Origin of the sequence: Denitrobacterium detoxificans (assembly GCF_015062615.1) — a bacterium.
In the GTDB taxonomy this organism is placed as follows: Bacteria; Actinomycetota; Coriobacteriia; order Coriobacteriales; family Eggerthellaceae; genus Denitrobacterium; species Denitrobacterium detoxificans_A.
The window spans coordinates 568,394-626,064 of the sequence record NZ_SUUH01000001.1 but is presented as its reverse complement, the minus strand read 5'-3'; the positions used below and the strand labels follow the sequence as shown (position 1 = coordinate 626,064).

The window sequence follows — 57,671 nt, the reverse complement described above, 5'->3', positions numbered from 1 at the left end:
ACGCACATGGCGAGTCCTTCTTCCAGATTTCGGATGCGCAGCTGGCCGACGAGGTCGCTGCGTTCGATCCGCGCGTCTGCGTTTCCGCGGCGTCGGCTTCGTGTGCCATCGCGGTATTCCGCGAACTGGGCCTCATCGAAACCGACAGCGCTGCCGAAGCGGGATACCAGCGCTCGATTCGCATTGTTCCGGCCGATGGCAAGGTCGAGCTCACCGATAGCGTGCGCTATCGTGAGGGCCTCGACGAAATCGGCATCTTCCGTTCTTTCTGCGAGTGGGTCATGAAGAGCAGCGTCGCCGTGTTGCGGCAGCGCATTGCGCGGCCCATTCTTCCCGACGAGAAAAGCCAGGGGTAGCGTATGATCGAAGCAACCAACAGCAACGATAGCCAGAGGGACGTTCCCGAGGGGGAGCGCCTTCTGGGCGAGGCGCGCGAGCCCAATGGCGGCGCTGCCCGCTTTACCGATGGCTCCGATGCTCTTATCGGCCGCTCTCGTGCCTGCGAGCTTTCCATTGGTGATACGGTGGGCCTTGCCGACCCGGCCCTTGTCACCGAGAATCGCACCCCGGAAGAGCGTTTCGCATATTTGCAGGAAACCACGCGTTCGTACCTTTCGCAGGAAGACGAAGACCTGCTCGAGCGTGCGTTCCTGTTCGCTCGCGATGCCCATGCGGGGCAGTGCCGCAAGAGCGGCGAGCCCTTCGTGTCGCATCCGGTGGAAGTGGCTATCGTGTTGGGCGATTTGCGCATGGACGTGGAAACCATCGCCGCGGCCCTGCTGCACGACGTAGTGGAAGACACCGAAGTCACGAAGGAAGACCTTGCCGAGGCCTTCAACGAGCCCATTGCCGAGTTGGTCGATGGCGTTACGAAGATCACGCGCATCGAGGTCGAGAACCTTTCCGACGAGCAGGCTCAGACCATCCGCAAGATGTTCGTGGCCATGAACAAGGACATTCGCGTCATCGTGATCAAGCTGGCCGACCGCCTGCATAACATGCGCACCCTTTCCGCCCTGCGCGAAGACCGACGCATTTTCAAGGCGCGCGAGACGCTGGAAATCTATGCGCCCATCGCGCACCGCATGGGCATCAGCCAGATCAAGTGGGAGCTCGAGGACCTGGCGTTTTTCTACCTCGAACCCAACAAGTACAAGCAGATCTCGCGCATGGTGGCGGAAAGCCGCGTGGAACGCGAGGAGTATCTGGGCAATGTCATCGACATCCTGCGTGACGAAATGGACAAGGTGCATATCAACTGCTCGGTTATGGGGCGCCCGAAGCACCTGTATTCCATCTATCGCAAGATGACCACGCGCGGCAAGGGCTTCTCGGAAATCTACGACCTCATCGCCGTGCGCATTATCGTCGACACGGTAGCGCAATGCTATTCTGCCCTGGGTGCGGTCCACAGCCTGTGGCACCCCATGCCCGGGCGCTTCAAGGACTACATTGCCATGCCGAAGTTCAACATGTACCAAAGCCTGCATACCACGGTCATCGGCCCGGCGGGTCGTCCGCTGGAAGTGCAGATCCGCACCGTCGAAATGCATCGCATGAGCGAATACGGCGTTGCCGCCCACTGGCGCTACAAGGAAGGTTCCAGCAGGGGAGACGCCAACTTCGACCAGCAGCTTGCCTGGCTGCGCCAGATGGTCGACTGGCAGGGCGAGATGCAGGACTCCCGCGAGTTCCTGAAGTCGCTGAAGGTCGACCTGGCCCCCAGCGAGGTGTTCGTGTTCACACCCCAGGGTGATGCCATGCAGCTGCGTGCGGGTTCCACGCCCGTCGACTTCGCGTATGCCGTCCACACCGAAGTGGGTAACCATTGCGTGGGCGCGAAGGTGAATGGCTCCATCGTGCCGCTTTCCTACGAGCTGCAGATGGGCGACCGCGTGGAGGTGCTTACGCAGAAGAGCGCCGGTCCCTCGCGCGACTGGATCGACCTGGTGAAGACGCCGCGTGCGCGCAGCAAGATCCGTGCGTACTTCACGCGCGCCTCCCGCAGCACCGACGTGCAAGAAGGCCACGAGCGCCTCACGCGCGAAATGCGCAAGCACGGCCTGGGCATTTCCAGTACCAATGGCGTGCGCGCCCTGAAGGCCGTGGCCGCCCAGATGGGCTTCAACGACACCGACGACATGCTCGTTGCCGTGGGCACGGGCAAGGAAAGCACGCAGGGCATTGCGAACCGCCTGCTGAAGATTCTCGCCGACAAGGGCAGCGAAGAGCTGGACGAGAAGACTCTGGGGAAGTCCGATTCCTCCACGGGCAAGCTACCGCCCATGCTCACCTCGGTGCGCCATCCGAAGACCAAGAAGCAGTCGAAGCCCAGCAACGGCATCATCGTGAAGGGCCTCGACGGCGTGCTCGTGCGCCTGTCCCGCTGCTGCAATCCCGTTCCCGGCGACGATATCGTGGGCTTCATCACGCGTGGCCGTGGCGTGTCGGTGCATAGGCGCGATTGCCCCAATGCCACCAGCCTCATGGAGCATCCCGAGCGCATCATCGACGTGGAATGGGAAAACTCGCCCCATGGCAACACCACGTACAAGGTCGAAGTGCACATCGACGCCCTCGATCGCATGAACCTGCTGCGCGACGTGGTTGCCGTGCTTTCCGAAGCGGGGGCCAACGTGCTTACGTCGTCCACGGCTTCGCATCGTGACAGCATGGTGGAAATGCGCTTCCTGTTCCAGGTGGGCAGCGTTTCTTCCATCGAGCGCATTCTCACGAAGCTGAAGGCCGTCGAAGGTGTGTTCGACGCGCATCGTATGATGCCGAAATAGGTTGCGCGCAAGCGCATGGAGGGAAGCTCATGTCGTTTAGCTACCACAAGGGAAACGAATCGTACGCAGTGAAGGGCGGATGCATTGACGTTCGCTACGTGGTGTTGGGTCCCATTGCGAACAACACGTACCTCATCGACGATGGGGAAGGGGGCGTGATCGTGGTCGATCCCTCGGCCAAGCCCCAGGTCATACTCAATGCCTGCAAGGGCTCGAAGATCTCGGCGTACTTCGTCACGCACTGCCATTGGGATCACGTGGGCGCACTGGCTGCCCTGGTGGAACAGGCCCCCGCTCCGGTGTACTGCGGTCGCATCGACGCGCCCCTAGTGGAGCGCGGGCAGCGTGCCTACGGCATGGAAATCGCCGGCTGCCCCGTGAGCAATCGCCTGGAGGATGGCGAATCGTTCCAGGTGGGCGGCATTACGTGGAGGGCCATCCTCACGCCGGGCCATACGCCGGGTGGCATCTGCTATCTGGCTACGCATGGCACGCATCCGGGCGCTCCCGTGCTGCTTTCGGGCGATACGCTGTTCTGCGGAAGCATTGGCCGCACCGATTTCGAGGGCGGCAGCATGAAGTCCATGCGCTCCTCGTTGCGCAAGCTCGGCAAGCTTTCCGACAAGACGATCGTGCTTCCTGGCCACAATGACGTAACGTCCATCGGGAACGAGCGTCACCGCGTGATCGAGGCCTTCTAGAACGCATTCCCATTTTTAAGCCAGTTTTAAGCGGGTAGTGGGATGCTGTCCCATAAAATGCCTGGTATTAACGTGATGGCGGCAAAAGCAAATACGTTACAATGTGAACCTGCTTGTGAATATTGCCAGAGGAGAAGTGGATGGCGCGCAAACAGAAATACGATTACTTCAAGGCGTTTGAGAGACAGGCAGACCTTGCCTTGCAGGAAGCCGATCTGCTCATCGACGTAATCGAGAACTTCACCACGGCCGAAGCGGTGCGTGAGGTCATTCCGAAAGCTCATGAAATCGAGCATCGTGCTGACGAAATCAACCACGAAACGTACATGGCCATCGCCAAGTCGTTCATCACGCCCATCGACCGCGATGACATCCTTGCCATCGCGGGTGCGCTCGACGACGTCATCGATGACATCGAGGACATCATCAACCTGTTCTACATGATGGACGTGCACTTCATGCACAAGGACATCATTGGCGTGGCACATCTGCTTCGCAAGAGCTGCGAAGCCCTGAAGCTCGCCATGAGCGAATTCCCCGACTTCCGCAAGTCCGCGGCGTTTTCGCAGGCCATCATCTCGGTTAATGATTTCGAGGAACAGGCCGATGAGCTGCACGAGAAGCTCATGCACAATCTGTTCACCGTCGATGCGGAAAACCCCATGCGCGTGGTCGTATGGAGCCGCATCTTCCTGAAGCTGGAAAACTGCTGCGACGGCTGCGAGCACGTGGCCGACGTGCTCTCCACGGTGCTGCTGAAGAACGTATAGGCGCGTCTGAAAAAACGCTAGCGAAGGTGAAGCCGCTCCCGCCACGTGGGGCGGCTTTCTTGTGCCTGCTTGCGGCGCTGTGCCTCGTCGGCGAGGTTCTCGGGCGTGCGGCGCTTGTAGCGAATGGTGCGCACGGGCTGCGCCACCACGTCGGATACCGTTTGCGTGAGATCGTGCGCGGGAGTGGTATGCCAGCCGAACGCCATGGATCCAAAGCGGATGCCCATGATGAGCAGCAGGCAGATGATGGGCGACCACTCGTCGAGGATGTGGAAGCTCTTCATGACGGCGAAGATGGCGGTGCCCACCAGCGCGGCGGTGCCGTAGAGCGAGCCGGGGCGGAAGGCGTTGATCTGCTTGTTCATCATGATGTCGCGCATGACGCCGCCGCCAATGGAAACCACGGTGCCCAGCACCACGGCGGGCACGATGCCCAGGCCGGCGGAAAGGCCCTTGCCCGCGCTGATGATGGCCCACATGCCCACGGACAGACCATCGACGATGTCGATGACGGGGTTCAGGTAGGTGGTCAGGCGCCCGAAGTAGAACACGATGAACGCCGTGATGACGCAGGCGATGATGAGCTCGGGGCGCTGGAATGCGTAGATGCCGTAATCTTGCAGCAGGATATCGCGCAGAATGCCGCCGAACAGGCCCATGATGATCGCGATGATCATGGTGCCGAAGAGGTCGTACTGGGCTCGCGACGCGCTCATGGAACCCGAGATGGCGCCTGTGATGGTGGCGAGCATTTCGAACCAGAATGGAATGGCGAGCACGACTTCGAGCACTGAAACCCCCTTTGCATACGTAACATCGTGCTGCCATCATACCCGCACGGCGTGCACGTGCACCAGCTTGCCATCAAATCGCGAAGTACCTTCACGACGACTGGTTACGGCTTGTTTGTGCACTTTAGTCTGAAAAAGTGCCGCAGTCTGCAGACGGGTCCTTCGATGCTGGTATGATGTGGGTCGTCGAAGGTCGATCAGAAAGAACCAGATGGCTTTAATCGTAGCTAAATTCGGAGGCACTTCGGTTGCCTCTCCCGAGCGCATCAAAATGGTGGCGCGCCGTCTCATTGCCATGAAACAGGCTGGTAACGACGTTGTTGCCGTGGTGTCCGCCATGGGCAAGACCACCGACGAACTCGTCGGGCTGGCCTCGTCGCTTTCCAGCAACCCCCCTGCGCGCGAAATGGACCGCCTGCTTTCTACGGGCGAACAGGTTTCCATGACGCTTCTGGCCATGGCCATCGAAACGCTGGGCTATCGCGCCATGAGCTTTTCGGGCCGCCAGGCGGGCATCGAAACCAATACCGAGCACGCCAAGGCGAAGATTCGCCTGGTGCATGCCGACCGCATCAAGAGCGCCATCGAGTCGGGCATCATTCCGGTAGTCGCCGGCTTCCAGGGCATCGACCAGAACGGCGATATCACCACGCTTGGTCGTGGCGGAAGCGACACCACCGCGGTTGCCGTTGCCTATGGCATTGGCGCCGATATGTGCGAAATCTATTCCGACGTCGACGGCATCTATACCGCCGACCCGCGCGTCGCTCCGCGTGCCAGCAAGCTCGATGTCATCAGTTACGAGGACATGCTCGAGCTTTCCAGCGCCGGTTCCGGCGTGCTTCAGAGCCGCGCGGTGGAATTCGCGCGCAAGTACCAAGTTGTCATTCATTCCCGCTCGGCGTTTTCCGATGCGCCGGGCACGTTGGTCAAGGAGGCCGATCCTATGATGGAACAGGCGGTCATTACGGGTATCGCCCATGACACGTCCGAGGTGAAGGTAACCATCCGCGATGCGGACGACACGCCCGGCATTGCCGCCAAGGTGTTTTCCTCGTTGGCCACGAATAACGTCAACGTCGACATGATCATCCAGAACGTTTCCGAAGACGGCCATACCGACATGACGTTCACCTGCCCCGAAGCCGACTTGCCGCGCGCTCGTTCCGTTGTGGAGCGCCTGCTGCCGAAGATTGGCGCGCGCGAGTACCTGGTCGACGAGAGCATCGCGAAGGTCTCCATTGTGGGCACGGGCATGAAGTCCAGCCCCGGCGTTGCCGCAAAGGCGTTCACCACGCTCGCGGAAAACAACGTGAACATCGAGCTTATCTCCACGAGCCCCATTCGCCTTTCCGTGGTTGTGAATGCCGAGCAGGTAGAGCTTGCCGTGCGTTGCCTGCATACCGCGTTCGGCCTCGATGCCGATAGCGTGTTCGAGGAGACCATGCTTTCCGCCGAGGAGATTGCGGCCAAGAAGAACAAGGGTCGCTAGGTCCCTTTTCAGAATTGCACGATAGGTTACGAAGGAGCGAATGTACATGGCGTGGACCAAAGAGATGCCGGCTAATCCCGTAGTTGCCGTTTGCGGCGCAACCGGCGCAGTGGGGCAGGAATTCCTGAAAGTCCTTCATGATGTCAATTTCCCCGCTTCCGAGGTGCGTGCCTTGGCAAGCGCCCGTTCCGCGGGCAAGGAAGTTCCCTTCGAGGGTTGCGGCCTGCAGAAGCCGGGAAACCTGGTCGTGCAGGAAATGACCCCGGAAAGCTTCCAGGGCGTCGACATCGCGCTGTTCTCCGCGGGTGCCAGCGTGTCGAAGCAGCTGCGCGAAGCCGTGGTTGCTGCCGGTGCCGTTATGATCGATAACTCCAGCGCTTTCCGCATGGACGAAGACGTGCCCCTGGTGGTTCCCGAGGTCAATCCTGAAGACGTGGCCTGGCACAATGGCGTCATCGCGAACCCGAATTGCTCCACCATCGAGATGGTTGTTGCCCTGAAGCCCCTCGCCGGAATCGCTCCCATCAAGCGCGTGGTGGTTTCCACCTACCAGGCTGCCAGCGGCGCGGGCATGCCCGCCATGCTCGAGGTGCAGGAGCAGACGCGCCAGTACCTAGCCAACGAGCCCATGAAGGCCGAGGCATTTGCCCATCCCTTGGCGTTCAATTGCATTCCGCGCATCGACGTCATGCTCGAAGATGGTTCCACCAAGGAAGAGTGGAAGATGGTCGTGGAAACGAAGAAGATCATGCATGCCCCGGAAGTGGGCGTAAGCGCTACGTGCGTGCGCGTGCCCGTCATTCGCTGCCACGGCGAATCGCTGAACGTCGAGTTCGAGGCTCCCGTTTCGGTGCAGGCTGCCTATGATGCCTGGAAGGCCGCTCCCATGATCGAGGTCATGGACGACCCCGCGCAGGACGTGTACCCCATGCCTGGCAAGCTTGCCGGCACCGATCCGGTGTATGTGGGTCGTGTGCGCGAAGACGCCTCCGTGGAAAACGGTCTGAATTTCTGGCTCGTCATGGATCAGATTCGCAAGGGTGCTGCGCTCAACGCCGTTCAGATCGCCCAGCTGCTCCTGCCCTAGGCGCGTTTTTCGTAGATTTGCTCTAGCCCTGCCGTCCCCACGGCGGGGCTTTTCGCTTTCTTGCTCCCTTTATGTGCCCAAACTTGGAAAACCCCGCCAAATAGCTGGGCAAAGAGCGGTAGAATTGAAACATAACGAGTGCTATAGCGTTTTGGCGAGAATGGGGCAAGCCAAGCGACACCTCACCCGCCGACTTCAATAAGAGGGAGGACCGCCGATGATGGAAAAGAAAGCACATCTTCCTGGGGGGATCGACGTATCCGGGCTCGTGAGTCCGGAAGCTCAGGCACGCATGGCGGCACGCTGCCCGTACATGCAGAATCGCGAATTGTCATGGCTCACGTTCAATGAGCGCGTTCTCGACCAGGGCGCCGACGAAACGGTGCCGTTGCTCGAACGCCTGCAGTTCGTTTCCATCTTCTGGAGCAACTTGCAAGAGTTCTTCATGGTGCGCGTTGGCAGCCTTACCGATCTGTCGCTCCTGAAAAAGGAAATCATCGACACCAAATCGAACATGACGCCTAGCGAGCAGCTCGACGCCATCTATGCGCGTTGTCACGAGCTGTATCCGCAGCAAGAGCGCATCTACAACGAGGTCCAAAGCCAGCTGGCCGAAGCTGGCGTGCGTCATCTCTCGTACGCCCAGCTCGACGACGACCAGCGTGCCTACGTTACCGATTGGCTGAAGACGAACGTCTCGCCCTTCCTAAGCCCGCAGATCATCAACGCGCGTCATCCGTTCCCGCATTTGGAGAACGGCGCGCTCTACATCGTCGTGCGCCTGGTGGAATCTTCCACGAAGAAGAAGTCCGACATGACGAAAGAAGAGCGTCGCGCTCTGAAAGAGCAGCGTAAGAAGGTGAAGAACCAGGGTGCCGAAGGCGTTACGCTGGGCATCATACCGCTTCCCGCGAAGTCCCCGCGCCTCATCAAGGTGCCGGGCGAGGGCGTGAACTACGTGCTGCTGGAAGATGCCATCGAGGCAAACGTGGCCGATGTGTTCTCCATGTACACGGTGAAGCACACCAACATTATCTGCGTAACGCGCAATGCCGACCTCGATGCCACCGAAGGCGCCGACGAACGCGAAGAAGACTATCGCGAGCACATGAAGAAGATTCTGAAGCGCCGTGGTCGCTTGGCCCCGGTGCGCCTGGAAAGCAAGCGCAAGCTGTCTTCCACGGTGGGCGAGTTCCTCATGTCTCGTCTTGGCCTGAAGCCGCATCAGTGCTTCGTTACCAGCGTCCCGTTGAACATGGGGTTTGTGTTCGGTCTGCCGGGTATGGTCGATGACGTAACGAGGTCCCAGCTTACCAGCGTTCCCTTCACGCCGTGCTGGCCGGGGCAGTTCAAGCGCTCGCGTCGCATCATCGAACAGGTGCAGGAACGCGACGTGCTGCTCTCGTATCCGTACGAGAGCATGGATCCCTTCGTGCAGCTGCTGCGCGAAGCCGCTGCCGACCCCGACGTAGTGTCCATCAAGATCACGCTGTATCGTTTGGCAAGCCAGTCGCACTTGGCGGAGGCGCTCATTTCCGCTGCGGAAGTGGGCAAGGAGGTTACGGCACTGTTCGAGCTGCGTGCCCGTTTCGACGAGAGCAACAACATCGAATGGTCGCAGCGTTTCGAGGAAGCGGGCTGCAACGTCATCTACGGCTTCCACGACTACAAGGTGCATAGCAAGATTTGCTGCATCACGCGTCAGACGGCCGACGGCCTGCAGCACATCACCCAGCTGGGCACGGGCAACTACAACGAGAAGACGGCTAAGCTTTATACCGACTTCAGCTACATTACGGTAGACCCGCGCATCGGCCGTGATGCCGTGGAATTCTTCCGCAACATGGGCCTGGAAAACGCGTCGCGTAACTACGAGACGCTCTGGGTTGCCCCGTTGCAGATCAAGCAGAACATCATCGATGGAATCGACGAGCAGATCGAACTCGCGCGTGCGGGGCAGAAATGCGGTTTGTTCTTCAAGACGAATTCCATCACCGATAAGCAGGTAATCGAAAAGATCGCCGAAGCCAGCCAGGCAGGCGTGCCCGTTACGCTGCTGGTGCGTGGCATTAGCTGCCTGGTCCCGCAGGTGCCCAACCTCACCGACAACGTGCGTGTGGTTTCCATCGTGGGTCGTCTGCTCGAGCATAGCCGCATCTACGGGTTCGGCCCGCGTGAGAACATGCGCATTTACCTTTCCAGCGCCGACCTCATGACGCGCAACATGGACAAGCGCGTGGAAATCGCCTGGCCCGTGGAGGACGAGGAATGCCGCCGACGTGTGTTCGCCTTTATCGACGCCTGCATGCACGACAATATGAAACTGCGTGAGCTGCGCGCCGACGGCACGTACACGCCGTTGCGTGCCTTCCTGGGCGAAGGCGATACGCCGTATAACGCCCATGAGGCGCTTATTCAGGCTGCTGCTGCGGAATCGAAGGCCGCTCACGAGGAAGAGCTTTCGGGCAAGACGGCGTTCGAGAAGCTCAGCATGCAAGCGCAGGAATCGCGCCGTGCGCAGGTTCGCGCACGTCAGGCCAGCAATCTCGAGGAAATCTATCGCGAGGCGCTCAACCACGAGGTCGTCAGCGAAAACGATGCGTCGCTCGAACCGTACGTGAAGGCTGCCGTTCAGGCGGTTTCGGCCATCGAGGGCGTCGACGCGGCAACCATGGTGCCTGCGGTCGCTGCGGCCATTGCCGCCGCCATGCCAGCGGCGCAGGCTGCTAACGATGCGGGTCAGAAGAGTCCCGACGATAAGGAACCCGACACGGAAGCGTCGGAGTAGCTCGAGTAGCAAGGGTGGGGCGCCGCTAACTGTGGCGCCTCGTTAGTTTGAAACGCGCTTACATATGCGCGGAGGGAGTGCAGTCATGCTGGAAAAGATCGACTTCAACGTTGCACCCATTACGAAAGAAGAGTACAAGCCCGTTCACGACGAACTGATCAAGAGGCTTGTCGTGCTACAGCAAGAGGCTCACAACAAGGGAATTGGCCTGGTCGTGCTGTTCGAGGGTTGGAATGGCGCGGGCAAGGGCGGTCGCATTTCCGATTTGCTGTACTATCTCGACGCGCGCGCCACGAACGTGTGCGTTACCGAAAGCTTCGACCCGAAGGAGGCCAAGCGCTTCCGCAAGAAGGGTTACGATTCCACGGGCTTCTTTCCCCTGATGCAGGAGTTCTGGAGGGAGCTGGGGCCGCGTGGCAACATGACGTTTTACGACCGTGGTTGGTATGCCAAGGGGATGGAGCATCTGTCGGGTCATGCGCACGGGTCCATGCGCAATCTGGGGAAGGCGATCAGCGACGAACAGCTGATGCGCTATGCCGAAACCACCAAGGCGTTCGAGCGCCAGCTGGTCAACGACGGCTACATCGTGGTGAAGTTTTTCCTGCATATTAGCAAGAAGACCCAGCGTCGCCGCCTGCGCGCGCTTGCCTCGAACAAGGCGACGGCCTGGCGCGTGGACGACAGCGAGCTCGAAGCCACGAAGCACTACGACGACGTCTATCAGTTCTTCGATAGGATGCTTCCGCTCACCAATTACGATTTCGCACCTTGGGTGGTGCTGAACGGGGAGGACAAGCGACGTGCGAACCTGGGCATCGTGCGCACGCTGGTGAACGCGCTCGATGAGGCGGTCCATTCCGCGCCCGATCCCGAAGCAGCCGCTGCTGCCGCGAAGGCCGCGGCGAACTCGGCGGGCGGCAATGCCCAGGCCCAGGTCGACGAACGCAAGCGTACCCCCGAGCAGCAGGCGGAGGTTCGCGCTGCTAACGAGGCGCAGGCCCAGGCCCAATCGGCGTTGGCGCCCGCTTCGTCGCGCTTCGCCATCGTGAGCGATCATCCCACCCTGAAGGGCGTTGACTATCATCTGCGCTTGGAGCCCGAACAGTATCGCACTCAGCTGAAGCAGGAGCAGAAGCGCCTGTACAACCTCGAGCTGGAAATGTACCAGAAGCGCGTGCCGCTTATCCTCATGTATGAGGGGCAAGATGCCGCTGGCAAGGGTGGTTCCATCAAGCGCGTAGCGCAGGCGCTCGACGCCCGCGCGTACACGATTTTCCCCAGCCCGGCGCCCACCAAGCCCGAGCTCATGCATCCGTTCTTGTGGCGCTACTGGACGCGTCTGCCCAAAGCGGGTCATGTGGGCATTTACGACCGCAGCTGGTATGGCCGCGTACTTGTGGAGCGCGTGGAAGGGTTCGCTTCGCCTGCGGAATGGGCGCGCGCGTACGATGAAATCAACGAATTCGAGCTTGACCTCACCAAATGGGGAGCTATCTTGCTTAAGTTCTGGGTCGAAATCGACCGCGAAGAGCAGATGAGGCGCTTCCAGGCCCGTGCCGACGATCCGAACAAACAATGGAAGATCACCGAGGAAGATTGGCGCAATCGCGACAAGTATCCCCAGTATCGCGAGGCCGTGGAAGACATGTTCAGGCTTACGTCTACCGAATTCGCCCCGTGGATCATTCTGGAGAGTAATGACAAGCGGTATGCCCGCGTGAAGGCGTTGCGCATCATCAACGATGCGCTTGAAGCGCGTCTGCACTAGGCCGTGGTCGGGAGGTTCGAAGTGAGTGAGCAGGTAAACGAGGACAATCAGAGCAAGAAGCGCAAGCGCGCTATCTGGCGCGTTGTGTTCTGGATTGCGCTCGTCGTGTTCGTGGTGGCGGCTGGTGCGCTTGCCTACATCATGTGGGGCTACTGGTCGGCTAGCAAGACCTACGACGACATTGCGTCGAATGCGTTCAAGGCCGAAAGCCAGGACGTCTCGGAGCTTTCGAAGCTCACCGTCGATTGGGATTACCTGCGTTCGGTGAATCCCGATGTCGTGGCGTGGGTCTACATTCCCGACACCGAAGTGAACTATCCCGTGGTGCAGGGTAGCGACAACGAGGAATACCTGCACAAGGACTTTGGCGAGGGCGAGGGCTTTGCCGCGCGTGGCGGCACGATCTTCCTGGATGTAGCCGACAAGAACGATATGTCCAGCCAGAACAACGTGCTCTATGGGCATCACATGCGCGATGGCTCGATGTTCGCCGTGCTTTCCGATAGCTACATCGACCAGGACTTCTTCGATGCGCACCGCACCATTTACGTGCTCACGCCCACCAGGAACTACAAGTGCAGCGCCTTCTCGCTCGTGCTCACCGACGGGTGGGACGCCATCGTGGAAACCGACTTCACCACGGCCGATGGATGCGCCCAGTACGTGCAGGACAAGATAGAGCGAAGCGTGGTGGAGCCCACGGGTGGCTTCCCCAGTGCTACCAGCGTTACGAAACTATTCTCGTTTTCCACGTGTGACTACCAGGAAACCAATGGTCGTGCTGTATTGTTTTCGCAAGTAGTCGAAACTGCCGTTCCAAATGCGGATAATAGCGGTAGTGAAACCAATCAAGACGCAGCGGCCATACAGAACGCTGCGAAGGAGGGTGCATGAGTATAAGCGTCATGCCGGGCGAGCGTCCGGACAGGCTTGAGGAGGCCTGCGCGGTTTTCGGTGTGTTTGCCCCCGGTGAAGACGTAGCGCGTCTTACCTGCTTTGGCCTGCAGGCCCTGCAGCATCGCGGCCAGGAAAGCGCTGGCATCGCGGTGGGCGATGGCGAAACGGTCATGGTGTACAAAGATCTTGGCCTAGTCACTCAGGTATTCAATGAAAATGCCCTGTCGGCGTTGCGTGGAAACGTGGCCGTGGGGCATTGTCGTTATGCCACGGCGGGTGGCGGTGGTTGGGAATGCTCCCAGCCCCATATTTCCGCCATTGACGACGTGCTCATCGCGCTGGCCCACAATGGCACGCTCGTGAACACGGGCGCCGTGCGCGCTCGTCTGGTGGGCGATGGCATCGACCTTCGCTCCAACACCGACAGCGAGGTTGCGGCAAAGGTCATCGGCCAGGAAACGAAGCGCACGCACCATCTGCGCGACGGCATTCGCTCCATGATGCAGATTCTGGAAGGCGCATACGCCATGGTGGTGGCAACGCCCGTGTCGCTGTATGCCTTCCGCGATCCGAACGGCATTCGCCCGCTGTGCATTGGCAAGCTTGCCAATGGCGGTTGGGTGGTCGCCAGCGAAACGTGCGGCCTCGACATCGTGGGCGCCGAATACGTGCGCGACGTCGAGCCGGGCGAAATCGTTCGCTTCTCCGCCGATGGCATGCATAGCGAGCAGGGCGTTCCTGCGGGCAAGCGCGCCTCGTGCATCTTCGAATACGTATACTTCGCGCGCCCCGACAGCGTTCTCGATGGTCAGGGCGTATACCAGTCGCGTCGCGACATGGGTCGCATCTTGGCTCAGGAAGCTCCCGTCGAGGCCGATTTGGTCATGGGCGTTCCCGACTCGGGCCTTCCCGCCGCCAGCGGCTATGCTGCGGAAAGCGGCATCCCTTACGCCGACGGCATCGTGAAGAACCGCTACGTGGGCAGGTCGTTCATTCAGCCTACCCAGGCTATGCGTCAGAATGCCATTCGCATCAAGCTCAATCCGCTGCCCAGCGTCATTGCCGGCAAGCGCCTTATCGTCATCGACGATAGCATCGTACGTGGTAACACCAGCAAGAAGCTTGTGGCCATGCTCAAGGAAGCCGGGGCCGCCGAGGTTCATTTGCGCATTGTATCTCCCGAGGTCATGTGGCCTTGCTTCTATGGCATCGATACCGACACGCAAGACCAGCTCATCGCCGCAAATATGACGAACGAGCAGATGTGCGAGTTCATCGGATGCGACTCCCTGGCGTTTATTTCGCTTCAGGGCCTGCATAGCGCCATTCATGCGAACCACCCTGGGTTCTGCGATGCCTGCTTCTCGGGCGACTACGTCACCGACATCCCCGCGCCCCTTCAGGAGAAGGGCTTTTTCGAGAAAAATCGCCGCAAGTTCAGTTCTATCAGTTAGGAGCTTACACGTATGACGGAACGAATCACCGTGAGCGCCGCCCACGCCGATGATGCCCCCGCAATGCCCAGCTGGGTTGCCGAAGACACGGTCACGTACGCTCAGGCGGGCGTCGATACGGCCGAGGGCGCTCGTGCGGTCGACGCCATCAAGGAAGCCGTGCATGGCACCTATCGCCCTGAAGTCGTGGGCGACATTGGTGGCTTCGGCGGCCTGTTCTCCATTGCTGCGGCGAAGGACATGGAAGATCCCCTGCTGGTTTCCGGCACCGACGGCGTAGGCACTAAGCTCCAGGTGGCTAAGCTGGCCGAAAAGCATGATACGGTGGGTATCGACCTGGTGGCCATGTGCGTGAACGATATTCTTGCCACGGGTGCGGAACCCCTGTTCTTCCTGGACTACATCGCCATTGGCAAGCTGAAGAGCGAAGCCGTGGCCGAAGTGGTTAGCGGCATTGCCGAAGGCTGCAAGCAGGCCGGATGCGCCCTTATTGGTGGCGAGATGGCCGAGCATCCGGGCGTTATGGATCCCGACGAATACGACCTTTCCGGCTTCTGCGTAGGCGTGGTCGATCGTCCGAAGATGCTCGACCCCGAGCACGTAAAGGTGGGCGATGTGCTGCTGGGCCTGGCCTCCAGCGGTCTGCACTCCAACGGCTATTCGCTGGCCCGCAAGGTCTGCATCGAAGGCCGCACGCACTACGAGGTGCGTCTGTCGCGCCCCAGCCTGGGCGGCAAGAGCGTGCAGGATGCCATGCTGGCTCCCACGCGCATTTACGTGAAGCAGGTTCGCGCTGCCGTGGAGGCAAATCCCGGCGCCGTGCATGCGCTGGCCCACATCACGGGTGGCGGCATCACCGAGAACCTGAATCGTGCTCTTCCCGGCAACGTCGACGCCCTGGTGAAGGTGGGCACGTGGGATATGGAGCCTATCATCCCGTTCGTGTGCCGTGCCGCGAAGCTCGACGAGACCGAAGCACTCAAGACGTTCAACATGGGTCTGGGCATGGTGCTCATCGTCGAGGCCGACCAGGCCGACGCCGTGAAGGCGTCGCTGGAAGCCGCCGGCGAGCGCGTCTTCCGCGTGGGTGAAATCGTGGAAGGCACGGGCGTCGTGCAGTACGAAAACAAGGAAGCCCTGTTCCCCGAGCTGCCTTCCGATGAAGAGCAGCCCTCTGCGCCGGGCGCGCCTTCCCCCGAAGAGCGCACCAGCCAGCGCGATACGTTCTACGAAGAGGAAGATGGGGAATAGCCATGTCCGAACCCCTGAAGATTGGCGTTCTCATTAGCGGAAGCGGTACGAATCTGCAGGCAATCATCGACGAGATTGCTGCTGGCCGCCTGAACGTGCAGGTCGTGAAGGTTATTTCCTCGCGTCCCGATGCGTATGGCCTGAAGCGTGCCGCCGAGGCCGGCATTCCCACGGTGTCGCTGAATCGCGACGTGTACGCCGACCGTGCTGTCGCCGATTCGCTCATCGTTTCGGAATTCCGCAACGCAGGGGCCGAATACGTGGTCATGGCTGGCTATATGCGCATGCTTGGTCCTATCGTGCTCGACGCATTCCCCGACCGCGTGTTGAACTTGCATCCCGCATTGCTGCCCAGCTTCAAGGGCGCGCATGCCATCCAGGATGCGTTCGACGCGGGCGTGAAGGTTACGGGTGTTACGGTTCATTTCGCGAATGCGGAATACGACAAGGGTCCCATCATCGCTCAGCGTGCCGTCCCTGTGCGTGAAAACGATACGGTCGACACTTTGGAAGAGCGCATTCACGAAGTGGAGCATGAGCTGTATCCCTGGGTGCTTGCGCATCTGGCCGCAGGCGATATTACGGTTGCCGAAGACCGCAAGGTGCATATCGCGAACGCGTAGGCGCTTCGCTTCTCGCATCGCTTCGGGCGGTGGGGCATGGCCATTCGGCTACGCCCTGCCGCCTTTTTCTTTTCGTGCTTGACGTGGCGTCGGGAATGTTTATCCTTCAACAGGAATAGTAATTCTGCGAGGAGGTACGTTATGCGTGAAGAGGCGTTGCTGCAGATTATCGATGCGTTGCAAGCGGGCAGGGTGCCGCAGCTTGGCGTGGAGGACTTTCCGTGCTTTGGCGCGCAGGCCACTCAGGGCAATCCCCATATTGCGCCGCAGACTGCCCAGGACATTGCCCAGGGGCTTACCGCGGCCGACGTTCCCACGTTCGAGCGCGCGCTTGCCGCCATGCGTGAGGGAGAGCTTGCCTGGCTTGGCTTCAAGGTGGTCTACGATGGCGCTGCCGCCCAGGCGAACACCGACAACAACGTGACGAAGAAGTACGGCGAAGTGGGTTCCGCCACGGCGCGGAGCGGCGTGTTCTTCTGCAGCGATGCGAAGGAGATCGTGGCTTCGTGGGAGTATTCGCCGCGCGATACCTTCCAGATGAAGGACGTCACGCGTGGCCCTTCCATGCATACCGAGCAGTTCGAGGGCCTTACCTGGTGTTCCGTGCCCCTGTTCGGCAGCGTGCGCGTATGGCTGCTGGGCGCGAGCGACGTGGCTTCGGAAGTGGCCGCGCTTGCCGACCATGTGGGCTTTCAGGTCACGGTCGTCGACGACGATGCCGCCTACCTGAACGAGGAGCGCTTTCCGCTTGCCCAGCGCATCCTGGTTGGTGACTTCAGCGAGCTCGATGGCATCGATGCTGCGCCCTCCGATTACGTGTGCGTGCTCACGCGCGGCCATATGCATGACCCCGAAGGTTGTCTGTGGGCTACGCGCCACAACGCGCATTACGTGGGCATGATGGGTTGCGCCGGCAAGAACAATACCGTGTACGAGCTGTGTGTCCAGAACGGCATGACCGATGCCCAGTGGGAGAGCGTCAAGCGTCCCATCGGCTTGAAGTTCGGCGCGAAGACGCCGGCCGAGCTGGCTATTGCCATCGTGGCGGAGCTCGTGGACGTGCGCTATCGCGAGCGCTACAGCGAAGAGGCGCGCGAGAAGCACGAGGCAAGCCTGGGCCGCTAGGCAGGGCATTTACGTGCATGAAAAAGGCCGCTCCGATGAGCGGCCTTTCTGTTGCGCTTGGGCGCTTGATCCTAGTGGTGGAACAGGCGCATGCCGGTGAAGCACATGACCATGTCGTACTTATCGGCCGTTTCGATGACGTTGTCGTCGCGGATGGAGCCACCGGGCTCGGCCACGTAGCGCACGCCGCTCTTGCGGGCGCGCTCGATGTTGTCGCCGAAGGGGAAGAAGGCGTCGCTGCCTACGCTCACACCGTCGAGCTTGGCAATCCATTCGGCCTTTTCCTCGGCGGTGAGCACTTCGGGCTTCACCTTGAACGTTTGCTGCCAGGTGCCTTCGGCCAGCACGTCCATGTATTCGTCGGACGTGTACACGTCGATGGCGTTGTCGCGCGCGGGGCGCTTGATACCGTCGACGAACTGCAGGCCCAGTACCTTCGGATGCTGGCGCATCCACCAGTTGTTGGCCTTGTCGCCCGCCAGGCGCGTGCAGTGGATGCGGCTCTGTTGGCCAGCGCCCACGCCAATGGTCATGCCGTCCTTTACGTAGCACACCGAATTGCTCTGGGTGTACTTCAGCGTGATGAGCGACAGGATGAGGTCGTTCTTGGCCTCGCGGGAGAGGTCCTTGTTCTTCGTGACAATGTTGTCGAGCAGTTCGTCGTTGATCTTGAAGAAGTTGTGTCCCTGCTCGAACGTGATGCCGAAGACGTCCTTGTATTCCTGGGTGGCGGGCACGTACGTGGGGTCAATCTTCACGACGTTGTAGCTGCCCTTGCGCTTGGTGCGCAGGATTTCCAGTGCTTCGGGCGTGAAGTCGGGGGCGATGATACCGTCGGAGACCTCGCCCTTCAGGAAGGCGGCTGTGGCGGCGTCGCACGTGGTGCTCAGCGCGGCCCAGTCGCCGTACGAGCACAGGCGGTCGGCACCGCGAGCGCGGATGTATGCGCAGGCGGCGGGGGTGAGCTCGGCATCTTCGTCTACGAAGTAGATCTTCTTTTCCAGGTCGGTGAGCTCGGTGCCTAGCGCCACGCCAGCGGGGGACACGTGCTTGAAGCTTGCTGCGGCGGGCAGCCCCGTGGCCTCGGAGAGCTCCTTCACGAGCTGCCAGGAGTTCAGGGCGTCCAGGAAGTTAATGTAGCCGGGGCGGCCGTTCAGCACCTCGATGGGCAGGTCGCTGCCGTCGCGCATGAAGATGCGCGCGGGCTTCTGGTTCGGATTACAACCGTACTTGAGTTCGCATTCCTGCATGACGTGTTCCTTCCCTTAGTCGCCCAGGTTCTTGTTGAAGATGGTCACGTCGCCGTGCACGTTGGCGTACAGCGATACCTTGTTGTCGGCGTTCAGCGCGTTCCACACCTCTTCGGGGGTGGGCAGGTCGATTTCGATGGGCTCGCCGGCGAACGTGGGCAGCGGGTTGCCGTCGCCCTGGTAGGTGCTGATGAAGTAGCCCTTGCCTTCGCTGGCGCCTTCGTAGGCGAAGAACTCGCGCAGGCAACGGCCGCTCTTGTGCTTCAGGATGGACATCTCGAAGGTGCCGTTGTCGTACATGATGGCGGAGATGCGCGGCGTGTAATTCGGCTCGTCGGGCTCGTACTCGCGCGTGGCCAGGGCGGCGCGGAAGTCGCCGGCATTGGCGATGGTGTCGGTCTGGTCGCCGTTGGTAACGACGAGCGCACCGTCAATCTTGCGGACGGGGTGGTAGATGATCAGGCTGGGGTCGGTGAGCTTCGCCGGGTCGTGCGCTTCGGTGCGGATGCCGTCTTCGGTGACGGTGAAAACTCGGTTGCGCGAGTTCTCGCTGCGTCCCATGATGAAGTAGTAGACGACGTCGTTGCCAACGACGATGCCGCGCCCCGGATAAGGGTTGCTCTTCAGGAGTTCGGTCAAAGATGCCATAGCTGCCTTCCGTCCGTGTGTGGGCTGATTGCAGCAAGTATAGCCCGAGCGTGATGCCATACGTGCCCGTGTGGGCGCGTATGCGGAAAAACGCCACTCTGCGTGCCCGAATGGCTAGCGGGCGACCTTTGCCTTTTCCTTGGCGGTGCGCCAGGTTTCGATGAGACGGCGCAGCGTGCCGATGTCGTAGGCCACGGCTATGCCGAAGAATACCAGTAGGCCCATGCCGATGCTGGCGCCCAAACCGGGCATGAGGAACATGATGAGCGGCCCGAAGAAGATGATGAACGGGATGATCAGAATGCTCGAGCAGCCGCGCACCTCGCGCCCTATGGCGAACAGTATCGTGGCGATGAGGTAGACGAACATGCCCGTGGCCAGGCCACCCATGGCGGCGCAGAGCCCCAGGATGCCAGCCTTCACGGCAAGCAGGATGCCCGAGCGCTTCAGGTCTTCCTTTGCCTCGGCGGCTTCCTGGGCGGCCGTCTTCGTGGGACGTTGCGTGAACGTGCTGGTGAAGTCCACGAAGTCGAACGGATCGCCGGTCTGCCCATTGCGGTTGGCGCCAATGTTGTCCCAGCTGGTCCAAACGTACGTGAATGGCTGTCCCGCGAAGGGGTTCTGGCCTGCGAACGGGTTTTGCTGCGTTCCCTGAGCGCCTCCGTAGGGGTGCTGATAGGTGCCCGCATAGCCTGCGCGGGGCCCGTATTCCGGGTCCCACTTTCGAGACAGAAGCACGTCGCGCGCTTCGTTGATGCGCTTGGTGGCGTCTTCGGCCGACTTCTTCTTTTCGGGGTCGGTGAACTTATCGGGGTGGTTTTCCCTGATCTTCTGCCGATGGGCCTGCTTGACCTCATCGTCGCTGGCTCCGTCGCGGAGCCCCAGTATGTTCAATGCTTCGGATTTTTTCATGCTAGACACCATACGGGCCGATTTGCCTGTTTGCCTTGTGGTTCGTGATGTGTCAACGGGGCGTAACCGTTCCGATAGTATATCGGGTCCGTCAATGGTGATTATTACGAAACGATGAATGATGTGTGGTGGCCGAGCGCGGGTGGGCTATCCTGATGCAATGCAAAAGAGTACGCAAGCTGAATGGATGGTTATGCCAGAGGAAATGAAGCAGGGGAATCAAAGCGAGGGGCAATTGGAGTCGCAGTCGCAGGGCGCGGCCGCTGCGTATGATGCGAACGACGCGCAGAAGCAGCCCGTCGAGTCTCCCGCGGCTTCCACTGGCGCGCCCGAGCCGCCAGCCGATTGGCGTGCTGAAAACCAGCCGGCCCCGGGGGCGTTCATCGATGAATTCCGTTCTGGCGATAACGAGCCCGTAGAGTTGAGCCCCGTCATGAAGGCCGCTTGCCTGGGCTTGGGCATCTTCCTGGGCATATTCAGCTTTATCATCCTGTTTATGGTGGGGTCGAATCGCTACGTTCGCATGCAGGTGGTGCGCTATTGCATCATTGGCATGATCGTTGGCTTCGTCATCGACCTCATTCTGCTGTACGGCATGGGCTCCCTTACCGATGCTTCCTCGCTGTACGCTTCGCTCGGCTTGGGCGGCGCGTCTACGGGCGGCTCCTCGTCGGGCAGTAGCGTGTTCTAGTGGAATTCGTCGTTCGCTTCCAGGCGGATGGTAGAATGCCAAACGACAATCATGTGAGATAACGACCGTCTGGTGCAGACGGCGCGCTGCGCGCATTCGCGCCGCGCGAATGCGTAGAACAAGGAAGGCGCCACCATGGCAATCCAGAAACCCGAGGGAACCGAAGACCTGCTTCCTGTCGACGAACGCTTTTACCGCCACTTCGTGGATACGGCCGCGCGCGTGTTCGGCCGCTACGGGTACGAGCCAATCGAGACGCCCCTGTTCGAGCAGACGGAGCTGTTCGTGCGCGGCATTGGCGAGTCCACCGACGTGGTGGGCAAGGAAATGTTCACCGCCATTTCGGGCAACAACCTGAAGACGCTGCTGGATGGTGGGAAGATTCGCTCGAAGAGCCGTCTTTCCCTGCGCCCCGAGGGTACGGCGGGCGTGGTGCGCGCCATCGCCCAGCATGGCCTTGCTCCGCAGGGTGGTGCTCCGGCGAAGCTCATGTACGCGGGTCCGATGTTCCGCGCCGAGCGCCCTCAGAAGGGTCGTTTGCGTGAGTTTCACCAGGTAGGCGTTGAGTGCATTGGTGCCGATGCGCCGTCGATCGACGCCGAGGGCATCATTATGCTCATGCGCTTCTACGAGGAGATTGGCCTTCCGCGCGAAAACATGCGCTTGCTCATCAATTCCATGGGCGACGAGGCATGCCGCCCCGCGTATCGCGAGTCGGTGCGTTCCTACATCATGGATCATGCCAGCGATATGTGCGAGGATTGCCGGCGCCGTGCCGACATCAATCCGCTGCGCGCGTTCGACTGCAAGGAAGAGGGTTGCAGCGCCATCATGGCCAACGCCCCGAAGATTCCTGACGCCCTATGCGACAGTTGCAAATCGCATTACGAGCAGGTAAAAGCCTATCTGGATGCCGCTGGGATCGAATATATCGAAGACCCCACGCTCGTGCGCGGTCTCGACTACTACACCCGTACCGTCTTCGAAATCCAGGTGGACATCGAGGGCATGGGCTCGCAGAGCGCCATTGGTGGTGGCGGCCGCTACGATGGCCTCATGAAGGAGGTCAGCGGCAAGGAGGCTCCTGGCTTTGGCTTCGCCATTGGCTACGAGCGCTGCAAGATCGCGCTGGAGGCCGCGGGCGTGGAAGTGGCCAGCCAGAAGCAGACCGACCTGTTCATTGCGTGCGTCGACGACTCCACGCGTGCCGCTGGGTTCATGCTTGCGCAGCAGTGCCGCGATGCCGGTCTTGCCGTGGAAATCGACCATCAGAATCGTAGTCTGAAGAGCCAGTTCAAGCTTGCTGACAAGCTGGGTGCCGCCAAGGTGGCCGTGCTTGGTCCCGACGAGGCGGCCAATCGCCAGGTAAGCTTGCGCGACATGGCTACGCACGAGCAGCAGCCCGTGGCGTTTGACGAACTGGTATCCGCGGTTCGCGCGTAGGGGAATTCTGTCATCCGCATAGGCAATTACGACTATTCCGCGCATTCGCGGTTTGCGTCGTACCTATGCGCTACAATGCTTTAGTTTGCGAATAGTCCCGCGCGGGTTGGCCGCGCGATTCGGATTGGTAACAAGGAGCATTAGGCAAGATGGCAGATTTCAAGAACGAATACTGCATGCACACCCACACGTGCGGCGAGCTGCGCGCTGCGGATGTCGATGCGCAGGTCGTGCTTACCGGTTGGGTATGGCATAACCGCGATCATGGTGGTCTTATCTTCGTTGACCTGCGTGACCGCGATGGCTACACGCAGTGCGTCTTCGACCCCGATTGCGTGACGGCCGACGAATTCCACATTGCCGAGCATCTTGGCCGCGAGTTCGTCATCGAGGTCAAGGGCACGGTGCGCGCACGTGGCGAGGGGAGCGTTAACCCCAACATGGCCACGGGCGAAATCGAAGTGCTCGCCAACGCCATCAAGGTGCTGAACACTTCCGTTACGCCTCCGTTCTCCATTGAAGACGGCATCGAGACCGACGAAACCACGCGCATGAAGTGGCGTTACATGGACCTTCGCCGTCCCGAGATGTACAAGTCGCTGCTTCTGCGCCACACCGTGGCCCAGGCTATGCGCAGCGCCCTGAACGCTCGCGGCTTCCTGGAAGTGGAAACGCCCATCCTGGCGAACTCCACGCCCGAAGGTGCGCGCGACTACATCGTTCCCAGCCGTCCCAATCCCGGCAAGTTCTACGCATTGCCCCAGAGCCCGCAGCAGTTCAAGCAGATGCTCATGTGCGGCGGCATCGAGCGTTATTACCAGATTGCCCGTTGCTTCCGCGACGAAGACCTGCGCGCCGATCGTCAGCCCGAGTTCACCCAGGTCGACATCGAGATGAGCTTCGTCAATCGCGACGACGTCCTGCAGATGATGGAAGACGTCATGGCCGAGGTTCTGGCTGCCGTGGGCGTGGAGCACGAGTTCCCGCTGCAGCGCATGCCCTGGAAGGAAGCCATGGATCGCTTTGGCTGCGACCGCCCCGACACGCGCTTCGGCATGGAGCTCGTCGAACTCACCGACATCGTGCGTGGTTGCGGTTTCGGCGTGTTCAGCAAGGCCGTGGAAGCCGGCAACATCGTAAAGGCCATCAACGCGAAGGGCGCTGGTGACTGGAGCCGTGGCGACATCGAGAAGCTGGCCGACGTGGCTGCCGCCAATGGCGCAAAGGGCATGGCCTGGATTGCCTACACCACCGACGGCAAGGAAAAGAGCCCCATCATCAAGTTCCTGGGCGAGGAAGTGCACGAGGCCATCAAGAAGGCCATGAACGTGGAACCCGGCGACCTGCTCCTGTTCGCCGCCGACACGTTCGCCATCGCGAACGCCGTGCTTGCCGCCCTGCGTCTGCACATGGCCGACCTGTTGGGCATCGATCGCAGCGGTCACGCCCTGCTGTGGGTCGTCGATTTCCCCATGTTCAACTACGACCCCGAGGAAAAGAAGTACGCTGCGGAGCACCATCCGTTCACCATGGTGCCCGAGGAAGACATCGAGAAGATCGAAACCGCTCCTCTCGAGGTTGGCAGCTATAGCTACGACCTGGTTATGGACGGCTTCGAGGCAGGCGGCGGCACCATCCGCGTGCACAACGCCGAGCTTCAGAAGCGCATCCTGCGTCGCGTGGGCGTTTCCGAGGAAGACCTCGAGGTGAAGTTCGGTCACCTGCTGCACGCACTCGAGCTGGGTGCTCCTCCGCATGGCGGCATCGCCCTGGGCCTCGACCGCCTGTGCATGCTGCTGGCTGGCAAGGACAGCATCCGCGACGTCATCGCCTTCCCGAAGACGAGCAGCGCCGCCGATCCCATGACGGGTGCTCCCAACGTAGTTTCCGGCCGTCAGCTCAAGGAAGTGAACCTGCGCATCCTGTAGCGCCGAGCTTCATAGAATATGAAAGCACCTCCCTTTGTGGAGTGAACCCCGATAGTTGGACTGGAAGCAAAAGTTTCCAGTCCAACTTCTTTTCGGGGAGGCGCTTTTTCGTGTGGCTGTCGTTTGCGTGCTGCGGCTTAGACGCGGTTTGCGGATGGGGCGTTGCGCAGCGTGCGTGCCGTGCCTAGGCAGCGTTCAGGCTATCGATGATTTCTTGCTTGCTATGCACGTTTAGGAGCGTGTAGATGCGCTTGAGGTGCGTACGTACGGTATTCTCGCTGATGAAGAGCTTCTTTGCGATGCTGGGTGCGTCATATCCGTGCGCCACGAGGTTCAGCACCTCGATTTGGCGCGTGGTAAGGCCATGCGATGCCCCCAGGCTTTCCGCCTTTTCCTTCAGGATGTCTCGCTCCTGCTCGGTCGGCTGCTCGGTGATGGTGCGCTCGGGCGCATCGACGCCGTCTTTCTGCTTGTGCAGCACGAAGAACATTACGAGGGAACAGGCATACAGCAGCAGGAATGCCAGCACCAGGGGCTGCGCTACCATGCTGGCGAATGCGCTCTGCAGCGACCCAATGAGAATGCTGCCGATGCCCTCGGCCAGGTAGAGCACGCCTGCCATGAGGCCGTATACGAAGTCGATGGGCAGGTTACGCTGCTGCGCGATGGCGATGCTCTGCATGGGCACGACCATCGAGAACATCACGAAGAGCGCGCTGCTTAGGAAGGAGAGCATGGGGTGCAGTGGGTCGGGCACCACGGCGAAGAGCAGCATGGTGGTTGCGATGATGGGGAAGACCACCGTGTAGGTGGCGGTGATGGATGGGTCCTTCTTCAGGGCGATCCAGCAGACGCCCATGATGGAAGCGCTCACGATGTTCTGCAGGTGAATGAGTAGGGCCTGTTGGGTGAAGTCGAGCGGCTCGGTGGGTGTGCCTCCGTTCGCGATGCCCGAGATGACCGCCGCGATAAGGCCGATCATGGCGATGCAGAGCAGGGGCTTGAAGAGCGGTTGCGTGCTTTCGCGCGTAGGTATGGTGGCGGGGGCGGCCTTGCCTTCCGTTTCGCTGCTTTCCTTTACGCAGTACAGCAGTACGAGGGTGGCGAATGCCATGACGAATACGGCGAACAGGATGCCTTCGCTGGGCGTGGCCAGATAGAGCGAGAAGGGCGCGAATGAGAGCGCCGAACCGAATACGAGTACCTTTTTGGCCGATGGCGTTCCTATGCTAGCGAAGACGCGAATCCAGCATAGGAAGAGCAGCGTAGTCCCCGTGCCCAGACATGCGCCTGAAGCGAGCGCCAGGCCGAAGGCCGGGGCGAAGACCTGCCCAAGTAGAAGAATGAGGCCCGCCGAGACGGCAAGCGTTGCGGAAAGCAGCACGTTCTTTTCGGCAATGCGCTTGCCGCGTGCTCCTACGGCTGCGATGACGAAGAAGGTAAGTATGTTGGTAATCGACAAGGCGATGCGCCAGGTGTCTGATGCGTCTGCGCCCAGCAGCGTGCGGGGCAAAAAGGTGAACCCCCAGAGCGAGAACGAGTTGAGCGCGAGAAAGCAGGCGTAGCCCGCAACGGCCGCCCAGAACCGCGGTTTGCTTTGCAGCATGTGAATCCCTCCAATAGACGCACGACGCGTCTTTCCCTCGCATGCAGCGCGCAAGTGTGCATGCGTGCGCGTAACCTCCCTCTGGAAACGCGTTCTCCGATTATCGCATATGCGATTCGCTCCGTCTGGCGAGTGGGTGACAATTTGCGTTTTCCCAGGTGGTGCTTTCACATGGATTGGGTGATTCTGGAAAGCATGGACAACGGGTGAAGAAATCGTGGTGAGCGGTAGTCTAGCATCGGGGTCACGTTAGCGAGGCGTAATGGGAGTGCCTCGCACTTGTGTCCTTGAGGAGGGAACAAAGGTATGGAACAGATTTCAAGAAGGGGATTTCTCACAGGCGCTGCCGCTGCCATGGGTGCGGCTGCCGCCGCTGGTGCGGGCCTTGCGGGCTGCTCTTCGCCGAACGCGGGTGGCAAGTCTTCGGGCTCCGCTGCTGCTGAGTCGATGACGGCCGATTCCGCTAAGAAGGTAAAGTGGAGCTTCGAGATCGCTCCCGACATGCCTGCCGACAGCGAGATTTCCCAGACGTACAGCGCCGACGTCGTCGTGGTTGGCTCGGGCGTGAGTGGCATGTGCTGTGCCGTGTCCGCTGCCGAGTCTGGCTGCGATACCATCGTGGTATCCGCTGGCACCAAGGCAGTTGGCCGTGGTGGCTCGAACCAGGCCATCGGCTCGAAGTACCAGAAGCAAATGGGCATCGAGGATAGCCCCGAGCTGCGTCGCGAGCAGACCATGATCGAGCAGCTTGCCGCTACCATGTTCTGCGATATGCGCAAGTGGGCTCGCTGGGAGGCAAACTCCGGTGCGTTCATGGACTGGATGATCGACAAGATGGCCGCCAAGGGCCTGTCTTGCTCGCTCGAGCCTGCGTACTATGATCCCGACGGAGTTATGTCTTCGCCCGCTGCGTCGCATAACTTCTTCAATGCAGATCAGCCCATCGGCGTGTTCTATGGCGCTCCGCTGATTGCGCAGGCCTACGCTGACACGTTCACCGACGACCTGGGTGGCAAGATCTACTTCCAGCACAAGGCATACTGCCTGGTGCGCGAGAACGACAACAAGGGCCGCGTTTCCGCCGTCATCGCCAAGGATTCCAGCGGCAACTTCGTGAAGTTCGAGGCCAAGAAGGCCGTTGTCCTGGCTACGGGCGACTTCTCGAAGAACGAGGACATGATGGCTCGTTACTGCCCCTGGCAGTACGAGAAGATGAAGGACCAGCTGATGTTCGGCGAGCCCGACTACGACGTCGAGATGAACTACAGCGGCCTCATGGACGGCATCGGCCAGCGCATGGGCCTGTGGGTTGGCGCCGCCTGGCAGCGTACGTTCCCGAACCCTTGCGCCATCAACAGCGCAGGCCTGGGGCCGGCTCTGTGCGTCGTCGACAACTTCCGCGGCATCAACCTGGCTTCCGATGGCAAGCGCTTCATGAACGAGAATACCAACTTCGCCTACTGCGCGTATGCGAAGATGCAGCTTCCCGACCAGACCGCGTATGGCATCTGGGATACCGCCTATGCGTACACGCAGGAAGAGTGGGAAGGCCTGGGCTACACCGTGGGCGAGGCAAACGGCATTCCGAAATCTACGCCCGAGCAGATGATCGCCATGTGGGATAAGAACGTCGAGTCCGGCAGCTATGTGAAGGCTGACACCATCGATGAGCTGCTTGCCAAGCTGGACGGTCTGGACGCCGCCGAGGCCAAGAAGAGCATCGAGGCCTACAACAAGTACGCTGCTCAGGGTCTGGACGAGGAATACCATGTGAATCCCGAGCTGCTGCATCCCATCGCTACTGGCCCGTTCTACGGCTCCAAGACCGTGGGTGCGACGTTCCTGTCCACCATGGGCGGTCTGCGCACCGATGCGAACATGCAGGTGTGCGAGGAAGACGACACCCCCATCGAGGGCCTGTACAACGTCGGTTCGATGATTGGCGACTTCTACGCCAACTCTTACAACTTCGGGTTCCCCGGCCAGAACTTGGGTGCAGCGTGCGGCTGCTTCCCCTGGCTGCTCGGTCGTGATTTGGCCAAGCTGTAGGCTGTAGCCTGCGGGTTGGAACCATCCCTCCCAGGAACGGGGTCGCGTTTGCGCGCGGCCCCGTTTTCTATTGGAAGTGCTTGGCATTTTGCCTGATGGTAGAATTGCCGTGCGGGCGAAGGCTCGCATCGTATGATTGAACCTGCGCGCGGGGCCGCTGCCCTGCGCGTGGAGCTAATTGAGGAGGGGATATGCCTACTAAGGGCATGAACGTGAAACGGGGTTCCCTGGTCGTCTTGCTGGCTGTCATTATGTGCGTTATTGCGCTTATGGCATTTCCGCAGTACGCGATTGCCGACGAGGGAGCGCTTGATGCGCCGTCTGCTGTTCCGGCGACAGAGTCTGAGGCCGTGCCGTTGATGGGCAACGATTACGTGTGGTTTGGCAAAACGCTGGACCTCTACGGTGGTTTGGTCAAAAACGATTTCGTGGGAGCGGGCGAGAGCATAACGCTTTCGGGTTGCCAGATCAAAGGCGGTGTTCGCGCTGCTGGTCGCGTGGTTGACCTCGTGGATACCGAGGTGACAGAGAACGTTACTATCGCATCGCAAGACGCGAGCCTCGCCAAAGTGCAGGCCAATGCCATTGCTGCTGCGTGTTCGACGTTCGCTTTCGATGGGTCGTGTTCCAGCATGTATGTATTCGCGAACTATGCCTATATCGACGGCACCGTTTCGGGTGACGTGGCGGTGTATGCCGACCGCGTTGAGATTGGCCCCAATGCCCATATCATGGGCACCTTGCGCGTGGAGGCATCGCGCGATCCCGTGGTGAACCAAGGCGCGCAGATCGCTCAGATGGAGTTCACCTCCAACCATAAGGACGAGAAGTTTGTTGATGCCGCGACCGCGTTTGCGGGCGCTGTGTCGGCGTTCGCCATCTTCATAGCGATCGTCGGCCTCGTGAGCACGATTGTCGTATCGCTCCTGGCAGAGTGGCTGTTCGGGCGCCATACGGCTGCTGCGGCTCGACTGCTGCGCGAGCGTACGGGTGCCGTGATTGGCACGGGCATCGTTGGCGCCATTGCCGCTCCCGTTGCAATCGTACTGCTGTGCGTGTTTGTCGTTACGCTTCCGGTTGCCGGTGCGCTTGCGCTGGCCTTGGTTGCTATGACGGTGGTCGCTGAGGGCTTTGCGGGCGCCTCTATTTTCAAGCTGGCATTTCCCCGCATGGGTCGCTTCAAGGTTGCGCTTGCCGGCGGTGCCATCATGGCCGTGCTGGGCGTCGTGCCCGTCGTTGGTGGCATTGTGCATGCGCTGGCGTTCATGTACCTTCTGGGGTATGCGCTGCAGGCTGTTTATCTTGCGCGCCGTGGTGGCAAGGGTAAAGGCGGCGCGGTTGGCGCATCGGGTGCGCCCAGCCCGGTTGCAGAGTAAGTGCTTGTTTGCGCTGCTCATGTCGATGTCGATGCGTGCGGCTGCGTTTATACGCACGGCGATGGGACTGTAGCGCGCTGTGGTTCGCGTTGCGCATGGACGTCTTTCGTCAGGTAAGAAGCGGTAATATTCACGCATCTCGATGTAATGTGACGTTCCTATTCAATTAAACCGATATAAACCGTGAATATTTCAAATCCGTATTGCAAAGCGGGCAAAACAGATGCAATATACGCCTCACGAGAACGGCGGCATTCGCGTTGCGCCCTCCTTTCGCCCAATGCGGCCGAGCCTTTGCTATCTCTCACATTACCCGAGCAGAGGATATTCCGTTCGACTACTAAGCGTCGCTTTGCGGCGCTTTTTGTTTTCCTAGAGTCGGGTTTCATTGCTTGCACGCTGTGTGTTTGATGGGCTGTGGGCGGAAGAAGCGTTTCGGCTCGGATTCTGGCGTCCTGATGTCAGTCCTCTCATGCATTTGGGCAAATGCGCCCGATGAAATGTAAGAAATGCAACCGTTTACACGTTCGCTGGCGTTCAAGCTTGCTCATGGAAAACTGCGACCTGGGGTAATGCCGATCGGGGGATGCGGGACGGTGCAATGTGTCCCGTCTGGGTGGCTCAATTGCGGAAATCCACGTGTAAACGGTTGCATTTTTGCAAAAACGACCCGCTATTTTGCTCAGTTTGCGCTTTGGTGTCTGTTTGGCTGTCGCAATGCGTGCGCTTTGGCAAATTTGAGTGCCTTTTTGTAAAAAATTCGTCGTTGTGCACATCGACGAATTGCTCGGATGTTGCGACAAAAATAGCGAACTGGGGAAACGCTGTAGCCAATCATTGAGAGTTGAGGTATTTGACGCTTAAAGCGTCAAAATGGGCCCAGACGTTCTCGAAAAATGTTCTGAACGACGAATTTTTTACATTTTGGGCTTCGATTTTGCCAAAACCGCGTTTTGCGCGAGCGCGAAGTCGTTTTGGGCAGGCGTGGCGAGGGAATCGCTCTGGTTTTGGCCTCGATGCCGGCTTCCCGGTCGCAGTGCCGCTCAGCGCACGGCACTGAGCGGAGTGCTGAGTTTCTGGCCCCTTGGGGGCTTTAGCGGCTGCTTCGCTTGAGGCCGAGGCGCCAAGCCCCCTTGGCCTATGCGCTCCAGAAATCGCGTACGAGGGAGTGGCGATCGGGTTGGGACGTCTTCTTCAGGATGTTGTGCACGTGTACCTTCACCGTGGAAAGGGCCAGGTTCAAGTCGCTCGCGATGTTCTGGTTATCCTTGCCCATGACGATGAGGCGGATGACGTCGCGTTCGCGCTTCGAGAGCCCGTTTTTCTTGGCGTAGAGCGGCAACACGCGCGCAATCGATTCCTCCATGGCCTCGTCCTCGCGCTCGGGCGGGGCGTCGTAGCGTAGACGGAGCGTTTCGTTTGCGGCTCGCATCGTCATAATGGCCAAGGTGAGGAACAGCATGTTTTCCATGGGGTTGCGCTCGCTGAAGAACCACATGTCGTTGGGCAGGGTGGAGGGGTCGAAGATCAGCTGGAAGTAGACGTTTTCCAGCACGATGCCCACGGTGCAAGCAAGCGAGACCCAGTAGGCCACGCGATGGCGCCTTAGGGCGGCGCGCAGCACTTCGTCACCCGTTGCGTACCAGTACGCAATTACGGCCGCCATCCAGAACAGGAGCACCTCGCGCATGCTGTAGAAGCAGAACTCCCGCGCCTGCACGTTGCCGATCGCGTTGAATGCAATCAAGCTGGCCAGAATGTACGCGATGATAGGCGCGGTGACGAGCACGCGGTTCACCTTGCCTAAGTAGCTGCAGATGGCAAGCCAGAGGAATAGGAACATCCCCGCTCCGCTGATGATGGTGGCCTGCGGGTTGCCCACATCCCAGAACGACGATGCGTTCAAGATGGCGGTGGGCGTGATGAAGTCATCTTTGAACACCAACGATACGTCGATGAAGTAGAAGACGAAGCACAGTGTTAGGAGAAGGAACGACTTGCGATGCGAGACGAAGTACGCCGAAAGGCTCGTGGCGGAAGCCATCATGTAGACGAACATTACGCCAAGCGTGTAGTAAAACAAAACGGAAAGCATCGCGTTAGGCCCCTCTCTTGCAACCCCTTGTAACGAATGCCGTTTAGCGTGGTTCATTCTATACCCTAACCGTTTTGGGCGCGCGGTGCCTTTTGCCCGCATCGGTAAGGTGAGCTGCGGTTTATGCGTGATGTAGCCGCATGCCCCGAGATTTAGTTACGAAATACATCCGCGTAGAGACTTCTCTAGACCTGTGCGCGTTTCCCCTGCAATGCCAAGGTTGCCGTATCGACGTTGCGTCGATGGCGAGCGAGTGCCCACGTGCGTGCGAACGCTGGGGCGTAAGCTCGTTGAACCCGAGCAAAGGAGGAGATATGTCTGAGGTTGCGGCAAGCGCTCCGGTTGGCGTAGACGAGCCAGCTGGGAAGAAGGGGCGGGGCAAGCGGAAGTTCAGCTTCCCCTCGGCGTTTACCATTCTGTTTGCGGTTACGATCATCGCGGCGCTGTGCACGTACTTCGTGCCGGCGGGCCAGTACAGCAAGCTGCTGTACGACAGCGACACGGGCATGCTGCAAATGACGGCCCCGTCGGGCGAGGTGGTGGAGCTGGACGCCACGCAGGAAACGCTTGACGAGCTGGGCGTGAAAATCGACATCGACCAGTTCACGTCGGGCGCCATCACGAAGGCCGTAAGCATCCCGGGCACCTACGAGAGCCTGCCGCAGAATCCCTTCCCGTTCACCGACATCCCGTACGCCATGGTCTATGGCGTTATCGACGGCATAGACGTGATGGTCTTCATCCTGTGCCTAGGCGGTCTCATTGGCGCGGTGAAGGCAACGGGCGCATTCGAAAGCGGCCTTACCGCACTCACGCGCAAGACGAAGGGTCGCGAGTTTCTGCTGGTCTTTGGCGTGTCGTGTTTCATGATCTTTGGCGGCACCATGTGCGGCCTGGAAGAGGAGGCCGTTGCGTTCTATCCCATCCTGGCACCCGTGTTCATCGCGCTTGGGTATGACTCTATCGTGACCGTGGGCGCCATCTTCATGGCAAGCTCCGTGGGCACGACGTTTTCCACGGTCAACCCGTTCTCGGCGGTCATTGCCTCGAATGCCGCCGGCACCGTGTTCACCGAGGGCCTGTGGGTGCGTCTGCTGGGCTTGATTGTGGCGTCGGTGGTGTATTTGCTGTACTTGCACTGGTATAGCAAGAAGGTGAAGGCGAACCCCGAGTTCAGCTATGCCTACGAGGACAGCGCCAAGTTCAACGCCATGTGGAAGCTGGAAGAGGACGCGGGGGAGAAGCACGTTTTCACCGCGCGCAAGAAGATCGTGCTGTGCATCTTCGTGGCTGCGTTCATCATCATGATCGTGGGCGTCATGAGCTTGGGCTGGTGGTTCCCGCAGATGGCCGCCGAGTTCGTAACGCTTGCCATTGCCGTGATGCTCATCGGCGGTTGTGGAAAGCAGGGCATTGGCGAGTCCAAGATGGTAGAGGCCTTCAGCGCGGGCGCGTCCAGCCTGGTGCCCGTTGCCCTGATCATCGGCCTGGCACGTGGCGTGAACTACGTTTTGAACTCGGGCCTTATCAGCGACACCATGCTCTACAGCGCCAGCAACGTGGTTGCGGGTATGAGCGGCCCCGTGTTCATCATTGCGCTGCTGCTCATCTTTTTCGTGCTGGGTTTCGTGGTTCCCTCGTCGAGCGGCCTGGCCGTGCTGAGCATGCCCATCTTTGCGCCCCTGGCTGACACGGTGGGCATTCCCCGCTGGATCATCGTTGCCGCCTATCAGTTCGGCCAGTACGCGATGCTCTACATTGCGCCTACCGGCCTGATCATGGCAACGTTGCAGATGCTCGACATGAAGATGTCGCATTGGTTCCGGTTCGTATGGCCCATGATGGTGTTCACGCTCGTGTTCGGTGCGGTGCTGCTGAGCATTTGCACGATCGTCTTCGCCGTGTAGCCATCTACCCGTAGTAATCGTCCTTTGGCGCCATTCCGCATGGGGTGGCGCCTCTTTTATGCATGGGGGGATTGTTTCGATTGTGTTACATGACGACGCGTTCTACGTGGAGTTATTTAGGTAAAGAAACGCTTTTGCGTGCTGGAGCGGGAGCGCGCGCAAGGGCGTCTGTACAATTGATACTCCGCGGGAGCTATAGACGATTGCGTCCGCGTTAGACGAGAAGCGGTTATGCAAGGAGATGTATGTCAACAGTTAAGTTCGGCGCGCACGCTCATGCGGATGCGCGTATCGGCGAGTTTGTGCAGAAATTCCCTCGCCGTGTAGAGGCTACGCCGCCGGGCATGTGCCCCGTTGCGGTCGTCCAATCGTTGTTGCAGACTTCTGCGGTCCAGACGTGCGGAAAGTGCGTCCCTTGCCGCGATGGCCTGCCCCAGCTGGTGAAGATGCTCCAGTCGGTGCTGGATTGCCAGGCTTCCCCCGAAGACCTGGAGCGCATGCGCGCTCTGGCGGAAGTCGTTGCCGATTCGTCCGATTGCGCCATTGGCTATCAGGCTGCCCGTTCCGTGCTGGAAGGCATGGAACTGTTTGCGGATGAGTTTGCCAGCCATGTGAACGAACATCGCTGTCTTTCCGACGTGGAGCAGACGGTTCCCTGCGAAACGCTGTGCCCTGCGCACGTGAACGTACCTGCGTACGTTGCACTGGCGGGCGAGGGCGATTTCGCTGGTGCCATCGGCATGATTCGCAAGGACAACCCGTTCCCCACGGCATGCGCCTACGTGTGCGAGCATCCGTGCGAGACGCGTTGCCGCCGCAAGCTCATCGACGCTCCCATCAACATTCGCGGCATCAAGAAGTACGCGGTCGACAACCTGGCCGCCGACCAGGTGCCCACGCCCAAGCGCAACCCCGATACCGGCCGCAGTGTTGCCGTCATCGGTGGTGGCCCTGCTGGCATGACCAGCGCATACTACCTGGCACTCATGGGGCATAAGGTTACGGTGTTCGAAAGCCACCCCGAGCTGGGCGGCATGATGCGCTATGCCATTCCGCCGTATCGCTTCCCTCGCAAGCGCCTGGACGAAGACATCAACGCCATCCTTTCCGTGGGCAACATCGATGTCCGCTACAACACTACCGTCACTGCGGAAAGCATGAAGGACATCGCGGAGTCGTTCGACGCCGTGTACGTTGCCATTGGCGCCCAGAAGGGCCGCACGCTTTCCATCCCGGGTGCCGAAGGTGCCCGCGGTATCATTCCCGCTATCGACGCGCTCGCTCATGCGGGCCTGCCCACGTTCCCCGACATGCAGGGCAAGAACGTGGTGGTCGTAGGCGGCGGCAACGTGGCCATGGACGCCGCGCGCTCCTCGGTGCGTGCTGGTGCCGCCAACGTCACGGTTGCCTACCGTCGTAGGCTGGAAGATATGACGGCGCTGGAGACCGAAATTCATAGCGCCATCGAAGAGGGCGTGGAGATGCTCATGCTCCAGTCGCCCGCTTCCGTGGAAACCGACGAAGAGGGCAACTGCGTGGCGCTTATCACGCAGCCCCAGATGATCAGCGCCGTGAAGCGCGGACGCCCTGCGCCCGTGGCTGCCAACAAGCCGGAAGTGCGCATTCCTGCCGACCTTATTTTGGTCGCCATCGGCCAGGACATCGTGTCTGCCCCGTTCGAGGAGTTCGGCCTGAAGGCCAACCGCGGTTGCTTTGCCGCCAACGCTGAACTGCAGGCGGATGGCTTCCAGAACGTGTTCGTGGGTGGCGACTGCCAGACGGGCCCCAAGACCGTCATCATGGCCATTGCCGCAGGCAAGGTTGCCGCGCGCAACATCGAAGAGTACCTGGGATTCCATCATAAGCTCGACTGCGGCGTGGAAGTGCCCGTTGCGGCTCCCAACGACCTTACGGAGTACGGTCGCGTGGACGTCGTGGAGCGCCCCGCGCGCGAGCGCAAGCATGATTGGAATGCCGTCGAGGTCGAAATGACCAAGGAAGAAGCCGTGCAGGAGTGCGGCCGTTGCCTTCGCTGCGATCACTTCGGTTGCGGCACGCTGGTGGGAGGACGTGTTGAAATTGATTAATCTGGTTATCGATGGCCAGCAGGTTTCCTGCTCGTCCCATGACACCATTCTCTCTGCCGCTCACAAGGCCGGTATTCGCATTCCCAAGCTTTGCTTCCTGAGGGCCACGAACAATATCGCTTCCTGCCGCGTGTGCGTGGTTGAAGTGGAAGGCGCTAGCCGCCTGGTAACTGCCTGCAATACGCCTGCCCAAGAAGGCATGGTCATTACCACGAACTCTCCGCGCGTTTTGGCTGCGCGTCGTACCGCGCTGTCGCTGATCCTTGCCAATGGCGGCAAGAATGCGCTCGAGGCGTTCGACGGTCAGGCTACCGAGTTCGCCCGCGTATGTCGCGATTGCGGCGTGGACTCCTCTGAGTTTCAGGTTGCACCGCAGGCCGAAGAGCCTGTGGTAGAGGGCAACCCCTTCCTGGCCTACAACCCCAACCTGTGCATCCAGTGCCAGCGTTGCGTGGGCGCTTGCAATAAGCGCGCCGGCAACCATACGCTCGTGGCGGGCAAGCAGGGCATTCGCTCTACCATCGTGGCGCCGTTCGGCCCCGATTGGAAGGCGACCAACTGCGAATCGTGCGGCAACTGCGCCCAGGCGTGCCCCACGGGTGCTCTCACCAGCCTGAACAAGCGCTCCTACAACGCCGACGAGGTTTCCTACGTTCGCACGACGTGCCCTCATTGCGCTACTGGCTGCCAGTACGACCTGGTGGTCAAGGATGGCCGCATCGTTGACACGCGCGCCGCGAAGGGCCCTTCGAACAACGGTCTCCTGTGCGTGAAGGGTCGTTTCGGCAGCTTCGATTTCGCACAGTCCGAAGACCGCCTTACCACGCCGCTCATCAAGGATCGCTCTACGGGCGAGTTCCGCGAGGCTTCCTGGGACGAGGCGCTCGACCTGGTAGCTTCCAAGTTCGCCGCGCTGCGCGATGAATTCGGTGGGGAAGCGCTCGCCGCGTTTGCCTGCGCCCGTTCCGCCAACGAGGACATCTACATGCTCCAGAAGATGGCGCGTACGGTATTCCGCACCAACAACGTGGATAACTGCGCTCGCGTGTGCCATGCGCCCAGCGTTGCCGGCCTTGCCCGCACGCTTGGCTCCGGTGCCATGACGAACCCCATCCGCGACATTACGAACGACGTCGACGTCATCATGCTCGTGGGCTCTAACCCCGAAGAGGCGCATCCCGTCATCGGCATGCAGATTCGTCAGGCCGTGGAAGCGGGTGCCCAGCTCATCGTGGTCGACCCGCGTGACATTGGCCTTACGTCGAAGGCCGACATTCACCTGAAGCTTCGCCCCGGCACGAACGTGGCGTTCTCGAACGGCATGGCGCACATTATGATCGAGGAAGGCCTCATCGACGAGGAGTTCATCGCTCAGCGCACCGAGAAGTTCGAAGAGTTCCGCGAAATGGTCGCCTCGTACACGCCCGAGCGCGTTGCCGAGATCTGCGGCATCGACGCCCGCGACCTTATCCAGGCTGCTCGCCTGTATGCCTCTGCTGAAAAGGCCCCCATCATCTACTGCCTGGGCGTTACCGAGCACTCCACGGGCACCGAAGGCGTTATGTCCATGTCGAACATGGCCATGCTCTGCGGCAAGCTGGGCAGGCCCGGTTGCGGCGTGAACCCCATTCGCGGCCAGAACAACGTTCAGGGTGCCTGCGACATGGGTGCGCTGCCTACCGATTTCCCGGGCTACCAGAAGCTCGCCAACGAAGAGGTCGTCAAGAAGTTCGAAGACGCCTGGGGCGTGGAATTGCCACGTTGGCAGGGCCTGTGCGCTACCGAGGTGTTCCCGGCGGCCATTGAGGGCAAGATCGAGGGTCTGTTCATCTTCGGCGAGGACCCGGTTCGCACCGACCCCGACACGCATCACGTCATCCGCGCGCTGGAAAGCCTGGACTTCCTGGTCATGAGCGAGCTGTTCCTTACGGAAACGGCCAAGTACGCCGACGTCATCCTGCCTGGTCGCGCTTACGTGGAAAAGGAAGGCACGTTCTCGAATACCGAGCGTCGCGTGCAGCGCATCCGCAAGGCCGTGGAAGGCCCCCAGGGTTCGCGTCTGGATATCGACATCTTCACCGACATCATGAATCGCATGGGCTATGCGCAGCCGAAGGTTACGTCCGCCCAGGTAATGGACGAGATTGCCAGCCTTACGCCTTCGTTTGCGGGCATTAGCCACGCGCGCCTGGATAGCGACGAGGTTGCCGGCCGCGGCCTGCAGTGGCCGTGCCTGGGCCCCGACCATCCGGGTACGCCCATCATGCACGTGGGCACGTTCTCTCGCGGTCTGGGCATGTTCTCCGTTGCGGAGTACCGTCCTTCCACGGAACAGCCCGACGAGAGCTTCCCGCTCATCATGATGACGGGTCGCGTGCTCAGCCAGTACAACGCCTGCGCCATGACGAGTCGCACCGAGGGCCTGAACGAGATGTGCGGTTCTTCGTTCATCGAGGTGAACACCAAGGATGCCGCCGAACGCGGCATTGCCGACGGCGACAAGGTTCGCGTGTTCTCGCGCCGTGGCGAAATCATTTCCACCGCGCGCGTTTCGGGCAAGACGAATGAGGGCCAGACGTGGATGCCGTTCCATTTCCAGGACGGCAACAGCAACTGGCTCACCATTGCCGCGCTCGACAACATCTGCGCAGCTCCCGAATACAAGGTCTGCGCCATCCAGGTGGAAAAGGCATAGCGCCTGCTTCCAGAGCCGTAACGCAAACGGGTGCGAGCAATCAGCTCGCACCCGTTTTTTCTTGCAGCGGAATTGTTTGTAAGGGCGGCTTACCCCAGCGTGCGCATGTTTCCTTCGCGTTTGGTGATGCCGCGTGCGTCGAGCAGCTCCAGCAGGGGAACGGCGTACTTGCGCGTGGTGCCCAGTGCGTCCTTCAGGTCGGCTACGCTGGCTTCGCCATGTTCTTGCAAATACGCTTGCACGGTTTGCACGCACTTCTGAATGGCCGTCTCACTGAAGAACAGGTCGGCGTCGAGCTTCGTCACCTTGCCGTCGCGCTTCAGCTGGTTCAGGGCCTTGTCGCCCATGCGCGGGTCTACTCCTGCCTTCGTGAACAGGTCGGTGCGTAGCGGGGGCGTGGCGAATTCCGCATCGAGCACGGTCAGCAGCGCGGCTGCGGCGTCATCGATGGCGGCAGCTGCGGCGCCTTGGGCGCTGGGGTGGCCAATGTGGCCGCCGGAATGCGTGGCCTTGCCTGCGGCCTCCGCCTCGCGTACGAGCGCGGAAAAGCAGCTGGCAGAGCAGCGCGGCGCACTCTGGCGCCGTAGGTCTTCGGACGCAATGCCAATGGCCTGCGGGTTCTTCGCGTGGAATGCCAGCAGTGCGCGTTCGATGGCGCTCACGTGCTTCTGCACGACGCGGCGTGTGGTGTACAGCGTGTCGCTTTCCGCTTGCAGCGTCACGAGCTTGCGGGCTGCAGCGGCGGCTTCCAGGCATTCGGAAACGACTTCCTCGGGCAGGCCCAGCCCGCGTGCCAGCGAAGCGGCGCTTGCGGGGAATTCCTCGCGTTCCACCGCAGCCTGCACGGCCGTGGCGGTGTTTCCGTCGCGTAGCGCGTCGAGCATGGTGCGATCGACGTCGGTAAGGTTCGTGCGTCTACGCGGATGCGCCAGCAGGATGCGGCCACCGCCGGCTACTTGCACGGGCGAGTACGTGCGCACGATGAACCGGTCGCTGCTGGCAACGGGCAGGGGCTCTTCCAGGCGAATTTGCGCGTACGTGCTTTCTCCCGAGGCCAGCGTCTTCTTGCCGTCGCAGAACAGCACGCGACCCAGCACCTCGCGAGTGCCGTGGGCCACGTGCATGCGCGCGCCCGTTTCCAGGGGCTTGCCGGTTTTGGCAGTGTCCAGATAGGTGAAGAACGCGTCGAAGCGGTCGCTCGTGGCCAGCGTGCCGGGCTCGGCCAGGAAATCGCCGGGGGTAATCTGGCTGGTGGAAAGGTCGGGCAGGTTCAACGCCACGCGGTTGCCGGCGCACGCCACATCTACGGGTTGGTCGTGCATTTGAACCGAGCGGATGCGGCTCGTCTTGCCGCTGGGAAGCACTTCCACGGTACCGCCCACGCGCGCCTCGCCGCTCCACAGCGTGCCCGTAATCACGGTGCCTGCTCCCTTGATGGTGAACACGCGGTCTACCGGCAGGCGCAGCGCGCGGTGTTGCCGCGCGGGCTCCACGCCCGAGCATGCGCGCTGGATAGCGGCACGCACCTCTTCCACACCCGTGCCCTCAACGGAACTCACGGGGATGATTTCTGCCTGAGCGTAGGGCGTATTCTGCAGGAACGAGCGAATCTCGTCGCTCATGAAGGCAATCCAGTCGCTGTCGACCAGGTCGGCCTTGCTCAGGGCCACTACGCAGGCGGGGACGCCCAGCGTTTCCAGAACGGCAACGTGTTCGATGGTCTGCGGCATGATGCCATCGTCGGCAGCGATAACCAGCAGCGCCACGTCGATGCCGGTGGCGCCCGCGATCATCTGGCGTACGAATCGCTCGTGACCCGGCACGTCTACCACGCCCATGGTGCGGCCGTCGGGCAATTTCAGCTGGGCGAACCCGAGCTCGATGGTGATGCCGCGCTTCTTTTCCTCGCGCAGGCGGTCGGGATCGGTGCCCGTAAGCGCCAGCGTGAGCGACGATTTGCCGTGGTCGATGTGACCGGCGGTGCCCAATACCAGATGGGGTGCATTTGCCATGGCTTATTCTCCTAGGCGATCGAAGTAGGCTGCAACGCCCTGGGCGATGGCCTCGATTTCCTCGTTGTCAAGCAGCGTGCGCGCGTCGAACAGAAGGCGCTCGTGGGAAAGGCGCGCCACGATGGGGACGGGGCAGCGCTTCACCAGGTATTCGTCGGCGCTCTGTGCGTCGCCCTGCAGGAAGCGCACCTCCACGCAGAACGTGGGGATGTCGTACATGGGCAGCGCGCCACCGCCGGCGCGTGACGTTTCGGGCACGATGTCCACTGCGATATTGCCGGGGTGTACCGTCGCCAGCAGCGCGCTCTTCAGCTGCTCGGCGCGTTCCGCAACGGATTCGGCGCTTTCGGTAAGCATGCGCAGCGTGGGGATGCGCGTCTTGGCGTCGTCGCCCAGGTACAGGCGCAGCGTGGCCTCTAGTGCGGCAATGGTCATCTTGTCCAGGCGCAGCGCGCGGGCGAGGGGATTCTTCTTCAGGCGGTCGATGAGTTCCTTGCGGCCGCAGATGATGCCTGCCTGCGGGCCGCCCAGCAGCTTGTCGCCGCTGAACGACACCAGGTCGGCGCCAGCCTTCAGCGACTGGGCCACAGTGCTCTCGGCGCGCTTGCCGAAGCTTTCCTCCAGGTGCTCGAATGCGCCCGAGCCCTGGTCCTCGTACACCATGATGGGCTCGCCTTCGCGCTTTGCGTTTTCCGCATCGGCTAGGGCGCGCAGCTGTTGGATGCTCACCGTCTCGGTGAAGCCCTGAATGAGGAAGTTGCTGGGGTGCACCTTCAGTAGCATGGCGGTGTCGGGCGTGATGACGCTCTCGTAGTCCTCGATGTGCGTCTTGTTCGTGCAGCCCACGTCGATCATGCGTGCGTTCGACATCTCCATGATGCTGGGAATGCGGAACGAGCCGCCGATTTCCACGAGCTCGCCGCGCGAGACGATGGCCTCGTGCCCGCGGGCGAATTCGGCGAGCACCATGAGCACGGCTGCGGCATTGTTGTTGACGGCGATGGCGGCTTCCGCGCCCGTGAGCGCGCAGACCAGACTTTCGTAGTGGTCGTGCCTGCTGCCGCGTGCCATCTTGTTGATGCTGTATTCCAGGGTGGAGTAGCCGGTGATGGCGTCGTTCACGGCGGCCACGGCTTCGGGGGCCATGACGCTGCGGCCCAGGTTCGTGTGGATGACCACGCCCGAGGCATTGATGACGCGGCGCAGCGAAGGGCGCTGCAGGGCAAGCGCGGTGCGAGCGGATGCGTCGGCCACGGCCTGCAGGGTCACGACGGGGGTTTCCCCGTTCAGGATGCGCTGGCGCAGCCCGTCGATACTCGAGCGCACGGCATCGGCGGCAATGGAATGCGGAACCAATTCCAGCATGGCCTTCATGTAGTCATGTTTCAGCACTTCCTCTACCTGGGGAAGTGCGCGTAGGAGTTCGCGGGATGCGTTTTCCATGAACGGCTCCTTCTGCAATCGCGTGGGCTGCTTTGCCGTGCGTTAGTACTAGCTGCAAATATAAGCATCGTAACGCATTGATGCAGGTGCGTGTTTGATTTTTGCGAAACGGTACGAACCCTGCCCATTGCGCGCTGTGGATGTATAATCACCGCAGCAATGCGATGCCCGACGTTCGGGAATTCTGCGAATCGCATGCCATGTTTTGTCTGCGCGCCATTTCTGCTGGCGTCGCGAAAGCCGTGAGACGAGAGCGGCTGTTTTTCCATACCCCCATTTTGCGTTAGGCGCCGCCAACGCAAGTGCGTTGCGCGCCGGAAGGAGAAGCACATGGTAGACCGTCATCCTATGTGGAAAGACCTTGGAATGGATTTGGAAACGCACGATCAGCTGTGCGCAGTGCTGCCCACTGCGTTTAGCGACGTGTACCTTTCCCAGGAAAACCGCCCCGAGGGCATGGCGTTCTGGGACATGGTGGTTGCCGACGTTCACGGCATTCGCCCGGCGGAGCTCATCGAGGAGCAGAAGAAGGGCCGCAAGGTTTTCGGCACGTTCTGCACGTACGTTCCCGATGAAGTGGTCGTGGCATGCGATGGCATCGTGACGGGCCTGTGCGGTGGCAGCCAGTTCTGGGTGCCGGAAGGCGAAAAGCACCTGCCTGCCGACGTGTGCCCGCTCATCAAGGCCAGTCTGGGCGCTCGCCTGGGCAAGACCTGCCCGTTCTTCCGCATCGTGGACCAGATCGTGGGCGAGACCACGTGCGATGGCAAGAAGAAGATGTACGAGATCATGGCCAAGGACGTTCCCATGCACATCATGGAACTTCCCCATATGAAGCGTGATGTCGACGTGGCTCGCTTCGCCCAGGAAATCGCCCTGTTCGCGAAGAACGTCGAAGAGGTTACGGGCAACGAGCTTACGGCCGAGAAGCTGGCTGCGGCCATCGACATCATCAACAACCGCCGCAAGGCGCTGGCCCGCGTGTACGAAACGCGCAAGGATCCCGACACCATTCCCATTTCTGGTACCGACGCTCTGCTCATGATGCAGATCGCCTTCTTCGATGACCCCGTTCGCTGCGCCGAGATGGCCAACAAGCTGGCCGACGAGCTGGAGCAGCGCCTGGTCGACAAGGTAAGCGTGTTCCCCGCAGGCACCAAGCGCATCCTGCTCACGGGCACGCCGCTGGCCATTCCCAACTGGAAGCTGCACCACATCATCGAAACTTCGGGTGCCGCTATCGTGTGCGAGGAAAACTGCACGGGAACCAAGTTCTTCACGAACTTGGTCGACGATTCCGCAACCACCCTGGAAGACCAGTTCCAGGCCCTGGCAGAGCGCTACATGAAGATCAACTGCGCCTGCTTTACGCCGAACGAAGCGCGCATTCAGGAAGTCATTCAGCTGGCCAAGGATTACCACGTCGACGGCGTGATCAACCAGAACCTGAAGTTCTGCACCACGTTCAAGGTGGAAGCACCTGCCCTGGAAGACGCTCTGGAAGAGGCGGGTATCCCCGTGCTCAACATCGAAACCGATTACACCGACAACGACGCCGAGCAGCTGCGTACGCGTATTGGCGCGTTCGTGGAGATGCTGGGGGAATAGCCGGTGAGCAGCCTGGTCGAGCGCATCGAAGCCGTGCGTCGCGAAAGCGGCGGCGTGGTGGATGTCTACGTGATGTTCGATAGCCATACCGACGCCATGGCCATGCACGAAGCTGCGCGCGGCCAGGGTCTGCATACGCGCATATCTACGGCGCCGCGCGCAATCAAGGCGTCGTGTGGAGTAACCGTGCTCGTATCTGCCAGCGAAGCCGTTGCGCTAGAATCGTTGGCAGGCGAGCTCGGTTTGCCCTACGAAAGTTTCAATCCGCTTCCGCGTCAATTCGACGCGCGACGCGATACGTATTGCTAGTAGTTCGTGCGGTGCGCGAACGGAAAGAAGGTTTGCATGGAACTGAAAGTTGATGCTCGCGGCGATGCGTGCCCCATTCCCGTGGTGAAGACCAAGCAGGCGCTTGGCACCATCGATGAGGGCGTGGTGGAAGTGCTCGTCGACAACGAGACGGCCGTGCATAACCTGGAGAACCTGGCGAAGAGCCAGAACTGCGAATTCGCTTCCGAGCAGCAGGCAGACGACCTGTTCGTGGTGAAGGTAACCAAGACGGCGGGCTCTGCGGCTGCGCAGGTTGCGCCTGCTGGCCAGGCGGGCAAGCGCGTGGTCGTGCTTTCCGGCGAGCATATGGGCCAGGGCGACGACGTCCTGGGCGGTAACCTCATGAAGGCGTTCGTGTTCGCGCTTACCCAGCAGGATGCCCTGCCCGACACGGTGCTGCTGTACAACGGCGGCGCGCATCTTTCCTGCGAGGGCTCCCCGGTTCTCGATGACCTGAAGGCCCTTGCCCAGGCGGGTACTGAAATCCTTACGTGCGGCACGTGCCTGAAGCATTATGGCATCGAGGACAAGCTGGCTGTGGGCGAGGTTACGAACATGTACGTCATCGTGCAGAAGCAGCTCGAGGCGGGCGTCGTCGTTCGTCCGTAACGTGGTGCAACTGTGATCTATTTCGATAACGCGGCTACCACCATGCAGAAACCGCCCGAGGTTGCTCGGGCGGTTGCCCAGGCTATCAACCAGTTTGGTGGCGTGGGGCGTGGCGCTCATGATGCCGCGCTTTCCGCCGACATGGCGGTCTATATTGCCCGCAAGCGCATTGCCCAGCTGCTGGGCGCCCCCAGTGCCAAGCACGTGGCGTTTATGCTCAACGTCACCGAGGCGCTCAATGCGGTCATCTCGGGTCTGCTGCGCGCGGGCGATCATGCGGTAACCACGGCGCCTTCGCATAACTCTGTGCTGCGCCCGCTCTACCGCAAGCAAGACGAGGAGGGCGTGGGCCTGTCCATTTTGCCCGTTGCGCCTGATGGTTCCATCTCGTACGACGAGTTCGATGCGCTGTTCACTCCGCAGACTAAGCTTGCGGTGGTAACGCATGCCAGCAATCTTACGGGCGATGTGTACGACATTGCCCGCATGGCGCGCATTGCGCATGAGCACGGCGCGCTCATCTGCGTCGATGCTGCCCAGACGGCGGGCGCATATCCTTTGAGCATGGCAGAATGCGGCATCGACATCCTAGCCTTCACGGGGCATAAGGGCCTTATGGGGCCGCAGGGTACGGGTGGCCTGTGCCTGGCGGAGGGCATCGACCTTCCGCATTACAACGTGGGTGGCAGCGGTACGCATAGCTATGATCGCCAGCATCCGCTGTTTCTGCCCGAGCGCTTAGAGGCGGGAACGCTCAACGCGCATGGTATCGCGGGGCTTTCCGAGGGCGTTGCCTTTATCCAGAATGTGGGCGTCGGTGCGGTATGCGCACATGAAAAGTCGCTTGCCCAACGGTTCGCGCAGGCTGCGCGTTCCATTCCCGGGGTGCGTCTGTACGGTGGCGGCGCCGCCGATTCCGTGGGCATCGTTGCCCTGAACGTTGCCGATGTCGACTCGTCGGTCGTATCCGACGTGCTTTCCCGCGATTTCGGCATTTGCACGCGTCCGGGTGCCCATTGCGCTCCCCTCATGCACGAGGCCCTGGGTACCAGCGAGCAGGGCGCGGTGCGGTTCAGTTTCGGATATTTCAATACGGAAGCGGAAGTCGACGAGGGCATTCAGGCATTGCGCCAGATTGCCGCCTCGATCGCCTAGCATTCCGCTGCAAGAGTAGGTGAATTGCATGCCTGTTGCGCAGAAGCGCCAGAAGACTCCCAAGGTCGTTATCACGTTCGCATCCACGGGCGATGCCATGGCAGCCGAGGATGCTGCGCGCACGTATGGCCTGCCTGGTCGCATGATTCCGGTTCCCAGCGAGATTTCCGCAGGTTGCGGGCTTTCGTGGGCTGCCGCCGTGGCCGATGAGGAAGCGTTGCTCGCGGGCATTGCCGAATATGGCGTGGCCCACGAGGGCGTGTTCCACGTAGATTTGTATTAGGAGATCCATGTACGCAATTGGCATTGACATTGGCAGTACTGCGGCCAAGGCGGCCGTGCTGCAAGATGGCGCGTTGGCCTATACCGTGGTGGAGCCCACGGGCTTTTCCAGCGTGGAAGCATCGGAGCGGCTTTCGGCGCGTCTAGCCGAAGCGGGGTTTCCCACAGACGGCGCGGCTTCGGTGGTATCCACCGGGTATGGCCGCGTTGCCGTGCCGTACGCAAGCAAGAACGTAACCGAAATCACCTGCCATGGTAGGGGAGCGTCGTTCCTCTTTGGCGGAAACGGCCTGGTAATCGATGTGGGTGGCCAGGACACGAAGGTTATTTCGCTGGTGGATGGCAAGGTTCGCAAGTTCCTCATGAACGACAAGTGCGCCGCCGGCACGGGCAAGTTCCTGGAAATCATGGCCGATCGCATGGGCGTCAGCCAGGAGGAGATGGCCAACCTTGCCCGCGCGGGTCAGCCCACGCCCATTTCCAGCATGTGCACCGTCTTCGCGGAAAGTGAGGTCATCAGCCTCATTGGCAAGGGCGAACCGCGCGAGAACATCGCCAATGGCGTCATCGAATCGGTTTGCTCGCGCGTTGCCACGCTGGCGGGCGGCATGGCGGGGCAAGATTGCTATCTTACGGGCGGCTTGTGCGAAAACGCTTACGTGGTCGAACGCTTGTCGTCGCATCTTTCGCGTTCGGTTTCCACGTGTCCCGAAGCGCGATTCGCGGGTGCCATTGGGGCGGCACTGTCGTAAGCGCTGCTGGGCGCCGTGCGTGGTCATTTGCTCTCGTCTCGAGTACAATCATGCGCGTGTTATTTAACGGGAAGGATCGTTCATGGTGGAAAAGGATAAGAAGAGCGCGCTCGCGCTCGTTCCGTTCCTGACGTTTATCGTCATTTATCTGGGGGCGGGGATTATCCTGCAGGCGCAGGGCGTCGAGATGGCGTTTTACCAGTTTCCTGCGGTTACCGCCGTGTTCGTGGCGGCCATCGTCGCCTTTATCCTGTTCCATCGCCATGGCATTCACGAGAACTTTGCCACGTTTGCACGTGGCGCGGGTAGCGAAGACATCATGACCATGCTCATGATCTTCCTGCTTGCGGGCGCGTTTTCCGAAGTAGCGGGGGCCATGGGAGGCATCGAATCCACGGTCAACCTGTGCGTTTCGTTCTTGCCTCCGGCGTGGCTCGTCGTGGGCATGTTCGTGATTTCGGCATTCCTCTCCACGGCAACGGGCACCTCTATGGGCACGCTCGGCGCACTCGTGCCCATTGCCCTGGGCATTGCGAATGCCGCTGGTCTCGACCTTCCCATCGTGGTTGCCTCGTGCATTGGCGGTGCTATGTTCGGCGACAACCTGTCCATGATTTCCGACACCACCATCGCCTCCACGCGCACGCAGGGCGTAGAGCTGAAGGACAAGTTCCGCGCGAACTTCTTCTGTGCGCTGCCCGCAGCGGTGCTCACCATCGTTCTCATGCTCGTTTTTGCGCCTATCGCCGCTACGGGTGCGGCAGAAGTTGGCAGCTACGATTTGCTGAAGGTGCTGCCCTATGTGCTGGTTCTGGTGCTCGCCCTGGTGGGGCTGAACGTGTTTCTGGTGCTCGTTTCGGGCATCGCCGTGGCTGGCGTCATTGGCATTGCGTATGGCGACCTTACCGTTTTGTCCTTCTCCACCGAGATCTGGCTGGGCTTCCAGAACATGATCGAGGTGTTTATCCTCTCCATCTTCATTGGTGGCATTGCCGAGCTCACCAAGGAACATGGAGGCCTGAACTGGCTTATCGACAAGATTGGTGGGGCCTTGCGCGGCAAGCGCTCGGCGCAGGTGGGGCTGTGCGCCCTGGCCGGTCTTACCGATGCCGCAACCGCCAACAACACCATCGCCATTCTGGTGGATGGCGATGTGGCGCGCGATATCAGCCAGAAGTATCGTATCGACCCGCGCCGTACCGCATCCATTCTGGACACCTTTACGTGCATCGTGCAGGGGCTCATTCCCTATGGTGCGCAGTTCCTGCTCGTGGTAAGCCTTACGGGTGGTGCGGTGAACATCCTCGATGTGATCCCCTACAACTTCTACCTGTTCCTGCTCGCCATCTTCACGTTGCTTTCCATCTTCATTCCCGCGTACGAGAAGCTTACGCTGAAGGGCGAATGGGATTGGGAGGCAGGCAAGCCCGCAGGGGAATAGCCTGTGGCTTCCTAACGAAGGAAGATCATTCCAGCCGGGCCGGCCATGACCTCGCCAATGCGCGCGGCATGACGGCCCGTTTCATTGAAGAAGGCTTCGTCGAATGTATCGGCTTCTTCGGGGGCTACGGATACGAGCAGGCCACCCGAGGTCTGCGGGTCGCATAGGACGCCCATGCGGTTGTCGAATTCGATTTCGTCGAGCGTGCCGCGCTTTACGAATGGTTCCGCCCAGCGCACGATGTTGAACGTCTTGCCGGGGCGGCAGTAATCGCTCGAGTGCTTGTACACGTTGTTGAACAGGGGAATGCTCTCCCAATTCAGGCATGCGGAAACGCCGCTGGGCTCCAGCATCTCGTGCAGATGGCCCGCCAGGCCGAAACCGGTGATGTCGGTGGCGGCATGTGGATGTATGGCGCGCATGGCTGCGGCGCCCGCCTTGTTCAGTTCCATCATCGACTCGATGACGGGCCGCATGGTTTCGTCGGTTTCGCGACCCACGCGAAACGCCGCGTTCATAATGCCCGTGCCGATGGTCTTCGTGTAGAACAGCACGTCGCCTTCCTGGGCTCCCGCATTGCGAATGATGCGATCGGGGTGCACCGTGCCAAAGACCGATAGGCCGTACTTGGGCTCGTCGTCGTCGATGGAGTGCCCGCCCACGGTGAACGCGCCGGCTTCGCGAACCTTGTCGCTGCCTCCGCGCATGACTTCGGCCACCACATCGGTTCCCAGGGAAACGGGGAAGGCCAGGATGTTTAGCGCGGTAAGCGGCGTGGCGCCCATAGCAAACACGTCGGAAAGCGCGTTGGCTGCGGCGATGGCCCCGAATTCGTACGGGTCGTCGACTACGGGCGTAAAGAAGTCGAGCGTGAGCACGGCGGCCGTGTCATCGTTGATTTTGTACACGGCTGCATCGTCGCTCGTGTCGAAGCCCAGTAGCAGGTCGGGCGAGACGGCGGGTGCAATCTTTTCCATTATCGTTTGGAGGTCTCCCGGACTCCATTTCGCGGCTCAACCGCCCTTTTGCGTGAGCTTGGTAAGCCTGATGCGCTCGCCTTCTTTGAATGCGGGTTGGGGGATGCTGCAGCTTGCGAACTGTTCCATGGGACACCTCCTTTCGTCGGGCATGAGTATAGCCTACGGCTCGCGCAAAGGATATGTGGGAATCGCTCCTAAACTGTGATATCACGGTTTCATCTTCGCTAATTGAGGTACAATCATCCCGCCGTAACGGAGATGGATGGGTCCTGGTGGGCCCCGCGGCCTTCAAAGCCGTTGTGAGGCACGCAGAATGTCTCGGGTGTGTTCGATTCGCACACGTCTCCGCCATTTTCTTTTCTTTCCCCTCAACTTTGCGTAGTACTACCATTGGTGTACCTTGGTGTCGTAGATGTTACGGAGCTGCCCTTACGTCCTGGTGAAGGGGCGGTGGTGGTATGGTCTCAATAGGAAATCAGTAGTTGTGGTCAACCGTGGATAGGATGGCTTATCGTGAGTAACGAACAGTACAACCAGAATCCTGGTGCGCCGGTTCCTCCTGCAAGCGCGAATTCCCAGCCTCAGTCTGGGTATGCGCAGCCCGTGCAGCCGCAGCCGAGCCAGCAGGCTCCGCAGCAGCCGGCTCCGGCAGCGTATCAGAGCGGCTTCCAGGCGGGGCAATCGTCGTACCAGCAGCCCAGCGCTCAGCCCGCTTCCGCCCAGCCCTATGGCGCGCAGCAGGCTCAGCAAACGGCGCGCCAGCCCTTCGCGGCAGCGCAGCCGCAGCAGGGCTACCAGCGGCCCGCGGCGCAACAGTCGTCCGTTCAGTCGCACGTGGGCAATCAGAAAACAGGCGGAGGGCGTACCTTTGGAGTTGCGTTTGCGGGGGCTGCATGCGCATGTGCCGTGGCCGCCCTCTGCTTGTTCGGGTACAACGCCGTAACGGGTGGTTCCGTGGGCAGCACCACGGTAACGCTGGGCTCCACGTCCAGCTCCACCATTTCGGCTTCCGACGACGATGCCACCTTGGCCGAAGCAGTTGCCGAAAAGGTGCTGCCTTCGATCGTGGCCATCGACGTCTATACCGACACGTCGGGCATGGGCAGCCTGCTAGGCTCGTCCTCTTCCAGTTCTTCGCTCACCCAGTCTTCGCTGGGTAGCGGCGTAATCATCTCCACCGATGGCTACATCCTTACCAACTATCACGTCATCGAGTCGTCCGACGCCCTGAAGGTCACGGCCAACGGCCAGGAATACGATGCCACGGTCGTGGGCTACGATTCCACCACCGACCTGGCCGTTATCAAGATCGACGCAACCGACCTCACCGCCATCGAGATTGGCGATTCCTCTTCGCTGAAGGAAGGCCAGTGGGTTATGACGGCTGGCAGCCCGTTCGGTCTGGAGCAGTCGGTGGCAACGGGCATCGTTTCGGCCACCAATCGCACCATCACCGTGAGCAATTCCGATAGCTCGTATTCGGGCACGTCTTCGTCTACCGTTTACACGAACATGATCCAGACCGACGCGGCCATTAACCCCGGCAATTCCGGTGGTGCCTTGGTCGACGAGAATGGTGCTCTCATCGGCATCAATTCCGTGATCGAGTCGTATTCGGGCAACTACTCGGGCGTGGGTTTCGCCATTCCCGTGAACGACGCCATGAACATTGCCTCCCAGATCATCGAGGGCAAGACGCCCACGCATGCCTATCTGGGCGTAGCCCCCGTTTCCGTCACCAGTACGCTGAACCAGCGCTACAAGCTGGGTACCGATTCCGGCGCGTACGTTAACTCGGTGGTGTCGGGCGGTGCCGCGTCTAATGCGGGCATCCAGGAGGGCGACATCATCACCAAGGTGGGTGACACAGCGGTAACCGATTCCTCTACCCTCATTGCCGCCGTGCGTTCGCATAATCCCGGCGATACCGTAACCGTTACGTTCCTGCGCGACGGTAACGAGCAGACGGTAGAGGTCACGCTTGGCTCCGACGAGGCCACCAGCCTCTCTAGCAGCAGTTCTTCCAAGAACGGCTATGGCTGGGGGCAGAGCAGCAGCGATACTTCCTCTTCGGGGGAGGGCAGCGTGGCGGCATAGCGTCATAAGCTCTTTGCGTGAAAACGGGGAAAAGGCCGCGGAACATGCGGCCTTTTCTTTTGGTTCACGGTAAGATAGGGCAAATCGAATGAGAAGGGTGAGTGAGCCAATGTCCGATTACAAGTACAATCGCGTCCTGCTGAAGCTTTCCGGCGAGGCCCTGATGGGCGATACGGGTTACGGTATTGACCCGAAGGTCGTCGAAGAGCTAGCCGAGCAGATCAAGCAGATTGTCGACGACGGCATCGAAGTGGCCGTTACCGTCGGCGGTGGAAACATCTTCCGCGGTCTGGCTGGTTCCGCCGAGGGCATGGACCGCTCTCAGGCCGACTACATCGGCATGCTTGCCACCTGCATGAACGCGCTTGCCCTACAAGACGGCTTCGAGCGCGCGGGCATTCAGTGCCGCGTCATGAGCGCCATCGAGATGCGCCAGGTTGCCGAACCGTACATCCGTCGTCGCGCCATTCGCCACCTGGAAAAAGGCCGCGTCGTCATCTTCGCCGCTGGCACGGGCAACCCGTACTTCACCACCGACACCACGGCCGCCCTGCGCGCGCTGGAAATTGGTGCCGAATGCCTTATGAAGGCCACGAAGGTCGACGGCATCTACGACGCCGACCCGAAGACGAATCCCGATGCGAAGCGCTTCGACCACATTTCCTACCTCGACGTCATTTCCAAGGAACTGCACGTTATGGACACCACGGCCACCTCGCTGTGCATGGATAACGCCATGCCCATGCTGGTGTTCGACCTTACGGTTCCCGGCAACATCGCTCGCGTTCTGAAAGGCGAAAACGTCGGCACGACGGTAAGCTAACGTGTAAAATACTAGCTAGTGATTATCGGTACAGGCGGGCAAGGCGGGGGCCTTGTCACCGCTGTTCTTGAAGGGATACTCATGGTAGAAGACATCATGCAAAGCGCCGAGGAGCGCATGAACAAGGCAATCGACTCCCTGGAAAATGCGTTCGGCAACGTCCGCACGGGCCGTGCCAACGCTATGGTGCTCGATCGCGTTCGCGTGAACTATTACGGCGTTCCCACGCCCGTCAACCAGATGGCTGCCATCAAGACGCCCGACGCCCACATGCTCGTCATCGAACCGTGGGACAAGGGCACCCTGGGTGGCATCGAGAAGGCCATTGCCGAAAGTAACATCGGCATTACCCCCAACAACGACGGTTCTTGCATTCGCCTGGCGTTCCCCCAGCTCACGGAAGAGCGTCGTCTGGAGCTCGTGAAGGACTGCAAGACGTACGCCGAAGAAGCGCGCGTTGCCATCCGCAACGCCCGTCGCGATGCCAACGCCGCCGTGGAAGCCGAAGTGAAGAACGAGGGTCTTCCCGAGGACGAGCAGCGTCGTGCCGAAGCTGCCATCCAGAAGCTCACCGACTCCTACGTGGCGAAGGTCGAAGAGCACTTCAAGAAGAAGGAAGCCGAGGTCATGGCTATCTAGCCGTGCATGGTGCATTCCTTGAATAAAGAATTCAGCGAAATATTCCCCGATATCCCGGCCGATATCGACGCTTCCGGCTTCGATGAGGCGCGCGTGCCCCAGCATGTTGCCGTCATCATGGACGGCAACGGCCGTTGGGCGAAGAAGCGCATGCTCAACAGGCTCAATGGCCATAAGGCTGGTATCGAGGCCGTGCGCGAGACCATTCGCTGCGCGTCCGATATCGGGGTTCGCTACCTTACCATCTACTCGTTTTCCACGGAAAACTGGAAGCGCCCCCAAGACGAAGTCGTGGGGCTCATGAACCTGTTCGCGAAGACGATGCTTGCCGAGGTCGATGGGCTCGACGAGGAAAACGTGCGCGTCATGACCATTGGCGATACCACGGCCCTGCCCGAGGACACGCAGCGCGCCTTTGCCGCGGCATGGGGGCAAACGAAGGATAACACGGGCATGACGCTCGTGGTGGCCGTGAACTATGGCTCGCGCGCCGAAATCACCAGCGCGGTTCAGTCGGTCGTGAACGAGGCCCTGGCCCAGCAGGAAGCCGGCCTGGAAGTTGCCGCCGTCACCCCCGAGGCCATTGCATCCCATCTGCATACCGCTTCCATCCCCGATCCCGATTTGGTCATTCGAACCAGCGGCGAAATGCGCCTCTCGAATTTTCTGCTTTGGCAGATTGCCTATTCTGAGTTCTATTGCACGCCTGTGCTGTGGCCCGATTTCAATCGCTACGACTTCCTTCGCGCGATTTTGAACTTCCAGGGTCGTGCCCGCAGGTACGGGGGAGTGTAGCGTGTCGAGTAACTCGTTCGAGGCCGAAGAGCAGACGCGTGGGCAGCGTGCGCGGCGTGCAGTGAGCAATGCTCCGCACAAGGCCAAGCAGGTTGCCTACGAGAAGACGCCCGATCGCTTCAAGAACGCTACCAGCCTGCAGGTGCGCTTCCGCACGGGCTTGGTGTACGTGCTCGTTTCCATTCTCGCCGTGCTGGCAACCGACATCACCACGGTGGTGTACCTGTCGCTTGTGTCGGGCATTTGCGCAGGCGAGTTCTATTACATGATGCGCGCCGATGCGAAGCTTCCCAACGAGACCATTGGCGTGGTGGGTGCCGTGGCGTACCCCGTTGCCATGTGGCTCTGGGGTCTCACGGGCATTGCCCTGGTTGCCGTGTTGCACATGATGGCCCTGTTCATCTGGTACGTGTACTGGATGCGCGCCCGTGTGGGCGACGTTGCCATCAGCTTCTTCGGTGCTGGCTATACGGGCATGCTGCTTTCCAGCCTCATTCTTCTGCGTCATTCCGTCCCCGAACCCTGGGGTGGCGTCATTCTGCTCGTGGTGTTCTGCAGCATCTGGTTCAACGATGCTGCCGCGTATCTGTTTGGCAGCAAGTTTGGCAAGCACAAGCTCGCGCCACGCACTAGCCCCAAGAAGAGCTGGGAAGGCCTTATCGCCGGCCTAGTGGTATCGGGCGGCGTGTGGTGCGTTATGTCATTCATTCCGGGCGTCACCATGCCCATTCCCATGGCCATTTTGTTTGGCGTGCTGTGCGGTGGTGCCGGCGTGGTGGGCGACCTTGCCGAAAGCCGTATCAAGCGCAATGTGGGCGTGAAAGATTCCGGCACTATCATGCCTGGTCACGGTGGTCTGCTCGACCGATGCGATTCGTTGTTCTTCGCTTCGGTGGCAGCGTATATCTTGCTTCTTATTGGAGGTTGCATTCCCTATGTCGCAGTGTAAGCGTATTGCCGTTCTTGGTTCTACCGGCTCCATTGGCGTTCAAACGCTCGATGTGGCAAGGCAGCACGCTAGCGAACTGCAGGTCGTCGCTCTTGCGTGCGGCAGGCGCGTCGATACCATGATCGAACAGGCGCGCGCATGCGGTGCCACGTATGTGGCATGTGGTCTGGAAGAAGCTCCCGAAGTTACCGCCGACCTTACTGGTCTCGACTATGCGGTGGGCATGGACGCGGTTGTCTCCCTGGTTCGCTTGCCCGAAGTCGATATTGTGGTGAACGCCCTGGTGGGTGCAGCTGGCTTGCGTGCGAGCTATGAAACGCTGCGTGCGGGCAAGGTGCTTGCGTTGGCGAACAAGGAATCCCTGGTGGTTGGCGGCGACCTGATCATGCCGCTTGCCGCGCAGGTCGACGCCCAGCGTCGCGCGAGCGGCGTTGCCCCTGCTGTGGGCCCTGCGGGCGCCCTTATGCCCATCGATAGCGAGCACGGGGCCATCTACCAGTGTCTGTTGGGCGAAGAGCGCAAGGAAGTCAGCTGCCTGTGGGTGACGGCGTCTGGTGGCCCGTTCCGCGGCCGTACGCGCAGCGAGCTTTCCGACATTACGCCTGCGCAGGCCCTCGCGCATCCTACGTGGAACATGGGCCCGAAGATCACCATCGACAGCAGCACGCTCATGAACAAGGGCCTCGAGGTTATCGAGGCGCATCATCTGTTCAACATGCCCTACGACCGCATCAAGGTGGTCGTGCAGCCGCAGAGCGCCATTCATTCCATGGTGGAGTTCACCGATGGCAGCGTGAAGGCGCATCTGGGCACCACCGATATGCGCATTCCCATTCAGTTTGCGCTTAGCTACCCCAAGCGCTGGGAGGCTCCCGTAGAGCCGCTCGATTTTACGAAGCTGGGAAGCTTGGAGTTCTATCCGGCCGATACCAAGACGTTCCGCTGCCTTGAACTTGCCCGCATGGCAGGTACGGCGGGTGGCACGCTTCCGTGTGCCATGAACGCAGCCAACGAAGTTGCCGTTGCGTCGTTCTTGGCAGGGGAGTGCAGCTACCTGGGCATTGCCGAAACGGTCGAGCGCGTTATGGATGCGCATGTGAATGCTGCCGTGGAAAGCCTGGAACAGCTCGCGGCCGTAGACGCCGCGTCGCGCGAAGCAGCTCGCGGGTTTATTGCCGTGCAGTAGTTCTTGCCAGCTGCCGTTGGCCTTGCTGTTTGGGCCGCTAGATTCTCGTCGCGGATGTATCGGTGCGGAAAATGCCACTTACGTTTTTCTGGAAAAACGTGCCATTTGGCATGATTTGCAGGCTGAATATCGCCTGAGTCTTTTGTGAACTGGGAAAACGTTCATGCGCTTGCATTGGCCTCGTCGTTTTTCCGGAAAAACGAGACGGCAGATTCTCGTTGCCGTGGCGTCCCTTGCATCGATTTCATTCCTTGATATTTGTTCATCTTTGCGTTTTCGCATTCTCTTGCGCGCGGGAACGGGTATCGTGACTGAATGAGATTGGATTAGTTTCGGGGGAGTTTCATGTCTCGTTCGTGGTCTCGGGGTAAGGGGTTTGGTGTTCAGGGCCGCCTGATTCTTCATCTTGCCATCGTTGTAGTCGTCCTTTCCTCTGCTGGCATGGCGATTGCGTTCCAGCAGAGCCGAAGCCAGGCCTACGATTCCGCCACGGAAAAGGCAACTGCTCTTGCCGACCAGATGGAGGCCGTTTGGGATTACGTGGAGACGCATCAAGACGCCATCTCTGCCGATGCATCTCAAGGGTCTTCCTCCAGTGGCTATATATGCATCATCTCGGTTAAATCGGTTGCTGCGAATTTCAGTGATGTCTCTACGAGCTCGATTCGTTATACGTCGCTGCGTCCCCGCAATGTTCTTGACGAGCCAGATTCGTTTGAGCGCGAGGCAATGGAGCAATTTAAAGCCAATCCTCTTCTTACGTCATATGGCGCCATTGATTCTTCCACGGGCGATGAGCTGTATCGCTATATGAGACCCGTGCGCATCGACCAGTCGTGCCTGTCATGCCATGGAGGGCCGGAAGGCGAGCGCGATGCGCTTGGCTACGCGAAGGAAGGGTATGCAATTGGTGACCTGGCAGGCGCCTTGAGCATTAGCGAATCCATGGACGTCTACTACGGGGAGTCGGAGGGGCAGTTTGCCAGCTGGCTCGTCATCTCGTTTGCTTGCCTGATCGTGGCAGTTGTGGCCATGTTTGCAATAGTGAAAAAAGTCGTGCTGAAGCCCGTATCTGCCATGTCGAAGGCGACGAAGCGATTTTCCGAAGGCGAGACGTCATATCGCGTCGAAGTGCCGCGGCGCAACGATGAGGTGGCTTCCCTTGCTCGCGATTTCAATGGGATGGCGGATGAAATCGAAGATCTCTATTCCGGTTTGGAAAAGCGCGTTGAGGAGCGCACGGTTGAATTGGAGCGCATAAACGCAACCCTTTCCGACGCTCTTGCTGCCGAACGGGAAGATAAAACGCGAGCCTTGGAACGGCTTAAGGCGGAGCGAGAGGAAATGTCTCGTCGGGTGTTCGAGCCGTTCAGCGTTGGCGATTTCGTTTTCGATCGCGCCAAGTACGCGGTGAGCAAGCGTGGGCAGGCAGTGCCCCTAACGCCCAAGGAGTTCAGTATCGTATTTGCGCTTGCCTCACGCGCAGGCGAGGTCGTTTCTCAGCAGGAATTGGTGCGAGAAGCGTGGGGCGAGGAGTATAGCGTCGAAATGGTGGGCCTTGCAGTGTACGTGCGGCGCATACGCAAGAAAATCGAAGATGACCCCGCTCATCCAACGGTGATACTCACTATCTGGGGCGAGGGCTACACGTTCGCCGTACATGATTAACAAGTGTCAAGCTTTCTCAATCTCCTGTTTATGGCTTCGTTTCGAGGTGGGGGATAGGGTTGTTTCGGTTGGCTCCGGGGTGGACGATGTGCGGGGTTCGCTATCCATCGGAGTCGAGGGTGCCTTAGGAGAAGGGAGATAAAATGCACATGAGCAGAAAGAGCATCTCTGTCGGCGTCTTGGCCCTTATCGCCGTTTTAGCGTTGGCTCTGTTTGTGGCTGGGTGCGGCAATGGGCCGCGTTCGCGTTCAACGAGTGCCGGAACGGATTCTGCAAGCGAAATGAAAACAATGGCGGAGTACGCTGAGGAATTTCCTCTCGAATACCAGTCGAGCCAGCAGACGCGTGTCAATGCAAAGGGCTTCACCATTGGTCATACTGTTTCGAACTTGCGGGATATTTGCGAGCGGCCCGTTATGCGCGATGCGAACGGGGACATCGAATGGAATGCCGATGGAACCATGAGTGTGTTTACGAGTGAATACGATGAGGAGACGGGCCAGTATATCGTGCCCGAACTATCCGACGACCAGCTTGAGAAGTTGAACCTGAAGTCCGGATGCATTTCCTGCAAGAGTTCCAAGTTTAATGAAATCTATGCTCAGCAGGGTGCCGCTGCATACGGAAATGTGTACAACGGGGAAGCGCGTAGCATAGTCAATGACGAGTACTGGGA

At 60.4% G+C, this 57,671-nt stretch carries 45 protein-coding genes and 1 tRNA gene (2 of these 46 running past the window's edge); 37 read left to right on the top strand and 9 right to left on the bottom strand.

Annotated features, from left to right (window positions below):
• The 4 genes from recJ to E7002_RS02625 form a co-directional block, all read left to right on the top strand.
• Positions 1 to 356, top strand: the 3' end of a protein-coding gene (gene recJ, locus E7002_RS02640) for a single-stranded-DNA-specific exonuclease RecJ (protein ID WP_303727363.1). Its footprint begins 2,998 nt before the window's first position; the window shows 356 of its 3,354 coding nt (coding positions 2,999-3,354); the start codon falls outside the window, past its left edge; it ends in the stop codon at positions 354 to 356.
• Between the two features lie 3 nt (positions 357 to 359).
• The gene (locus E7002_RS02635) at positions 360 to 2,789 is read left to right on the top strand and encodes a bifunctional (p)ppGpp synthetase/guanosine-3',5'-bis(diphosphate) 3'-pyrophosphohydrolase (protein ID WP_303727362.1); all 2,430 of its coding nucleotides are present in this window, start codon (positions 360 to 362) and stop codon (positions 2,787 to 2,789) included.
• Positions 2,790 to 2,818: 29 nt separating this feature from the next.
• Positions 2,819 to 3,490: an MBL fold metallo-hydrolase gene (locus tag E7002_RS02630; protein WP_303727361.1), complete on the top strand. Its 672-nt coding sequence runs from the start codon at positions 2,819 to 2,821 to the stop codon at positions 3,488 to 3,490.
• 140 nt (positions 3,491 to 3,630) lie between these two features.
• A complete protein-coding gene (locus E7002_RS02625) occupies positions 3,631 to 4,260 on the top strand; it encodes a DUF47 domain-containing protein (protein WP_303727360.1) in 630 nt (209 codons plus the stop codon).
• 17 nt (positions 4,261 to 4,277) lie between these two features.
• Here the strand turns inward: E7002_RS02625 and E7002_RS02620 are convergent, their stop codons facing one another.
• On the bottom strand, positions 4,278 to 5,051 hold the full coding sequence (locus tag E7002_RS02620; protein ID WP_066660870.1) for a trimeric intracellular cation channel family protein: 774 nt from the start codon (positions 5,049 to 5,051) through the stop codon (positions 4,278 to 4,280).
• Between the two features lie 211 nt (positions 5,052 to 5,262).
• On the opposite strand from E7002_RS02620, the gene E7002_RS02615 reads away from it, so the two are divergent.
• The 9 genes from E7002_RS02615 (at position 5,263) to E7002_RS02575 (ending at position 17,539) form a co-directional block, all read left to right on the top strand.
• Positions 5,263 to 6,543 (top strand): aspartate kinase, encoded by a 1,281-nt coding sequence (locus E7002_RS02615; RefSeq protein ID WP_066660873.1) that lies wholly within the window; start codon positions 5,263 to 5,265, stop codon positions 6,541 to 6,543.
• 46 nt (positions 6,544 to 6,589) lie between these two features.
• Entirely contained in the window at positions 6,590 to 7,630 is a 1,041-nt protein-coding gene (locus tag E7002_RS02610) for an aspartate-semialdehyde dehydrogenase (protein WP_303727359.1), read from the top strand.
• A gap of 292 nt (positions 7,631 to 7,922) precedes the next feature.
• Positions 7,923 to 10,418: a polyphosphate kinase 1 gene (ppk1, locus tag E7002_RS02605; RefSeq protein WP_303727437.1), complete on the top strand. Its 2,496-nt coding sequence runs from the start codon at positions 7,923 to 7,925 to the stop codon at positions 10,416 to 10,418.
• An 85-nt stretch (positions 10,419 to 10,503) separates the two neighbouring features.
• Positions 10,504 to 12,189 (top strand): polyphosphate--AMP phosphotransferase, encoded by a 1,686-nt coding sequence (locus tag E7002_RS02600; protein ID WP_303727358.1) that lies wholly within the window; start codon positions 10,504 to 10,506, stop codon positions 12,187 to 12,189.
• A gap of 21 nt (positions 12,190 to 12,210) precedes the next feature.
• Positions 12,211 to 13,083, top strand: coding sequence for a class B sortase (gene srtB, locus E7002_RS02595; RefSeq protein WP_303727357.1), 873 nt, complete (start codon positions 12,211 to 12,213; stop codon positions 13,081 to 13,083).
• A complete protein-coding gene (gene purF, locus E7002_RS02590) occupies positions 13,080 to 14,540 on the top strand; it encodes an amidophosphoribosyltransferase (protein WP_303727356.1) in 1,461 nt (486 codons plus the stop codon). The genes srtB and purF overlap by 4 nt, the downstream gene beginning before the upstream one ends.
• 12 nt (positions 14,541 to 14,552) lie before the next feature.
• On the top strand, positions 14,553 to 15,791 hold the full coding sequence (gene purM / locus E7002_RS02585) for a phosphoribosylformylglycinamidine cyclo-ligase (RefSeq protein ID WP_303727355.1): 1,239 nt from the start codon (positions 14,553 to 14,555) through the stop codon (positions 15,789 to 15,791).
• A 2-nt stretch (positions 15,792 to 15,793) separates the two neighbouring features.
• A complete protein-coding gene (purN, locus tag E7002_RS02580; protein WP_303727354.1) occupies positions 15,794 to 16,414 on the top strand; it encodes a phosphoribosylglycinamide formyltransferase in 621 nt (206 codons plus the stop codon).
• A gap of 141 nt (positions 16,415 to 16,555) precedes the next feature.
• Entirely contained in the window at positions 16,556 to 17,539 is a 984-nt protein-coding gene (locus E7002_RS02575) for an XdhC family protein (RefSeq protein ID WP_303727353.1), read from the top strand.
• A 71-nt stretch (positions 17,540 to 17,610) separates the two neighbouring features.
• Here the strand turns inward: E7002_RS02575 and E7002_RS02570 are convergent, their stop codons facing one another.
• From E7002_RS02570 to E7002_RS02560, 3 genes are all read right to left on the bottom strand, one after another.
• A complete protein-coding gene (locus tag E7002_RS02570) occupies positions 17,611 to 18,789 on the bottom strand; it encodes a phosphoribosylaminoimidazolecarboxamide formyltransferase (RefSeq protein WP_303727352.1) in 1,179 nt (392 codons plus the stop codon).
• 15 nt (positions 18,790 to 18,804) lie between these two features.
• The gene (locus E7002_RS02565; RefSeq protein ID WP_303727351.1) at positions 18,805 to 19,437 is read right to left on the bottom strand and encodes an IMP cyclohydrolase; all 633 of its coding nucleotides are present in this window, start codon (positions 19,435 to 19,437) and stop codon (positions 18,805 to 18,807) included.
• Between the two features lie 114 nt (positions 19,438 to 19,551).
• Entirely contained in the window at positions 19,552 to 20,349 is a 798-nt protein-coding gene (locus tag E7002_RS02560) for a J domain-containing protein (protein WP_303727350.1), read from the bottom strand.
• Between the two features lie 193 nt (positions 20,350 to 20,542).
• Here E7002_RS02560 and E7002_RS02555 point away from each other — a divergent pair, with 193 nt between their 5' ends.
• From E7002_RS02555 to aspS, 3 genes are all read left to right on the top strand, one after another.
• Positions 20,543 to 21,040 (top strand): hypothetical protein, encoded by a 498-nt coding sequence (locus E7002_RS02555; RefSeq protein ID WP_303727349.1) that lies wholly within the window; start codon positions 20,543 to 20,545, stop codon positions 21,038 to 21,040.
• Positions 21,041 to 21,175: 135 nt separating this feature from the next.
• Entirely contained in the window at positions 21,176 to 22,483 is a 1,308-nt protein-coding gene (gene hisS, locus E7002_RS02550; protein WP_303727348.1) for a histidine--tRNA ligase, read from the top strand.
• Between the two features lie 149 nt (positions 22,484 to 22,632).
• Positions 22,633 to 24,411, top strand: a complete 1,779-nt coding sequence (gene aspS / locus E7002_RS02545; protein ID WP_303727347.1) for an aspartate--tRNA ligase — start codon at positions 22,633 to 22,635, stop codon at positions 24,409 to 24,411.
• A 184-nt stretch (positions 24,412 to 24,595) separates the two neighbouring features.
• On the opposite strand, the gene E7002_RS02540 is transcribed toward aspS, so the two are convergent.
• Positions 24,596 to 26,017: a LuxR family transcriptional regulator gene (locus E7002_RS02540; RefSeq protein WP_303727346.1), complete on the bottom strand. Its 1,422-nt coding sequence runs from the start codon at positions 26,015 to 26,017 to the stop codon at positions 24,596 to 24,598.
• A 306-nt stretch (positions 26,018 to 26,323) separates the two neighbouring features.
• On the opposite strand from E7002_RS02540, the gene E7002_RS02535 reads away from it, so the two are divergent.
• Together E7002_RS02535 and E7002_RS02530 are read left to right on the top strand one after the other, a co-directional pair.
• Positions 26,324 to 28,066 carry an FAD-dependent oxidoreductase gene (locus E7002_RS02535; protein WP_303727345.1) on the top strand — a complete coding sequence of 581 codons (1,743 nt, stop codon included), beginning with the start codon at positions 26,324 to 26,326 and terminating at the stop codon, positions 28,064 to 28,066.
• A gap of 191 nt (positions 28,067 to 28,257) precedes the next feature.
• Positions 28,258 to 29,442, top strand: a complete 1,185-nt coding sequence (locus E7002_RS02530; protein ID WP_303727344.1) for a polymer-forming cytoskeletal protein — start codon at positions 28,258 to 28,260, stop codon at positions 29,440 to 29,442.
• A gap of 1,138 nt (positions 29,443 to 30,580) precedes the next feature.
• Here E7002_RS02530 and E7002_RS02525 read toward each other — a convergent pair.
• Entirely contained in the window at positions 30,581 to 31,537 is a 957-nt protein-coding gene (locus tag E7002_RS02525) for a LuxR C-terminal-related transcriptional regulator (RefSeq protein ID WP_303727343.1), read from the bottom strand.
• 314 nt (positions 31,538 to 31,851) lie between these two features.
• On the opposite strand from E7002_RS02525, the gene E7002_RS02520 reads away from it, so the two are divergent.
• From E7002_RS02520 to fdhF, 3 genes are all read left to right on the top strand, one after another.
• The gene (locus E7002_RS02520; protein WP_303727342.1) at positions 31,852 to 33,444 is read left to right on the top strand and encodes a YfcC family protein; all 1,593 of its coding nucleotides are present in this window, start codon (positions 31,852 to 31,854) and stop codon (positions 33,442 to 33,444) included.
• Positions 33,445 to 33,689: 245 nt separating this feature from the next.
• The gene (locus E7002_RS02515) at positions 33,690 to 35,531 is read left to right on the top strand and encodes an NAD(P)-binding protein (protein WP_303727341.1); all 1,842 of its coding nucleotides are present in this window, start codon (positions 33,690 to 33,692) and stop codon (positions 35,529 to 35,531) included.
• Entirely contained in the window at positions 35,524 to 38,226 is a 2,703-nt protein-coding gene (fdhF, locus tag E7002_RS02510) for a formate dehydrogenase subunit alpha (protein ID WP_303727436.1), read from the top strand. The genes E7002_RS02515 and fdhF overlap by 8 nt, the downstream gene beginning before the upstream one ends.
• A gap of 89 nt (positions 38,227 to 38,315) precedes the next feature.
• Here the strand turns inward: fdhF and selB are convergent, their stop codons facing one another.
• Together selB and selA are read right to left on the bottom strand one after the other, a co-directional pair.
• A complete protein-coding gene (gene selB / locus E7002_RS02505; RefSeq protein ID WP_303727340.1) occupies positions 38,316 to 40,238 on the bottom strand; it encodes a selenocysteine-specific translation elongation factor in 1,923 nt (640 codons plus the stop codon).
• A 3-nt stretch (positions 40,239 to 40,241) separates the two neighbouring features.
• Complete coding sequence (gene selA, locus E7002_RS02500; protein WP_303727339.1) at positions 40,242 to 41,681, bottom strand: L-seryl-tRNA(Sec) selenium transferase; 1,440 nt, start codon at positions 41,679 to 41,681, stop codon at positions 40,242 to 40,244.
• A 330-nt stretch (positions 41,682 to 42,011) separates the two neighbouring features.
• On the opposite strand from selA, the gene E7002_RS02495 reads away from it, so the two are divergent.
• The 7 genes from E7002_RS02495 to E7002_RS02465 all read left to right on the top strand — a co-directional run bounded on the left by E7002_RS02495 (position 42,012) and on the right by E7002_RS02465 (position 47,858).
• The gene (locus E7002_RS02495) at positions 42,012 to 43,289 is read left to right on the top strand and encodes a double-cubane-cluster-containing anaerobic reductase (protein ID WP_303727338.1); all 1,278 of its coding nucleotides are present in this window, start codon (positions 42,012 to 42,014) and stop codon (positions 43,287 to 43,289) included.
• A 3-nt stretch (positions 43,290 to 43,292) separates the two neighbouring features.
• Entirely contained in the window at positions 43,293 to 43,598 is a 306-nt protein-coding gene (locus E7002_RS02490) for a DUF3343 domain-containing protein (protein ID WP_303727337.1), read from the top strand.
• A gap of 36 nt (positions 43,599 to 43,634) precedes the next feature.
• Entirely contained in the window at positions 43,635 to 44,228 is a 594-nt protein-coding gene (gene yedF, locus E7002_RS02485) for a sulfurtransferase-like selenium metabolism protein YedF (protein ID WP_303727336.1), read from the top strand.
• Positions 44,229 to 44,240: 12 nt separating this feature from the next.
• Positions 44,241 to 45,383 (top strand): aminotransferase class V-fold PLP-dependent enzyme, encoded by a 1,143-nt coding sequence (locus tag E7002_RS02480; protein ID WP_303727335.1) that lies wholly within the window; start codon positions 44,241 to 44,243, stop codon positions 45,381 to 45,383.
• 28 nt (positions 45,384 to 45,411) lie between these two features.
• Positions 45,412 to 45,666: a DUF3343 domain-containing protein gene (locus tag E7002_RS02475; RefSeq protein WP_303727334.1), complete on the top strand. Its 255-nt coding sequence runs from the start codon at positions 45,412 to 45,414 to the stop codon at positions 45,664 to 45,666.
• Positions 45,667 to 45,673: 7 nt separating this feature from the next.
• Positions 45,674 to 46,417, top strand: coding sequence for an acyl-CoA dehydratase activase (locus E7002_RS02470; RefSeq protein ID WP_303727333.1), 744 nt, complete (start codon positions 45,674 to 45,676; stop codon positions 46,415 to 46,417).
• An 82-nt stretch (positions 46,418 to 46,499) separates the two neighbouring features.
• Positions 46,500 to 47,858, top strand: a complete 1,359-nt coding sequence (locus tag E7002_RS02465; protein ID WP_303727332.1) for a Na+/H+ antiporter NhaC family protein — start codon at positions 46,500 to 46,502, stop codon at positions 47,856 to 47,858.
• 11 nt (positions 47,859 to 47,869) lie between these two features.
• Here the strand turns inward: E7002_RS02465 and selD are convergent, their stop codons facing one another.
• Positions 47,870 to 48,964, bottom strand: a complete 1,095-nt coding sequence (gene selD / locus E7002_RS02460) for a selenide, water dikinase SelD (RefSeq protein WP_303727331.1) — start codon at positions 48,962 to 48,964, stop codon at positions 47,870 to 47,872.
• A 128-nt stretch (positions 48,965 to 49,092) separates the two neighbouring features.
• On the opposite strand from selD, the gene E7002_RS02455 reads away from it, so the two are divergent.
• The 9 genes from E7002_RS02455 to E7002_RS02415 form a co-directional block, all read left to right on the top strand.
• Positions 49,093 to 49,189, top strand: a tRNA-Sec gene (locus E7002_RS02455).
• Between the two features lie 162 nt (positions 49,190 to 49,351).
• On the top strand, positions 49,352 to 50,935 hold the full coding sequence (locus tag E7002_RS02450) for a S1C family serine protease (RefSeq protein ID WP_303727330.1): 1,584 nt from the start codon (positions 49,352 to 49,354) through the stop codon (positions 50,933 to 50,935).
• 109 nt (positions 50,936 to 51,044) lie between these two features.
• Complete coding sequence (pyrH, locus tag E7002_RS02445) at positions 51,045 to 51,758, top strand: UMP kinase (RefSeq protein WP_066660998.1); 714 nt, start codon at positions 51,045 to 51,047, stop codon at positions 51,756 to 51,758.
• 81 nt (positions 51,759 to 51,839) lie between these two features.
• Entirely contained in the window at positions 51,840 to 52,397 is a 558-nt protein-coding gene (gene frr / locus E7002_RS02440) for a ribosome recycling factor (RefSeq protein ID WP_066661001.1), read from the top strand.
• Between the two features lie 18 nt (positions 52,398 to 52,415).
• On the top strand, positions 52,416 to 53,192 hold the full coding sequence (locus E7002_RS02435; protein WP_303727329.1) for an isoprenyl transferase: 777 nt from the start codon (positions 52,416 to 52,418) through the stop codon (positions 53,190 to 53,192).
• A gap of 1 nt (position 53,193) precedes the next feature.
• Positions 53,194 to 54,141, top strand: coding sequence for a phosphatidate cytidylyltransferase (locus E7002_RS02430; protein WP_303727328.1), 948 nt, complete (start codon positions 53,194 to 53,196; stop codon positions 54,139 to 54,141).
• Positions 54,128 to 55,327 carry a 1-deoxy-D-xylulose-5-phosphate reductoisomerase gene (gene dxr, locus E7002_RS02425; protein WP_303727327.1) on the top strand — a complete coding sequence of 400 codons (1,200 nt, stop codon included), beginning with the start codon at positions 54,128 to 54,130 and terminating at the stop codon, positions 55,325 to 55,327. The genes E7002_RS02430 and dxr overlap by 14 nt, the downstream gene beginning before the upstream one ends.
• Before the next feature lie 345 nt (positions 55,328 to 55,672).
• Complete coding sequence (locus tag E7002_RS02420; protein ID WP_303727326.1) at positions 55,673 to 56,995, top strand: DUF3365 domain-containing protein; 1,323 nt, start codon at positions 55,673 to 55,675, stop codon at positions 56,993 to 56,995.
• A 290-nt stretch (positions 56,996 to 57,285) separates the two neighbouring features.
• Positions 57,286 to 57,671, top strand: partial view of an ammonia-forming cytochrome c nitrite reductase subunit c552 gene (locus E7002_RS02415; protein WP_303727325.1) — the start only. It continues 790 nt past the right edge of the window; 386 of the gene's 1,176 nt are visible here — the first part of the coding sequence; it begins with the start codon at positions 57,286 to 57,288; the stop codon falls past the right edge of the window.

What these genes read in the sequence shown, in the direction of transcription:
- E7002_RS02635 (WP_303727362.1), top strand. Translation starts at nt 360, where the DNA reads ATGATCGAAGCAACCAACAGCAACGATAGCCAGAGGGACGTTCCCGAG.
- E7002_RS02630 (WP_303727361.1), top strand. Translation starts at nt 2,819, where the DNA reads ATGTCGTTTAGCTACCACAAGGGAAACGAATCGTACGCAGTGAAGGGC.
- E7002_RS02625 (WP_303727360.1), top strand. Translation starts at nt 3,631, where the DNA reads ATGGCGCGCAAACAGAAATACGATTACTTCAAGGCGTTTGAGAGACAG.
- E7002_RS02615 (WP_066660873.1), top strand. Translation starts at nt 5,263, where the DNA reads ATGGCTTTAATCGTAGCTAAATTCGGAGGCACTTCGGTTGCCTCTCCC.
- E7002_RS02610 (WP_303727359.1), top strand. Translation starts at nt 6,590, where the DNA reads ATGGCGTGGACCAAAGAGATGCCGGCTAATCCCGTAGTTGCCGTTTGC.
- ppk1 (WP_303727437.1), top strand. Translation starts at nt 7,923, where the DNA reads ATGGCGGCACGCTGCCCGTACATGCAGAATCGCGAATTGTCATGGCTC.
- E7002_RS02600 (WP_303727358.1), top strand. Translation starts at nt 10,504, where the DNA reads ATGCTGGAAAAGATCGACTTCAACGTTGCACCCATTACGAAAGAAGAG.
- purF (WP_303727356.1), top strand. Translation starts at nt 13,080, where the DNA reads ATGAGTATAAGCGTCATGCCGGGCGAGCGTCCGGACAGGCTTGAGGAG.
- purM (WP_303727355.1), top strand. Translation starts at nt 14,553, where the DNA reads ATGACGGAACGAATCACCGTGAGCGCCGCCCACGCCGATGATGCCCCC.
- purN (WP_303727354.1), top strand. Translation starts at nt 15,794, where the DNA reads ATGTCCGAACCCCTGAAGATTGGCGTTCTCATTAGCGGAAGCGGTACG.
- E7002_RS02575 (WP_303727353.1), top strand. Translation starts at nt 16,556, where the DNA reads ATGCGTGAAGAGGCGTTGCTGCAGATTATCGATGCGTTGCAAGCGGGC.
- E7002_RS02570 (WP_303727352.1), bottom strand. Translation starts at nt 18,789, where the DNA reads ATGCAGGAATGCGAACTCAAGTACGGTTGTAATCCGAACCAGAAGCCC.
- E7002_RS02565 (WP_303727351.1), bottom strand. Translation starts at nt 19,437, where the DNA reads ATGGCATCTTTGACCGAACTCCTGAAGAGCAACCCTTATCCGGGGCGC.
- E7002_RS02560 (WP_303727350.1), bottom strand. Translation starts at nt 20,349, where the DNA reads ATGAAAAAATCCGAAGCATTGAACATACTGGGGCTCCGCGACGGAGCC.
- E7002_RS02555 (WP_303727349.1), top strand. Translation starts at nt 20,543, where the DNA reads ATGCCAGAGGAAATGAAGCAGGGGAATCAAAGCGAGGGGCAATTGGAG.
- hisS (WP_303727348.1), top strand. Translation starts at nt 21,176, where the DNA reads ATGGCAATCCAGAAACCCGAGGGAACCGAAGACCTGCTTCCTGTCGAC.
- aspS (WP_303727347.1), top strand. Translation starts at nt 22,633, where the DNA reads ATGGCAGATTTCAAGAACGAATACTGCATGCACACCCACACGTGCGGC.
- E7002_RS02540 (WP_303727346.1), bottom strand. Translation starts at nt 26,017, where the DNA reads ATGCTGCAAAGCAAACCGCGGTTCTGGGCGGCCGTTGCGGGCTACGCC.
- E7002_RS02535 (WP_303727345.1), top strand. Translation starts at nt 26,324, where the DNA reads ATGGAACAGATTTCAAGAAGGGGATTTCTCACAGGCGCTGCCGCTGCC.
- E7002_RS02530 (WP_303727344.1), top strand. Translation starts at nt 28,258, where the DNA reads ATGCCTACTAAGGGCATGAACGTGAAACGGGGTTCCCTGGTCGTCTTG.
- E7002_RS02525 (WP_303727343.1), bottom strand. Translation starts at nt 31,537, where the DNA reads ATGCTTTCCGTTTTGTTTTACTACACGCTTGGCGTAATGTTCGTCTAC.
- E7002_RS02520 (WP_303727342.1), top strand. Translation starts at nt 31,852, where the DNA reads ATGTCTGAGGTTGCGGCAAGCGCTCCGGTTGGCGTAGACGAGCCAGCT.
- E7002_RS02515 (WP_303727341.1), top strand. Translation starts at nt 33,690, where the DNA reads ATGTCAACAGTTAAGTTCGGCGCGCACGCTCATGCGGATGCGCGTATC.
- selB (WP_303727340.1), bottom strand. Translation starts at nt 40,238, where the DNA reads ATGGCAAATGCACCCCATCTGGTATTGGGCACCGCCGGTCACATCGAC.
- selA (WP_303727339.1), bottom strand. Translation starts at nt 41,681, where the DNA reads ATGGAAAACGCATCCCGCGAACTCCTACGCGCACTTCCCCAGGTAGAG.
- E7002_RS02495 (WP_303727338.1), top strand. Translation starts at nt 42,012, where the DNA reads ATGGTAGACCGTCATCCTATGTGGAAAGACCTTGGAATGGATTTGGAA.
- yedF (WP_303727336.1), top strand. Translation starts at nt 43,635, where the DNA reads ATGGAACTGAAAGTTGATGCTCGCGGCGATGCGTGCCCCATTCCCGTG.
- E7002_RS02475 (WP_303727334.1), top strand. Translation starts at nt 45,412, where the DNA reads ATGCCTGTTGCGCAGAAGCGCCAGAAGACTCCCAAGGTCGTTATCACG.
- E7002_RS02470 (WP_303727333.1), top strand. Translation starts at nt 45,674, where the DNA reads ATGTACGCAATTGGCATTGACATTGGCAGTACTGCGGCCAAGGCGGCC.
- E7002_RS02465 (WP_303727332.1), top strand. Translation starts at nt 46,500, where the DNA reads ATGGTGGAAAAGGATAAGAAGAGCGCGCTCGCGCTCGTTCCGTTCCTG.
- pyrH (WP_066660998.1), top strand. Translation starts at nt 51,045, where the DNA reads ATGTCCGATTACAAGTACAATCGCGTCCTGCTGAAGCTTTCCGGCGAG.
- frr (WP_066661001.1), top strand. Translation starts at nt 51,840, where the DNA reads ATGGTAGAAGACATCATGCAAAGCGCCGAGGAGCGCATGAACAAGGCA.
- dxr (WP_303727327.1), top strand. Translation starts at nt 54,128, where the DNA reads ATGTCGCAGTGTAAGCGTATTGCCGTTCTTGGTTCTACCGGCTCCATT.
- E7002_RS02420 (WP_303727326.1), top strand. Translation starts at nt 55,673, where the DNA reads ATGTCTCGTTCGTGGTCTCGGGGTAAGGGGTTTGGTGTTCAGGGCCGC.